At 61.8% G+C, this 53,879-nt stretch carries 58 protein-coding genes, 1 tRNA gene and 1 pseudogene (2 of these 60 running past the window's edge); 34 read left to right on the top strand and 26 right to left on the bottom strand.

Going from position 1 to position 53,879, the window contains the following annotated elements:
- The 3 genes from xylF to CRO48_RS15450 form a co-directional block, all read left to right on the top strand.
- Positions 1–857, top strand: partial view of a D-xylose ABC transporter substrate-binding protein gene (gene xylF, locus CRO48_RS15460; protein ID WP_097140756.1) — the 3' portion only. Its footprint begins 181 nt before the window's first position; only the last 857 of its 1,038 coding nucleotides appear in the window; its start codon lies off the left edge, out of view; its stop codon occupies positions 855–857.
- 276 nt (positions 858–1,133) lie between these two features.
- A complete protein-coding gene (locus tag CRO48_RS15455; RefSeq protein WP_097140755.1) occupies positions 1,134–2,447 on the top strand; it encodes a sugar ABC transporter permease in 1,314 nt (437 codons plus the stop codon).
- 13 nt (positions 2,448–2,460) lie between these two features.
- The gene (locus tag CRO48_RS15450; protein ID WP_097140754.1) at positions 2,461–3,246 is read left to right on the top strand and encodes an ATP-binding cassette domain-containing protein; all 786 of its coding nucleotides are present in this window, start codon (positions 2,461–2,463) and stop codon (positions 3,244–3,246) included.
- Between the two features lie 64 nt (positions 3,247–3,310).
- Here CRO48_RS15450 and CRO48_RS15445 read toward each other — a convergent pair whose 3' ends face one another.
- Positions 3,311–4,009, bottom strand: coding sequence for an SDR family NAD(P)-dependent oxidoreductase (locus CRO48_RS15445; RefSeq protein ID WP_176526772.1), 699 nt, complete (start codon positions 4,007–4,009; stop codon positions 3,311–3,313).
- A 230-nt stretch (positions 4,010–4,239) separates the two neighbouring features.
- On the opposite strand from CRO48_RS15445, the gene CRO48_RS15440 reads away from it, so the two are divergent.
- Positions 4,240–4,316 (top strand) — tRNA-Arg (locus CRO48_RS15440).
- Here CRO48_RS15440 and CRO48_RS15435 read toward each other — a convergent pair.
- The 4 genes from CRO48_RS15435 to CRO48_RS15420 all read right to left on the bottom strand — a co-directional run bounded on the left by CRO48_RS15435 (position 4,287) and on the right by CRO48_RS15420 (position 6,943).
- Complete coding sequence (locus CRO48_RS15435) at positions 4,287–5,942, bottom strand: recombinase family protein (RefSeq protein ID WP_097140752.1); 1,656 nt, start codon at positions 5,940–5,942, stop codon at positions 4,287–4,289. The two genes, CRO48_RS15440 and CRO48_RS15435, sit on opposite strands and share 30 nt — an antisense overlap.
- Positions 5,939–6,202 carry a hypothetical protein gene (locus CRO48_RS31810; RefSeq protein WP_141402061.1) on the bottom strand — a complete coding sequence of 88 codons (264 nt, stop codon included), beginning with the start codon at positions 6,200–6,202 and terminating at the stop codon, positions 5,939–5,941. Before CRO48_RS31810 ends, CRO48_RS15435 begins: the two co-directional genes overlap by 4 nt.
- Before the next feature lie 50 nt (positions 6,203–6,252).
- Positions 6,253–6,660, bottom strand: a complete 408-nt coding sequence (locus CRO48_RS15425; RefSeq protein ID WP_097140750.1) for a hypothetical protein — start codon at positions 6,658–6,660, stop codon at positions 6,253–6,255.
- A gap of 91 nt (positions 6,661–6,751) precedes the next feature.
- Positions 6,752–6,943: a hypothetical protein gene (locus CRO48_RS15420; protein WP_097140749.1), complete on the bottom strand. Its 192-nt coding sequence runs from the start codon at positions 6,941–6,943 to the stop codon at positions 6,752–6,754.
- A gap of 259 nt (positions 6,944–7,202) precedes the next feature.
- On the opposite strand from CRO48_RS15420, the gene CRO48_RS15415 reads away from it, so the two are divergent.
- The 4 genes from CRO48_RS15415 (at position 7,203) to CRO48_RS15400 (ending at position 10,095) form a co-directional block, all read left to right on the top strand.
- Complete coding sequence (locus tag CRO48_RS15415) at positions 7,203–7,439, top strand: hypothetical protein (protein WP_097140748.1); 237 nt, start codon at positions 7,203–7,205, stop codon at positions 7,437–7,439.
- Positions 7,440–7,476: 37 nt separating this feature from the next.
- Entirely contained in the window at positions 7,477–7,719 is a 243-nt protein-coding gene (locus tag CRO48_RS15410; RefSeq protein WP_176526771.1) for a hypothetical protein, read from the top strand.
- A gap of 57 nt (positions 7,720–7,776) precedes the next feature.
- The gene (locus CRO48_RS15405; RefSeq protein WP_097140747.1) at positions 7,777–9,000 is read left to right on the top strand and encodes a tyrosine-type recombinase/integrase; all 1,224 of its coding nucleotides are present in this window, start codon (positions 7,777–7,779) and stop codon (positions 8,998–9,000) included.
- Positions 9,001–9,453: 453 nt separating this feature from the next.
- On the top strand, positions 9,454–10,095 hold the full coding sequence (locus CRO48_RS15400) for a DNA methyltransferase (RefSeq protein ID WP_097140746.1): 642 nt from the start codon (positions 9,454–9,456) through the stop codon (positions 10,093–10,095).
- Positions 10,096–10,108: 13 nt separating this feature from the next.
- On the opposite strand, the gene CRO48_RS15395 is transcribed toward CRO48_RS15400, so the two are convergent.
- Positions 10,109–10,447, bottom strand: coding sequence for a hypothetical protein (locus CRO48_RS15395; RefSeq protein ID WP_141402060.1), 339 nt, complete (start codon positions 10,445–10,447; stop codon positions 10,109–10,111).
- Positions 10,448–10,608: 161 nt separating this feature from the next.
- Between CRO48_RS15395 and CRO48_RS15390 the strand changes: the two genes are divergently transcribed.
- Positions 10,609–11,523: an ArdC family protein gene (locus CRO48_RS15390; RefSeq protein WP_097140744.1), complete on the top strand. Its 915-nt coding sequence runs from the start codon at positions 10,609–10,611 to the stop codon at positions 11,521–11,523.
- A 75-nt stretch (positions 11,524–11,598) separates the two neighbouring features.
- Here the strand turns inward: CRO48_RS15390 and CRO48_RS15385 are convergent, their stop codons facing one another.
- A complete protein-coding gene (locus tag CRO48_RS15385) occupies positions 11,599–12,336 on the bottom strand; it encodes a hypothetical protein (protein WP_097140743.1) in 738 nt (245 codons plus the stop codon).
- A gap of 63 nt (positions 12,337–12,399) precedes the next feature.
- Between CRO48_RS15385 and CRO48_RS15380 the strand changes: the two genes are divergently transcribed.
- Positions 12,400–13,275, top strand: coding sequence for a hypothetical protein (locus tag CRO48_RS15380; RefSeq protein ID WP_097140742.1), 876 nt, complete (start codon positions 12,400–12,402; stop codon positions 13,273–13,275).
- Positions 13,268–13,660: an ankyrin repeat domain-containing protein gene (locus tag CRO48_RS15375; protein ID WP_097140741.1), complete on the top strand. Its 393-nt coding sequence runs from the start codon at positions 13,268–13,270 to the stop codon at positions 13,658–13,660. Before CRO48_RS15380 ends, CRO48_RS15375 begins: the two co-directional genes overlap by 8 nt.
- Here the strand turns inward: CRO48_RS15375 and CRO48_RS15370 are convergent.
- Positions 13,652–15,181, bottom strand: a complete 1,530-nt coding sequence (locus tag CRO48_RS15370; RefSeq protein ID WP_097140740.1) for a type IV secretory system conjugative DNA transfer family protein — start codon at positions 15,179–15,181, stop codon at positions 13,652–13,654. The two genes, CRO48_RS15375 and CRO48_RS15370, sit on opposite strands and share 9 nt — an antisense overlap.
- A 319-nt stretch (positions 15,182–15,500) precedes the next feature.
- On the opposite strand from CRO48_RS15370, the gene CRO48_RS15365 reads away from it, so the two are divergent.
- From CRO48_RS15365 to CRO48_RS15350, 4 genes are all read left to right on the top strand, one after another.
- Positions 15,501–15,866 (top strand): phosphoglycerate kinase, encoded by a 366-nt coding sequence (locus CRO48_RS15365; RefSeq protein ID WP_097140739.1) that lies wholly within the window; start codon positions 15,501–15,503, stop codon positions 15,864–15,866.
- Positions 15,867–16,383: 517 nt separating this feature from the next.
- Complete coding sequence (locus CRO48_RS15360; protein ID WP_097140738.1) at positions 16,384–16,617, top strand: hypothetical protein; 234 nt, start codon at positions 16,384–16,386, stop codon at positions 16,615–16,617.
- 32 nt (positions 16,618–16,649) lie between these two features.
- Entirely contained in the window at positions 16,650–16,859 is a 210-nt protein-coding gene (locus CRO48_RS15355) for a hypothetical protein (RefSeq protein WP_097140737.1), read from the top strand.
- Complete coding sequence (locus tag CRO48_RS15350) at positions 16,856–17,164, top strand: hypothetical protein (protein ID WP_097140736.1); 309 nt, start codon at positions 16,856–16,858, stop codon at positions 17,162–17,164. Before CRO48_RS15355 ends, CRO48_RS15350 begins: the two co-directional genes overlap by 4 nt.
- Positions 17,165–17,230: 66 nt before the next feature.
- Here CRO48_RS15350 and CRO48_RS15345 read toward each other — a convergent pair whose 3' ends face one another.
- Positions 17,231–17,923, bottom strand: coding sequence for a SprT-like domain-containing protein (locus tag CRO48_RS15345; RefSeq protein WP_097140735.1), 693 nt, complete (start codon positions 17,921–17,923; stop codon positions 17,231–17,233).
- A gap of 771 nt (positions 17,924–18,694) precedes the next feature.
- On the opposite strand from CRO48_RS15345, the gene CRO48_RS15340 reads away from it, so the two are divergent.
- The 4 genes from CRO48_RS15340 (at position 18,695) to CRO48_RS15325 (ending at position 25,812) form a co-directional block, all read left to right on the top strand.
- Complete coding sequence (locus CRO48_RS15340; RefSeq protein WP_097140734.1) at positions 18,695–19,024, top strand: hypothetical protein; 330 nt, start codon at positions 18,695–18,697, stop codon at positions 19,022–19,024.
- Positions 19,021–20,763, top strand: coding sequence for a relaxase/mobilization nuclease domain-containing protein (locus tag CRO48_RS15335; protein WP_097140733.1), 1,743 nt, complete (start codon positions 19,021–19,023; stop codon positions 20,761–20,763). Before CRO48_RS15340 ends, CRO48_RS15335 begins: the two co-directional genes overlap by 4 nt.
- Positions 20,764–21,233: 470 nt before the next feature.
- Positions 21,234–22,199: an aminotransferase gene (locus tag CRO48_RS15330; protein WP_097140732.1), complete on the top strand. Its 966-nt coding sequence runs from the start codon at positions 21,234–21,236 to the stop codon at positions 22,197–22,199.
- On the top strand, positions 22,192–25,812 hold the full coding sequence (locus CRO48_RS15325; protein ID WP_097140731.1) for a DEAD/DEAH box helicase: 3,621 nt from the start codon (positions 22,192–22,194) through the stop codon (positions 25,810–25,812). The genes CRO48_RS15330 and CRO48_RS15325 overlap by 8 nt, the downstream gene beginning before the upstream one ends.
- Positions 25,813–25,994: 182 nt before the next feature.
- Here CRO48_RS15325 and CRO48_RS15320 read toward each other — a convergent pair whose 3' ends face one another.
- From CRO48_RS15320 to CRO48_RS15305, 4 genes are all read right to left on the bottom strand, one after another.
- A complete protein-coding gene (locus CRO48_RS15320) occupies positions 25,995–28,925 on the bottom strand; it encodes a UvrD-helicase domain-containing protein (protein WP_097140730.1) in 2,931 nt (976 codons plus the stop codon).
- 1 nt (position 28,926) lies between these two features.
- Complete coding sequence (locus tag CRO48_RS15315; protein ID WP_097140729.1) at positions 28,927–30,270, bottom strand: type II toxin-antitoxin system HipA family toxin; 1,344 nt, start codon at positions 30,268–30,270, stop codon at positions 28,927–28,929.
- Positions 30,270–30,524, bottom strand: coding sequence for a helix-turn-helix domain-containing protein (locus CRO48_RS15310; protein WP_097140728.1), 255 nt, complete (start codon positions 30,522–30,524; stop codon positions 30,270–30,272). The genes CRO48_RS15315 and CRO48_RS15310 overlap by 1 nt, the downstream gene beginning before the upstream one ends.
- A 122-nt stretch (positions 30,525–30,646) precedes the next feature.
- Positions 30,647–30,964: a hypothetical protein gene (locus tag CRO48_RS15305; protein WP_097140727.1), complete on the bottom strand. Its 318-nt coding sequence runs from the start codon at positions 30,962–30,964 to the stop codon at positions 30,647–30,649.
- A gap of 354 nt (positions 30,965–31,318) precedes the next feature.
- Between CRO48_RS15305 and CRO48_RS15300 the strand changes: the two genes are divergently transcribed.
- The 7 genes from CRO48_RS15300 to CRO48_RS15270 all read left to right on the top strand — a co-directional run bounded on the left by CRO48_RS15300 (position 31,319) and on the right by CRO48_RS15270 (position 38,590).
- Positions 31,319–31,525 carry a type II toxin-antitoxin system Phd/YefM family antitoxin gene (locus CRO48_RS15300; protein ID WP_097140726.1) on the top strand — a complete coding sequence of 69 codons (207 nt, stop codon included), beginning with the start codon at positions 31,319–31,321 and terminating at the stop codon, positions 31,523–31,525.
- Positions 31,526–31,618: 93 nt separating this feature from the next.
- The gene (locus tag CRO48_RS15295) at positions 31,619–34,831 is read left to right on the top strand and encodes a helicase-related protein (protein ID WP_097140725.1); all 3,213 of its coding nucleotides are present in this window, start codon (positions 31,619–31,621) and stop codon (positions 34,829–34,831) included.
- The gene (locus tag CRO48_RS15290; RefSeq protein WP_097140724.1) at positions 34,828–35,598 is read left to right on the top strand and encodes a DUF4391 domain-containing protein; all 771 of its coding nucleotides are present in this window, start codon (positions 34,828–34,830) and stop codon (positions 35,596–35,598) included. The genes CRO48_RS15295 and CRO48_RS15290 overlap by 4 nt, the downstream gene beginning before the upstream one ends.
- Before the next feature lie 17 nt (positions 35,599–35,615).
- Complete coding sequence (locus tag CRO48_RS15285) at positions 35,616–36,506, top strand: site-specific DNA-methyltransferase (RefSeq protein ID WP_176526770.1); 891 nt, start codon at positions 35,616–35,618, stop codon at positions 36,504–36,506.
- A complete protein-coding gene (locus CRO48_RS15280) occupies positions 36,418–37,386 on the top strand; it encodes a HupE/UreJ family protein (RefSeq protein WP_097140723.1) in 969 nt (322 codons plus the stop codon). The genes CRO48_RS15285 and CRO48_RS15280 overlap by 89 nt, the downstream gene beginning before the upstream one ends.
- Positions 37,383–37,982 (top strand): HupE/UreJ family protein, encoded by a 600-nt coding sequence (locus CRO48_RS15275; RefSeq protein ID WP_097140722.1) that lies wholly within the window; start codon positions 37,383–37,385, stop codon positions 37,980–37,982. Before CRO48_RS15280 ends, CRO48_RS15275 begins: the two co-directional genes overlap by 4 nt.
- 38 nt (positions 37,983–38,020) lie before the next feature.
- A complete protein-coding gene (locus CRO48_RS15270; protein WP_245423535.1) occupies positions 38,021–38,590 on the top strand; it encodes a HupE/UreJ family protein in 570 nt (189 codons plus the stop codon).
- A gap of 268 nt (positions 38,591–38,858) precedes the next feature.
- Here CRO48_RS15270 and CRO48_RS15265 read toward each other — a convergent pair whose 3' ends face one another.
- On the bottom strand, positions 38,859–39,506 hold the full coding sequence (locus tag CRO48_RS15265) for a TetR/AcrR family transcriptional regulator (RefSeq protein ID WP_097140720.1): 648 nt from the start codon (positions 39,504–39,506) through the stop codon (positions 38,859–38,861).
- Between the two features lie 219 nt (positions 39,507–39,725).
- On the opposite strand from CRO48_RS15265, the gene CRO48_RS15260 reads away from it, so the two are divergent.
- The 3 genes from CRO48_RS15260 (at position 39,726) to CRO48_RS15250 (ending at position 41,614) form a co-directional block, all read left to right on the top strand.
- Positions 39,726–40,619, top strand: a complete 894-nt coding sequence (locus tag CRO48_RS15260; protein ID WP_210201994.1) for an NAD(P)/FAD-dependent oxidoreductase — start codon at positions 39,726–39,728, stop codon at positions 40,617–40,619.
- A 56-nt stretch (positions 40,620–40,675) separates the two neighbouring features.
- The gene (locus tag CRO48_RS15255; protein ID WP_097140718.1) at positions 40,676–41,056 is read left to right on the top strand and encodes an antibiotic biosynthesis monooxygenase family protein; all 381 of its coding nucleotides are present in this window, start codon (positions 40,676–40,678) and stop codon (positions 41,054–41,056) included.
- Between the two features lie 84 nt (positions 41,057–41,140).
- On the top strand, positions 41,141–41,614 hold the full coding sequence (locus tag CRO48_RS15250; protein WP_097140717.1) for a methyltransferase family protein: 474 nt from the start codon (positions 41,141–41,143) through the stop codon (positions 41,612–41,614).
- Positions 41,615–41,777: 163 nt separating this feature from the next.
- Here the strand turns inward: CRO48_RS15250 and CRO48_RS15245 are convergent, their stop codons facing one another.
- Complete coding sequence (locus tag CRO48_RS15245) at positions 41,778–42,356, bottom strand: carboxymuconolactone decarboxylase family protein (RefSeq protein ID WP_097140716.1); 579 nt, start codon at positions 42,354–42,356, stop codon at positions 41,778–41,780.
- A 211-nt stretch (positions 42,357–42,567) separates the two neighbouring features.
- Positions 42,568–43,175 (bottom strand): annotated as a pseudogene (locus CRO48_RS15240) (quinone oxidoreductase family protein); the annotation flags it as partial.
- A gap of 125 nt (positions 43,176–43,300) precedes the next feature.
- Here CRO48_RS15240 and CRO48_RS15235 point away from each other — a divergent pair.
- On the top strand, positions 43,301–44,341 hold the full coding sequence (locus CRO48_RS15235; protein ID WP_097140715.1) for a hypothetical protein: 1,041 nt from the start codon (positions 43,301–43,303) through the stop codon (positions 44,339–44,341).
- Between the two features lie 508 nt (positions 44,342–44,849).
- Here the strand turns inward: CRO48_RS15235 and CRO48_RS15230 are convergent.
- From CRO48_RS15230 to CRO48_RS15220, 3 genes are all read right to left on the bottom strand, one after another.
- Positions 44,850–45,608 (bottom strand): SDR family oxidoreductase, encoded by a 759-nt coding sequence (locus tag CRO48_RS15230; protein WP_097140714.1) that lies wholly within the window; start codon positions 45,606–45,608, stop codon positions 44,850–44,852.
- 348 nt (positions 45,609–45,956) lie between these two features.
- Positions 45,957–46,880: a DMT family transporter gene (locus CRO48_RS15225; RefSeq protein ID WP_097140713.1), complete on the bottom strand. Its 924-nt coding sequence runs from the start codon at positions 46,878–46,880 to the stop codon at positions 45,957–45,959.
- A 306-nt stretch (positions 46,881–47,186) separates the two neighbouring features.
- On the bottom strand, positions 47,187–47,657 hold the full coding sequence (locus CRO48_RS15220; RefSeq protein ID WP_097140712.1) for an aminoacyl-tRNA deacylase: 471 nt from the start codon (positions 47,655–47,657) through the stop codon (positions 47,187–47,189).
- Positions 47,658–47,811: 154 nt separating this feature from the next.
- On the opposite strand from CRO48_RS15220, the gene CRO48_RS15215 reads away from it, so the two are divergent.
- Both CRO48_RS15215 and CRO48_RS15210 read left to right on the top strand, forming a co-directional pair.
- Positions 47,812–48,234, top strand: coding sequence for a GFA family protein (locus CRO48_RS15215; RefSeq protein ID WP_176526780.1), 423 nt, complete (start codon positions 47,812–47,814; stop codon positions 48,232–48,234).
- A 56-nt stretch (positions 48,235–48,290) separates the two neighbouring features.
- Positions 48,291–48,656, top strand: coding sequence for a DUF488 domain-containing protein (locus tag CRO48_RS15210; RefSeq protein ID WP_097140711.1), 366 nt, complete (start codon positions 48,291–48,293; stop codon positions 48,654–48,656).
- 90 nt (positions 48,657–48,746) lie between these two features.
- On the opposite strand, the gene CRO48_RS15205 is transcribed toward CRO48_RS15210, so the two are convergent.
- The 4 genes from CRO48_RS15205 to CRO48_RS15190 form a co-directional block, all read right to left on the bottom strand.
- On the bottom strand, positions 48,747–49,793 hold the full coding sequence (locus CRO48_RS15205; protein WP_097140710.1) for a Gfo/Idh/MocA family protein: 1,047 nt from the start codon (positions 49,791–49,793) through the stop codon (positions 48,747–48,749).
- A gap of 8 nt (positions 49,794–49,801) precedes the next feature.
- On the bottom strand, positions 49,802–50,587 hold the full coding sequence (locus tag CRO48_RS15200; protein WP_097140709.1) for a ThuA domain-containing protein: 786 nt from the start codon (positions 50,585–50,587) through the stop codon (positions 49,802–49,804).
- A 93-nt stretch (positions 50,588–50,680) separates the two neighbouring features.
- The gene (locus CRO48_RS15195) at positions 50,681–51,022 is read right to left on the bottom strand and encodes an SMR family transporter (protein ID WP_097140708.1); all 342 of its coding nucleotides are present in this window, start codon (positions 51,020–51,022) and stop codon (positions 50,681–50,683) included.
- 32 nt (positions 51,023–51,054) lie between these two features.
- The gene (locus CRO48_RS15190) at positions 51,055–51,615 is read right to left on the bottom strand and encodes a TetR/AcrR family transcriptional regulator (protein WP_097140707.1); all 561 of its coding nucleotides are present in this window, start codon (positions 51,613–51,615) and stop codon (positions 51,055–51,057) included.
- Positions 51,616–51,752: 137 nt separating this feature from the next.
- On the opposite strand from CRO48_RS15190, the gene CRO48_RS15185 reads away from it, so the two are divergent.
- The gene (locus CRO48_RS15185; RefSeq protein ID WP_097140706.1) at positions 51,753–52,154 is read left to right on the top strand and encodes a group II truncated hemoglobin; all 402 of its coding nucleotides are present in this window, start codon (positions 51,753–51,755) and stop codon (positions 52,152–52,154) included.
- A gap of 13 nt (positions 52,155–52,167) precedes the next feature.
- On the top strand, positions 52,168–52,533 hold the full coding sequence (locus CRO48_RS15180) for a DUF423 domain-containing protein (protein ID WP_097140705.1): 366 nt from the start codon (positions 52,168–52,170) through the stop codon (positions 52,531–52,533).
- 57 nt (positions 52,534–52,590) lie between these two features.
- Here CRO48_RS15180 and CRO48_RS15175 read toward each other — a convergent pair whose 3' ends face one another.
- From CRO48_RS15175 to CRO48_RS15165, 3 genes are all read right to left on the bottom strand, one after another.
- Positions 52,591–52,875 (bottom strand): hypothetical protein, encoded by a 285-nt coding sequence (locus CRO48_RS15175; RefSeq protein ID WP_097140704.1) that lies wholly within the window; start codon positions 52,873–52,875, stop codon positions 52,591–52,593.
- Positions 52,872–53,267, bottom strand: a complete 396-nt coding sequence (locus CRO48_RS15170) for a DUF2325 domain-containing protein (protein ID WP_245423544.1) — start codon at positions 53,265–53,267, stop codon at positions 52,872–52,874. Before CRO48_RS15170 ends, CRO48_RS15175 begins: the two co-directional genes overlap by 4 nt.
- A 435-nt stretch (positions 53,268–53,702) precedes the next feature.
- Positions 53,703–53,879 carry the 3' end of an energy transducer TonB family protein gene (locus CRO48_RS15165; RefSeq protein WP_141402059.1) on the bottom strand. Its footprint extends 729 nt past the window's final position, so 177 of the gene's 906 nt are visible here — the last part of the coding sequence; the start codon falls outside the window, past its right edge; its stop codon occupies positions 53,703–53,705.

Here is a 53,879-nt window from a genome sequence, read left to right as displayed (position 1 = left end):
CCGATGCCCAATCCTCGGCAGCCAAGCAGCTGACCGACATCGAATCGCTGATCGCCCAGGGCGCCAACGCCCTGATCGTGCTCGCGCAGGATAGCGACGCCATCGGCCCGGCCATCGAAAAGGCCGCAGCCGAAGGCATCCCGGTCGTCGGTTACGACCGCCTGATCGAGAACCCGGCCGCCTTCTACATCACCTTCGACAACAAGGAAGTCGGCCGCATGCAGGCCCGCGAGGTGTTCAAGGTCAAGCCGGAAGGCAACTACGTCTTCATCAAGGGCAACTCCGCCGACCCGAACGCCGACTTCCTGTTCTCCGGCCAGATGGAAGTGCTGAAGGAAGCGATCGACGGCGGCAAGATCAAGAACGTCGGCGAAGCCTATACCGACGGCTGGAAGCCTGAAATCGCGCAGAAGAACATGGAACAGTTCCTGACGGCGAACGACAACAAGGTCGACGCGGTCGTCGCCTCGAACGACGGCACCGCCGGCGGTGCGATTGCAGCCCTCGACGCCCAGGGTCTCGCCGGTTCCGTTCCGGTCTCGGGCCAGGATGCCGACAAGGCAGCGCTGAATCGCGTGGCGCTCGGCACGCAGACCGTTTCGGTCTGGAAGGACAGCCGTGAACTCGGCAAGCGCGCCGCCGAGATCGCAGCCGAGCTGGCCGGCGGCAAGAAGATGGAAGAGATCGAGGGCGTCACCACCTTCGAGGGCGGCCCGAAGGGCGTTGCCATGCAGTCGGTCTTCCTGGCGCCGCTTCCGATCACCCAGGACAACCTGAACGTCGTCATCGACGCGGGCTGGATCTCCAAGGAAGAAGCCTGCCAGGGCGTCAAGGGCGACCTCGCCGCCTGCAAGTAACAAAGCTCCGACGGGCATGACCCACCACTTTCCAAGCGCCGCAACGCAATCCGTTGCGGCGCTTGCGCAAGGTGGAGGGGCGGCGGACAATGCCTGGGCCATCCTTTGCCGACGCCGTTCGGCAAAGGATGCGACCGGGAAGTACGCGGGCCGAAAGCCGCGCGGACGAAAGTCCCGCAGTCACGTCCGTCATCGCCAGACTTGGCCTCGTCAATCCTGCCCACTGGGCCGGCGACGCGGCGACAACAACAATTTCAGTGGGGGGAAGGCACGTCCATGGCCGACATCACACAAGCTACCCAGACAAATCGGGCCCGGAACGCGGATGAACATCCCGTCAAACGGTTCTTCCGCGCAACCGAGATCGACACCCGCCTGCTCGGCATGGTCGGGGCGCTGGTCATCATCTGGGTCGGCTTCCAGTTTCTCACCGGCGGCCTGTTCCTGACGCCGCGCAACCTGTGGAACCTGACGGTGCAGACCTCCTCGGTCGCCGTCATGGCGACAGGCATGGTGCTGATCATCGTCACCCGCAACATCGACCTTTCCGTCGGCTCGGTGCTCGGCTTCTGCGGCATGATTATGGGGGTCATGCAAGCAAAAATCCTGCCGCAATATCTCGGCCTCGAGCATCCTGCGATCTGGATCATCACGCTCGGCTGCGGCATCCTCGTGGGGGCTGCGATCGGCGCCCTGCACGGCTCCATCATCGCCTTCCTCAACGTGCCCGCCTTCATCGTCACCCTCGGCGGCCTGCTGGTCTGGCGCGGCGCCACCTGGTTCGTCACAAGCGGCCAGACCGTCGCCCCGATGAATTCCACCTTCCGCCTGATGGGCGGCGGCACCGAGGGCTCGATCGGCGCCACGGCGAGCTGGATCGTGGGCATCGTCGCCTGCCTCGCCATCGTCGGCGCGATCCTGAACTCGCGCAAGCAGCGCAAGCGCTTCGGCTTTCCGCTTCGCCCCGTCTGGGCCGAATACTTCCTCTCGGTGCTCGGCTGCGCCCTGGTTCTCGGCGCGGTCTCCGTCGCCAACCACTACTACTGGCCGACCAACATCGCCCGCCGTTATGCCGACGCCAATGCCATCGCCTGGCCGGAAGGCGGCCTGCAGATCCCGCACGGGATCGCCATTCCCGTCCTGATCGCAATCGGCGTCGGCATCGTGATGACCTTCATCGCCACGCGCCTGCGCTTCGGCCGCTATGTGTTCGCGCTTGGCGGCAACCCGGAAGCAGCCGAGCTCGCGGGCATCAAGACGCGCTGGGTCACTGTCAAGATCTTCATGCTGATGGGCGTCCTGTGCGCCATCGCGGCCGCGATCTCGACCGCCCGCCTCAACGCCGCCACCAACGCGCAGGGCGAGCTCGACGAGCTCTACACCATCGCCGCGGCCGTCATCGGCGGCACCTCGCTGGCCGGCGGCGTCGGCACCATCGCTGGCGCCATGATCGGCGCCCTCGTCATGCAATCGCTTCAATCGGGCATGGTGCTTCTCGGCATCGACAGCCCGTTCCAGCGCATCGTCGTCGGTGTGGTTCTCGTTGTCGCCGTCTGGCTTGACACCGTCTATCGCGCCCGCGCCAAGTAAAGGAGTTCGCCTCATGACAGATCAACGCACTCCGCTCGTGGAAATGAAGAACGTTTCCATCTCCTTCGGCGGCATCCATGCGGTCGACAACGCCTCGGTCGATCTCTACCCCGGCGAAGTCGTCGCCCTTCTCGGCCACAACGGCGCCGGCAAGTCGACCCTCATCAAGATCCTGTCGGGCGCCTACAGGCGCGATGGCGGCGAGATCCTGATCAATGGCGAGCCGGCCGAGATCAACAACCCGCGCGACGCCAAGAAATATGGCATCGAGACGATCTATCAGACGCTCGCCGTCGCCGACAACGTCGACGCCGCCGCCAACCTCTATCTCGGCCGCGAACTGCGCACCCCCTGGGGCACGCTCGACGACGTGGCGATGGAGGCGAAGGCGCGCGAGGTGATGGGCCGGCTGAACCCCAACTTCCAGCGCTTCAAGGAGCCGGTGAAGGCGCTTTCGGGCGGCCAGCGGCAGTCCGTCGCCATCGCGCGCGCCATCCTGTTCGACGCCCGCATCCTGATCATGGACGAGCCGACGGCAGCGCTCGGGCCGCAGGAAACGGCGCAGGTGGGCGAGTTGATCAAGCAGTTGAAGAAGGAAGGCATCGGCATCTTCCTGATCAGCCACGACATCCACGACGTCTTCGACCTCGCCGACCGCGTCTCGGTGATGAAGAACGGCCAGGTCGTTGGCCATGCGCGGACCGAGGACGTGACCAAGGACGAGGTGCTCGGCATGATCATCCTCGGAAAATGCCCGCCCAAGGCCATTCCCGGCCCCGGAGCGATGCAGGTCGCCTGACGGCGACGCTCCATTCGAGACGGAAACCGCGCCCCCCGGGGCGCGGTTTTCCTTTTGTCGTCGGTTACCAGACGACCGCCTCGCCGTCGTGCGCGTAAAACCCGCCGGAAGCCTGCGCCGGAAGGCGATCGACCAGCGCCAGCAGGCGCGCCGCGGACACGCTTGGCGTGACGGTGGCGTGTCCGCCGCGAAAGGCCGCGCTGAGCCTGGTCTGCACCGTGCCGGGATGCAGCGCGAGCACCAGCGATTGCGGATGCGTGCGCGCAAGCTCGATCGCGGCGGTGCGGACGATCTGGTTCAATGCCGCCTTGGAGGCCCGGTAGGAAATCCATCCCCCAAGCCGGTTGTCGCCAATCGAGCCGACACGGGCAGACAGTGTCGCGAAGATCGCCCGCCGGTCGCGCGGCATCAGCGGCGCAAAATGCTTCAGAAGCAATGCCGGCCCGATGGCATTGACTGCGAACTGTCGGGCCATGACGGAGGGATCGATTGCCTTCAGCGCCTTCTCCGGGCCGATGCCGTCGATGGTCAACGCCCCTGTGGCGTCAAAGATCAGATCAAACGGGCCTTCGCAGGAAAGCGTACGGGCGACATCGGCCACAGAAGGCTCGTTTGTGATATCGAAGCCCGGATGTGTCCTGCGCGACAGACCGACGAGGCGCCCTGCATTCGGATCCGTCGAGAGCGCCGCATGAACCGCACCGCCGATCCCGCCGCTCTCGCCGACGACCAGCGCCGAGTAACCCGTCCCGAGCGACTCCATCACATTCCCTTCCGCATTGGCATTTCCTTCCGCTTTCCCGGCTGATGACCGAAGGGCTTGTCGGAGCGCACCGTTCATGCGCCTGCGCCCATAACGTTGCCGCAAGGCCATCCGATCACCCCTTGCCGAAATTTCCTGTGCGGCATCGGGCGCTTGACCATTGAACCGGCGACAAAGCTGGGGTATGAACCGCGAACCAGTCGACGCCGGGCTCCGCCCGCGACACGGATGCACCCGTAGCTCAGCTGGATAGAGTGTTGGATTCCGATTCCAAAGGTCACAGGTTCGAATCCTGTCGGGTGCGCCATTTCCGAACAAAACTGGGCACTCCTGCCGGAGTCGCCCCATTCCCCATCACAAGCCGTTCCAGAACGTCCCTCCGGCCGTGAATGCGGATTTCCGTGTCGTCAACTTCGACCTGGTCGATGACAGAGCGCAGGTAGGCGCGTCGGAAAGGGATTGCGCCGTTGGCGACGTTCTCGCGCATGAGGGCGGCGAAGGCGCTTATTTTCTCTTCGGTGATTCTGGTTTCGGGCTGAAGCTCGGCGAAGGCTCGGTCTTTGGCGGCCTTTGCCTGGTCGCGTTCAGTCTTGAGCGACGCGAGCCGGTCTTTCAGCGTCGGGTCGGAGGCGTCGGCGATGCCGTTCTCGATTGCTTCGTAAAGCCGTGAAAGGCGGCCCTCGCAATCCGCGACTTTGTTCTGAAGGGCCGTCAGGCGTTGAGCATGGTCTTCGCTGCGCGAGGCTTGGCGGGCCATTAGCCCGCCGAGGATGGCGCGGACCCTTTCGGGCGTGAATAGCGATGCGGTGAGCTGGTCGGTGACGATCTGGTCGAGCTTGTCCATGGGGATGGACCTGCCCGGGCAGGCAGACTTGCCCTGCTGCGCGCAGGTGGCGCAGGTGTAATAGCGATAGCGGCCCGACTTGCCCGTGCGCAGCGTCATGCCGCCACCACAGCTGGCGCAGGTCGCAAGGCCCGTCAGGAGGATAGGTCCGGTGACAACGCGCGGCGGGGTCTGCTTCGGGTTACGGGATTTCAGGCGGGCCTGCACGGCATCGAACAAGCCGGGGTCGATGATGGGGTCGACAGCGACCATGATCTGGTCAGCTTCGGGCTTGTCTTCTTTCGTCTTCCAGACTTTGCGGTTGAAGCGGTACTCGCCCTTATAGGTCGGGCTGGTCAGGAGCGCGTGGAGCGGGCCGATACCCCAGCGCGCACCACGACGGGTGCGGTAGCCACGCTCATTCAGGTAGCAGGCAAGGGCTTTGATCCCGAGGGGGCCGCTCGTGCCGTTGCCTTCGTGGACAAGGCGGAACATGAGCCGCACCACCTCTGCTTCGACAGCATCAATGGCGAGGCGTTTCTTGGTCTTTGCTCCCCGCTGCTCCGCAGCCACAATGGCGTATCCATAAGGCGCTGCAGCGCCATTCCAGAAGCCCTGCCGGGCATTCTCCTGCATGGCGCGGAGGACGTGCTTTGCGTTCTCCTTGGACTGGTATTCGTCGAACAGGGCGAAGACCTGCCGGACCATGACGCTCATCGGGTCATCACCGAGGTCTTGGGTGATGCTGACGAGCTTGACGCCGTTCTTGCGCAGGCGGCGGACATGGTATTCGAGCGCGAAATGGTCGCGGGCGAAGCGGCTGAAAGAGTGTACAACAACCACATCAAAGGGGGAGTCTCCGCCCGCCGCGAGGTCTAGCAGGCGCTGCAGCTCGGGACGGCGGTCGTCGGTTCCGCTAAGGCCGGCATCGACGAACTCAATGACAACCTGCCAGCCACGCGCCTTGCAAAACTCCTGCGCCTGTCGCCGCTGGTCGGGGATAGAAAGGTCGTTCTCGGCCTGGCGGCCTGTCGAGACGCGCAGGTAGAGGGCAGCGCGCAAGCTGTCAGTGTTTTTCGCATCCAGAGTCGTGCGATTGAGAAGCTTCATGACAGTGCCCCCTCATTATCCGGCACTATCGCAGTTGTTTGGGGCCGTTTCGAGTCATCTTGCTTGCTGGCGCTTGATACCAGCAGGCGCAGTATTTGCGGCATCAGAAAGGCTTCGATGGCATCCAGTTCTTCGGCGGTGACGGGGAGAAGCTCAAGATTATCGGCTATGACAACGGGACGCGTGCCGTCACTGCCGCCGGCCTTCTGGCCGGTAACAGGGCGCAGCAGCTCGCGATGGCTGGACTGGCGTCCGCGCATCTCCGCGTCCTCGGGAAGGGGTTGAAGTTAAATCTCATCGTGGTGACGGCTTAGACGTCGTCGTCTTGGCGCTGGTCTTTCAGGCCGCCGCCGGAGTCGAATGCGTCAGACTCATCGCCTCGTCGGGTATTTTCCTGCAGGAGCTCGAAAGCGGGGCTTTCGACGGCTGCCTTGAGGAAGGCAAGGAAGGCCCTGCCAATCGCCTGCGCCTCCGGCGTCACGCGCCGCGCGAGGCCCCACGCGTAGGCGTTCTCTTCCATCTGCCGGAAGTAGGTTGGATCATCCATGTCCGGGCCATGATGCCCGGACATGAGGATCGCCAAGAGATTGATGATCTCCTGAAACGCCTCTGTGCTTTGTTCGGGCGTTGCGCCGTCGACATTGAGCCGGTCGAACCCTTCGGCAATAAAGCGCTCAATTGGGTCCGGCATCATGATGGTGGTCTTCGTATTCGACATGGCCGAAACCTTTGAAGAGCGTGGCGTTCAGTACTGACCTTTTAACAGGCCAGTACTGTGTCGTTCCACGCGAAAACCTCGCGCCCGCCGGCTACCCCATGCGGGGGCCGGCCGTGCGCTGACGGATGATCCGGTTCACGGCATCGAGGCTCGCAAATATCTCACGCGCTTGCTGCGAATGCGGCGCAGCCAGCGCCAGTTCGCGGTGCAGTGTGCCGCGCAGTGTGTGGAGCGCGGACAGGCTCAAGTGCTGAAGGTCTTGAAGGGTGAAGGTGCGGGTCATCGTAGTTCCTTTCTCTCGCGGCCCCGCCAATCGGGGCCTTTGAGCCCCACACACAGACAATCGGCAGAAGGACCGATGGCGGGTTGCGAAAGAGAAAGGAGAGATGGACTGCGCTGCGCCCGGAGAGAGGGAGACAGTGGCCTGTTGCGTGCCATGCTCGGCGCGTCGCAAGCCCTCGCGAAGTTTGCTGGCCGCCGCGCGGCCGTGGTAGAATGTCCTTATATTGGGAGAGACTATTTAAGAGATTTGCGTGTCTATTATGATTAGCGTACGCGGCCAATTAACGATGGCGCAGCTACGGCAGGCATTATTTGAGGCCCTTGGAGAAATCGAAGAAAGATACAACTTGCGCCATGCGCGCAATGTGACTGTCTTCGTAAACCCCACAGACGAATTCGGCGAAAAGGTCATCCTGCGCGACGAGCGCGGGAAGGTGCTTTCGCGCGTGACCAAGAAAGGGCCTTACCGGTCGGCGGCAGAGGAATACAACCTCTGACGGACGCCCGGAGCGATAACGGGAAAGGTGGTGCGGCATGAAGTTGCCGCCCTGTTACATAGGTTTGGAACAAGCACGCCAGGTGCTGGCGGAGATCGGCGTCGAATTGACACCACGCCAGATGAAGCGCGCCGCCGACCGAGATGCCCACGGTCATCGGAAGTTGCCGTTCTTCGTCGACCCGGTGGAAGGGACACTGAAAATAGAAAAAGGCACGTTGGTCGCAATTTACCAGCAACTGCAGAGCGACGCCGTGCGTGATTTCGTCGATAAAGATTGACTTCTATGTTCATATTTTGTTCTATAACTGAAACAACAATAAAAACAATGATTTCCCATGGCAGATATAAGGAAGCGCACGGGGCGTAAGGGGACCACCTATCAGGTCCGTTACCCCAGCAGAACAGCTAAGACCGGCTACGAGTATGCCACCTTCGACACCCTGAAGGAGGCGCGCGCATTCACCGAAAATCTCGGGTCTTTTGAAAGCGTGCCTGGCGGGCAGGCCATCAGCGTGGTCGAGGCCGTTGACCGCTGGCTGTCCATCTGTGAGAAGATTGGGCGGGACGGGCGCGAGAAGGTCGAGAAGCAGACCTACAACGAGTATGCCCGCCGCGCGAAGGTCATGAAAGAATATCGCTGGACCAAGCCGCTCCACGAGCTTGAGCAGCCTGACGTGGTAGCCTTCCGCAAATGGCTTCTTGAAACAAGGACGCGCGACCTGGCGCGCCGCTGTCTGTCCTCCTTTCACTCCGTCATCATCGAGATGAAATCCGAGGGCCTCATCAAAAGCGACCCGGCAGCTGGTATCACCATCAAGTCCGGCGGGCGCTATGAAGAAGAGGATGGCGAGGTTGTCATCCCGACAGACGAAGAGGTGCGCGCGATCTACGCTGCCGCCGACCGCATGGCACAGAAGAACGACTACATGGCGGAGGTATGGGCTCGGTATCGCCCGCTCATCTATCTCGCGGGTTTCACAGGTATGCGCCCGTCCGAGTACCGGGGCCTTTCATGGAAGGGTCTTGCAGGAGGCCAGGTTCGGATCACACAGCGCGCCGACAAAACTGGAGACATCGGACCGGTGAAATCGCGAGCCGGAAGACGCACTCTCTTTATCCCGTCGTTTCTCATCGAGATGCTCGAAGCATGGCGCACCGACTGCCCGGCATCCGCACAGGATCTTGTGTTTCCGACCGCCAGCGGGAAGCCGATGGCACTCGTCAACTTCCGGGCAGGCGCTTGGGACCCGTTGATGAAGGAGGCGGGACTGGTTGACGAGGAAGAGCGCAGAGGCAAGACCGTACTGATCCCGCGTTATACGCCCTACGCCCTTCGGCACTATTTTGCTTCGAAGCTGATCGAGGGCGGTCACGACCTGAAATTCATTCAGAAGGCTATGGGCCACTCGAAAATCGAAATCACCTTCAACATATACGGCCACCTGATCCGTGGGCGCGAAGAGCACTACCGTGAATCGGCAGAAAAGCTTGCTGCTCAGATACTTGGCGAGCGGTCATGTGGCGAGTTTGTGGCAAATACGCTGGAAGCCGCAGAATAGCTGGGTTTCTAGCAGCCTTCCAAGCTGGCTATGAGGGTTCGATTCCCTTCACCCGCTCCACCTGCAAGATCAATCACTTAGATGTATATTCTTTTCGATAATGAGCCATTTTTGCTCATTTTTGCCACAAGACCCGAGTCCGCTGAAACCCGCAGAAATCCTAGATTGTCCGGCGTAGCCCGTTTGAGCTTGTGGCAAGTTTGTGGCGAATCCTTCCTCGCATCGAGCTTCGTTACCGGCTCCTTGGCTGTGTAATACGTCAAATCACCAACACTGCTCACCCCTGCTGTTTCACCTTCCTTGCTCGCCCTGACAGGCCACGCAGCCTCCACAACAGCTGCCCGCTCCATTCGGCTGATGCCTCCCGTGTTGGCTGTTTCCCTCCGGTGCGGACGCCGCTTGGCGGCCTGTCCTTTCCTCGCTTCTGAAACAGCAAGAGGAGGAGCAATCTCAATGACGAAAGAATATTATCGAAACCGCGTATACCAGGGTGACTGCGTCGATGTCATGCAAGGCCTGCCATCAAATTCCGTGGACTTCGTCCTGACGGACCCGCCCTACCTGATGAACTACCGCCCGCGCAGCGGACAGACCGTCTTGAACGACAATCAGGCTGACTGGCTCGTTCCCTCAGCCGTGGAAATGTACCGCCTTCTGCGGCGCGATAGCCTGTGTGTCAGCTTTTATGGCTGGCAGGCTGCTGACCTGTTCATCGATGCCTGGCGCAACGCGGGATTCCGTATCGTTGGGCACCTCGTTTTCAACAAGCCCTATGCGGCAAGCGCCCGGTTCGTCGAATACCGCCATGAATGCGCGTATGTCCTGGCCAAAGGCAGCCCCGCATTACCGGCAACGCCACCGGCTGACGTCATCGATTGGGCCTACACAGGCAACCGGCTGCATCCCACGCAAAAGCCGGTTTTGGTTCTGGCGCCCCTGATTGAAGCATTCTGTCCCCAAGGCGGGATTGTGCTGGACCCGTTCTGTGGTTCCGGCTCCACGCTCGTGGCTGCCCGCCAGACCGGCCGGGACTTCATAGGGGTTGAACTGGCGACCCAGCATCACCGGGTCGCCATCGACCGGCTTGCCGCATAATGGCGGCATAGCCCTAATGCCGTGGCGTACTCGCATCGCGCCTTGCTATCCGCAAAGCCGTCAAGATGGTCTCTTCGAGGTCGCACGTATAGGACGACCGCCCCACGACATTCTCCACCAGCCATTCGGCCAGCTCGGCGTCGATGCTGATCGTCACTTTGTGCTGGCGATGCAGATAGCCCTTCGAGTCGCCGGGCCAGAGCGCCTTGCGCCGCGCAGAGTGCTTTTTCCAGTCCTGGTATTTCATGGCCAAACCTTTCTCTGTCACCGGGTTGCATTCTTCCTGGATGACAGCGGCGGCGGGGCCCTTGCGGCACGCATGACCGCCCCAACGGCGAATTTCCTCAACCATTGACGCTGAGTTCTGGCCGGGCGCGCCGTCCGGTCAAACCCCGCCCGCACCACTCCCGCCTTCAAGGGGCGGGACCGTGTTAGGGCCTGACACGCCGGCTCATTCGCCCGTCCTTCCTTGCTCGCGTCTTGAGGAAAACCCGCAACGCAAGGAGCAAGGTCATGACGACCACCAACGAAACCCCGCGGCAGGATGTCTACAGCCGCATCACCAACCAGATTATCGAAGCGCTTGAGCAGGGCGTGAAGCCCTGGACCCAGCCCTGGAACGCCGCCCACGCGGCGGGGCACGTCTCCCGGCCGCTGCGCCATAACGGCCAGCCCTATGCCGGCATCAACGTCCTCACGCTCTGGGCGTCGGCGATGACGGGGCACTACGCGGCGCCCATCTGGATGACCTTTAAGCAGGCCATCGAGCTTGGCGGCCACGTCCGCAAGGGCGAGAAGGGCTCGCCCGTCGTCTACGCCGACACGATGCGCCGCACCGAGACCGATGACGCCACGGGCGATGAGACCGAGCGGGCCATTCCGTTCCTCAAGGCCTACACGGTCTTCAATGTCGAGCAGATCGAGGGCCTGCCCGGGCACTTCCATGCGCTGGCGCACGCCAGCCGGAATCCTGACGAGCGGATTGCCGGGGCCGAGGCCTTCTTCGCCGCGACCCGCGCCGATATCCGGCATGGCGGCGATAGCGCCTATTACAGCCCGGCGCTCGACTACATTCAGATGCCGCCCTTCGAGGCGTTCCGCGACGCGCAGGCCTACTACGCGACGCTCGCCCATGAGGCGACCCACTGGACTCGCCATGCGACTCGTCTTGACCGGGATTTCGGGCGCAAGAAGTTCGGCGATGACGGCTATGCTCGCGAAGAGCTCGTGGCCGAGCTGGGCGCGGCGTTCCTTTGCGCCGACCTGGGCCTGAAGCTCGAAGACCGGGCCGACCATGCGGCCTACATCGGTCACTGGCTGTCCGTCTTGAAGGAGGACAAGCGCGCCGTTTTCGCCGCCGCCGCGCACGCGCAGCGCGCCGCCGATTACCTCGGGCGCTTCAGCCGCCCGCTGGAGGCCGCCGCCTGAGCGGCGGCCTTTCTTCCCAGGTACGAGATTGATGGTCATGGCCGTCATCTTTCCCGTTACGCTATTGCGGTTACGCTATTGCGGGATCGAGCCGGACGGCCCGGGCCATTCGTCCTCCGGACGGATCGGCAGCCTTTTGCGGGCATCCGTCAGGCTGTCCATGTACTTGTCGCAGAAGCTCAGCCGGTCGAGGATGGCGCTGGCCCGCCGCTGGCCCATGACCTCAGCCACATCAAAGCGCTGGCCGAGATATTCGAGGACCACGTAGTAGGACTCCCCGTAGTAGCGCGCTACGCGCAGGCCGGGTTTTGTCCTGACCTGGTAGTCGATTTCGTCCTTCTCGGCCTGCGCTTTGTCATGCTGGTACAGCACGAAGCGGTGCTCGTGGGAGCGATCGAACTTCTGCCATTCTTGCTCCGGTTCCCAGGATGGGGCCTTCTTGATCTTCTTGAGCCAGATAGCGTTTTCGGTGAACTTCACTGTCGCCGTCACCTGCGCGACGTGCCGGATTTTCTGCTGCATGAAGGGACGGCCGCACAGGCCGCCGAGAAAGAACCCGATTGCGGGAGCCGTCACGGTCATCGCCTCGTAGCTGATCCAGCCCGCAACACCGACAGCGGCAACAGCTAGAAGACTCGCCATATCATCGGCGGACTGCGCGTCGAACGGGCGCAGATGGCGTAGGGCCACATTGATGGTGGTGCGCCCGGCTTCAACGGTGATGTCTGTCCGGGGTTCGCCTTCGAAGACTTTCGCAAGACCGTTCATGACCATCCTCCTTGCGGCAGCGCCTTGTTCGGCGCTGGCCTGCATGAGAATGTGTCACCGGGAGACGCGGTGTTTCCTCGCGCTTTCCTCGCCAGGACGGGCAGGTCTATGGAGTATGCGGACGATATACTCGCAAGGATTCAGGCGGCGCTGATAGATTATCACGCCGCAACCCATACCAATGGCCGCAAGCGGACATGGTCCGCCATCGCCCGTGAATTGCACGAAGCCTCGCTGGACACGCTCGATACTGACGAAGACCTTGAGGATAACGGCGAGCCTCTCCGTGACCCTTACAAACCGCTCGCGGAGGCCTTGCGGCGCTTTGCGGCGGGCACGCAGACACCGAGCAAGGAACGACTTGATGCGCTCTGCGCCTATCTCAAATCCAAATCCTTCCTGACCGATGCCGACCTTCGGCCCGCCGAAGCCTGGAACCCACTCGTCCACGCGCTGTCGGCGTTCTTCGGCGGGCAGGATGACGGCCGGGATTTTGCACCGCTGCAGGGGCGCTTTGCGGCAAGCCGAAAGCTGGCCTCCGGCCGCACGGAGCTGTCCGTCGTCACTGTCCGGGATGGGGGAGTTCATGCTCCGGTCGTCGAGGACAAGCTCTACAGCCTGCCGATTGCGCCGCAGTCGACGAAGCGCGATGCGCTTGCCCGTCTCCTGAAGCGCTCGGGCGGCAGCGAGCAGCGTTTTGATGGCTGGCTCTTCCACCGGAACGGGCAGGCCTGCCTTGTCGTCAAGGACAGTTTGCGAGGCGAGCCGAGCATCTACACGGTACTCGATCGCAAGGTCCAGGCGGGCGTTACGCCTGCAGTCATGCTGCTGGTGAAGTCGCGGGATTTCGGCGCGCCCGCGCCGGGATATGAAAAGGGCCGGATGAGCTTCGTTGCGGAGGACACCAGCACCCGTGACGCTGCCTTCGGCAAGATCAAGGAGCGCATCTGGGAATACCGGCAGGAGGGCGAGCCCGATGGCTAATGGTCCCGGCCAGACAGATGACGCGGAACGCCGGAGGCTTCACGCGGCGTTCCTGGAAGCCGTGAACATCGGCGACGTCGACAAGGTACGGCAGTTCCTCTCCAACACCTCCATCGACATCAACTATGCCGAACCCGGGACCGGCCTTACGGCGCTCCATATCGCGGCGGGACGCAACGCCGTTGCCGTCCTGCGCCTTCTTGTCGGGATCGGGCGCTGTGACCTTGGCATCAGGGATGCACAAGGGCGGACGGCGGCCGTTGTCGCCGTCACCGTGGGGCGAAACCCTGCCGTCGGGCGTTACCTCGCTGACCTTCAGCACGGCGCGGGGATTGCAGTCCCCGCGCAGCGCCGCCGCCCCGACGAGCAGACGGATTCAGGGTGACGCGTACTTCCCGGCGAACACTGGATGCACGGGACTGCTTTCGTCGAAATACTCCACGCGCTGGAGCATGAGCGGATTGTAGCCCGCCCAAACCACCAGCTGGCGTTTGAGTCGGTCGCTGCGTGCGAACTGGCGGCTGACCTCATCCGGCGTCAGCAGGTCGTATTGCTCCAACGATTCCGACCGCCCGGTGATGCCGGTGGCCTTTTGGTCGGTTGCGGCCTCTCCTTCGCGGGTGACTTTCACCACGGTCTTCCCCAGCCGCTTTGAGACGTACTCCGTCGTCATCAAATCGTTGTTGCCGAAGAACTGGAGAATTCCGGCATTGCCGACGAACGTCTCCCAGCGTTCCTTGTAGAGCGCCTTGCCCTGTCCCCAGTCCTGCAGCACCACCCAGAGCTTCACGCCGAACGAGGCAATCTGCCCGGCGGCGTCTTCGAGCTGCTTCATGTGCCCGAGCACCGGGAATTCATCGAGGCAGGCCAAGACCGGGACGGCAGGCTTTGCCTTCTCCCGCTCCATCGCGTCGAGAAGGAGGTTGATGAACACACGCAGCCACCGGCTGCATCGTGCCATGCGGTTAGCGGGCAGGCACAGGTAGACGGTCATCCCTTGGGGTGCCGTTTTGAGCGCGGAGAGGTCGAAGTCGTGCCCGTTCAGCACCCGTGCCATGGCCCGGAAGTCTAGGAGCTTCGTGTGGCGGCGGGTCGTTGAGAGCACGCCCGCACGTTCGTTGGGTGGCCGCTCGTAGAAATCACGGGCAGCCCCTTCGATGACGTCTCCGACATCGCCGAGGGTATCGCTGCGTTGTAAGCGCGCCGCGTTCTTGAGCATCGCGAGTTCGAGCGCAAACGGGGCGTCCTCACCCTCGCCAGCCGTGACAAACACGGTTCGCAGGAGCGCGCGCAGGGTGACGAGATTGCGCCGTCCCTCGAACGCGGGGTCTGTTGCAATGTGCAGCAACAATCCCTCAATCCAGCTCTGCGCGCTGTCATCCCAATGCGGGTCTTTGCCGCCCGCGATGACCAGCGCGTCTGAAATCAGCCCCGCATCCTCGATGATGGTGTCGCTCTCGGGCACGAGTAGCGACAGGGGGTTGAAGCTGGTGCGGTACGGCTTCAGCCGTTCCGGCGCGATATGAAAGGGGTCGAGGATACAGACCCGTTGACCGAGTGCGGCGCGGCGTTCGGCGGTGATGGCGGCAAGCTCCCCCTTCGGGTCGAGCGCCAGGACGCTGCCGCGATAGAAGAGGAGGTTGTTCACGAGCGTCACCGACTTTCCCGTTCGGGAGCCGGCAATGGTCATCACATGGCGGTTGTCGTCGATGCCGATGAGGCGGCCATCAAGAGCGCCAACCAGAATTTTCGCCCCGGGGGTTGCCGGGTCATACGCCATGTGGCGGCTGCCCATAATCTTCTCGCAGGGCTCCCACCGTGCCTGCGGGACGCTCTGTCGATCGAGAAAGCGCGTCGTCACGCCGCGCGCGATGTCGCTCATGAAGTCTTTTTCAAAGGCGTTCATTGGGGGTCTCCTGCCGACCGGGGTTACTCTGGCCATTTTGGAGTGCCCATCCGGCAGTCTTCCTCGCTGTTTCCTCGCGCTTTATCGCGGATGTGCCAGCGTTCAACCGCCCTGGGGACGCTCCCCTTTATCGTTGTCACCCTTCGAAGCCTGCTTGAACCTGCCTTCCGGCGCCTTGCCGTCAATGACCCGCCCGCACCACTCCCGCGCATCAAGGATGCGGCAGGACCGTGTTGGTCATGACGGCGGCGGCTGATGCCGGCCGGCCTTTCGTTCCGCGTCCCTCGGGACACGCAACAACGAACGAAAGGAGAGCCCCATGGGCCTTGATATGTACGCCTTCGCCATCCCCGAAACCCCGGCTGCACCGGTCGATTTCGAAGCCGAGACCGGCAGCGAACTGCACTACTGGCGCAAGCATCCGAACCTCCACGGCTGGATGGAGGCGCTGTATCGCGCCAAGGGCGGCAAGGATGACGACTTCAACTGCGTCAACCTGCAGCTCACGGCTGACGACCTCCACCGGCTCGAAGCCGATATCCGCAGCGGCAACCTGCCGCCGACCAGCGGCTTCTTCTTCGGGCAGTCCGATGGAACGGAGCTCGCGGACGACCTGGCCTTCGTCGAGAAGGCACGTGCGGAAATCGCTGACGGCATGACCGTCTTCTACACCTCGTGGTGGTGAACATTCCGCGGCGGCCCTGCTGGGTCGCCGCGGTTTCATTTTTTCTTGCGGGGGACCGGCGCTGGAGCGTCCGCCTCATTGTTACACGTTTCGGGCCATAATGCGGAAGGGACGCCATTGCCGGTGATGGCGCAGAAGACAGGCCATCGCTCCGGTCGCACGGATGCGTCTAAGCGGCTGCAGATATTCCCCCGCGTTACTTGATAGGCGAGGTTTTCTGCCGGGGGCTGGTGGGCGCGATTGTGCCTTTCCGCTCCGGTGTTGCCCCTGAGTTCCCGCTCATTCGCTGAGAAGGGATTTTCCTCGACAATAACCGCCCCAGTCCTGAGCGGGCGCGCAGCCGGTTCAAGGCCAAGCCCCTAACGGGGTGGCGCGGGGGTATCCCCAACTTTCGCTCGCTGCGCTCCCTGCAAGCCGGGTGATGCCCCACCCCCGCACCAGCCATGAACCGCCCGCTTTTCCGCCCGCTCCTGAATGAGGCGTGTCGAGGAAAACCCATAGCGAAAGGAGCTAAATCATGACACGCAACACCAACCAGAAGAGCAAGCCCGCCCGTGAATTCACCCCGCCGGCCTACATCGCCTACCATGTCGATGAACGCGGCGAGAAGAAGTTTTGGAGCCGCATCGGTGCCGCCTGGCGCCACCAGAAAGGCGAAGGCCTGACCCTTCAGCTGGACCTCATCCCGGTCAATGGCGGCCGCATCGTCCTCCGGGCCCCGTCCGAAGCAACCGAGGAGGCGGGCGCGTAAGCGCCCCCTCCCACCTCGGAAGGAGAAACATCATGAACAACAATGTTCACATCGAAGCTGCTCGCGCGGCGCTGGCCCGCGCCGCCTGGGTCTACGGACAGGCCCCCGCCTATGGCCAGGAAGCCGTGTCCGACCTGCTCGCGGACCTTCGGCATTTCTGCGCCGTGACCGGTCTCGACTTCGCCGCGTGTCACGTGGCGTCGGACCGCTACTTCATCGAGGAGACAGGGGGCGCGTCATGACGCGCTCCTTTGAAACCAACCTTGTCGTCTGGCGGGGCATTACCATCGAAATCCGCTATGAAGAACGCTGGCTGGATAGCGACGGACCGTACAGCACCGCTCATCTGGAGCTGCGTGCGCTTGAACCGGAGCGCGCTCCTCTACCGATGACCGAAACCGGCTACCGGTCCCATTTCGCCCCCGCCTCGGTTATTGCCGAGGCGGGCGGCCCGGTCGCCTTTGTGAAGGAGTGGCTCGACCAATCCGCGGCCTCGAAAGCGTGGAAAGACAAGGAGGCGGCTGCGCGGCAGATGACTTTGTTCTAGCCGAGCGCTGCGGACATGAGAACGGCGCGCCCTCGCGGGCGCGCCGTTTTTTGTGGTTCTCGGATGTCACGTGGTGGGGAGCATCAGCACATTGTCCGTGCCGCAGAGCAGCCGGACATCGTGCTTTGCCCAGGCCTTGAGGTCGCAGTCCGGGCAGCAATAGCGCACGCGTTTGCCGCTTTTGGGTGTAGCAGGCTCAGCTGCGCTCTCGCCTGTGGCTTGGTCGGAGAGTTCGGGAGCATCCTTCCACGTCAGGGCAAACCCCTTGCCGAGGAGCCTGGCGGCGGCCACGTCAAACGGGCCGCCGGGGATAATGTAGTGCCCGAGCGTTTCGCCGGTCTCCTTGCCGCCCTCCACCCCGGTGTCGGACGGCTGGAGACCGATGGCTTTCATCTTCTCGGCCCATTCGCGATTGTGGTATCGGCCGCGTCCCGGCTGGCCCTCATGGCGTTGCCATTGATGGGCCATCTCGTGGACGAGCGTGCCGAGAATGTCCTTCTGGCTGCGGCTCGCGAAGTGCATGGGATTGAGAGCGATTTCGTCGGCCTGTTGGCCGGCATCGTTCTGGAAGCGCGCCCCGGCGAAATACCCGAAAGACCCTTTGCGGCGCTGGAAGGTGATGAGCGCGTTCGGCAGCGTGCCGCCGAACAGCGCCTTGTTGAAATGCTCATGCGCCTGCTGGAGGCGCTCATAGGTTTCCTTGGTCGGTTTGATTGTAAGAGCAGCGGGGTCGACGGGGGAGATTGTGGGAGCGTTCATGGAGGACCATCCTTGTCCGCCGGTCCCGTGTTGTTGGAATGCACACTCCAATTTCGTAACAGGACCGGCTTGCTTGAGGCCCTGAATGTCGCCCGTTCTTAAGCCTCGCTTCCTCGTGCTTTCCTCGTCTTTGCTGCAATGAAAAAGCAATGTACGAGCACTCATCCTGTCTTTATGCTGCGACGTACATTTCACTTGTGGCCCTGTCTCATGCCATAATGATAGAGAGGGGCAAATCCGCAGTAAGGCCTTGTACAAGGTGTGCGCGGTACTACCGCGCTCACCTTGCCGGGGGAACTCTCCGGTTCCCCGCGGACCCCCTCAGGGCATCCCTAGAGCCGATGAGTCCGTCCTTGTGACGGCCTATGCGGCAAGGGATGCTGTCAGCCGCCGTGGGCATCGAGCCCTTGGCGGCTGAGGGCAACGGTTTCGGCGTTGCATCCCGACCGAGGGAGACTGCGCTCTCCCTGGACCCATCGCGCAAAGGGGCTGGCCGCGCCCCCTTGCAACCCATGTCTGCCGTAGCCTTCGGCGCAGGCAGACGCGGCCAGGGCTTTCGCGCCCTGGACCACGACCGGTGTGTCGGCACCGGCTTCGAGCAAAAGGGAGACTTCGGCTCTCCCTTTGCAAACCCATCGACCGGGGAATGGCGCTCCCCGGAACCCTCGCAGACGATCGCGCGGGCGATGGCGGCGGCAGCGTCCCGATCACTGTGGCGCGCGCGTGGAAATCGCGCGGATCGGGGCGGCGGTGCGGCGCTATCGATGATGCATGACGGAGAAGACGACACGCGAAGCCCCGATCTCTTACCGGCCCCCTCATGAACTGCGGGAGCAGTTCCGGGCGCGGGTCGAGGAGTCGGGGCTCTCCGTCAATGCCTTCATCACCGCTGCCGTGTTCGGCGACGATACGCCGAAGCCCGCCCGCCGCGCATCCGCCTCGCGCGCGGATGTGGCGCGCCTTCTGGCCGAGACCGCGCTCTTAAACGAGCGGCTGAAGGGTCTCGTGGGCGATGCCGATCCGGCGCTGCTGGCCGATGCCATCCGCGATCTTCGTGAAATCCGGGCCGCTTGCCTTAAGGCGCTGGGACGCTCGCCATGATACCCAAGGCGAGCCAGCGCGGCGGCGGCAAAGACCTCGCCACCCATCTGCTGAACGCGTTTGACAACGAGCTTGTCGAGGTGGCCGAGGTCACGGGCGCGATTGCGCCGGATTTACACGGGGCCTTCGCCGAGTGGGAGGCCATCGCCACCGGTCTCACCAAGTGCCGCAACTACCTTTACAGCCTCTCGGTCAACCCGGACCTTGGGCAGGGTCAGCTGTCGCGGGCACAGTACATGGACTATGTCGACCGGGTGGAGAAGGCGCTCGGTCTGTCCGGCCAGCCGCGGGCGATCGTCTACCACATCAAGAACGGCCGGGAGCATTGTCATGTCGTCTGGTCGCGCATCGACTACCAGAACGAAAAAGCCGTCCATATCGCCTTCGACCGCGAGAAGTTGATGATGGTGACGCGGCAGTTCGCCCGAGAGCACGGGCTGGAGCTGCCGGATGGATATGGCCCGGGGCGCTTTGACGAGCGGCGCCAGAAGACCTCGCTCTATGAGCGGGCGCAGGAGCGCGCGACCGGCCTGTCGAAGGAAGAGCGCCAGCTGCAGGTCACGCAGGCCTGGCGGCAGAGCGACAGCCCCAAGGCCTTTGTTCGGGCGCTCGAAGACCTCGGCTATGTGCTGGCGACGGGCAACCGGCCTTACGTGCTGGTCGATATCTATGGAGGGATGAACGCCCTCCCCAAGCTGATCGACGATCGCAGCGTGCGCACGAAGGACATCCGGGCATTTCTGGAGAAGGAGTTTCCGCCGGAGTCGTTGCCCACCGTGGATGAGGCGAAGGCGCTGGTCGCGCAGCACCGTAAGGCGCGCGAGCAGTTTGCCAGGGCGCGCGATGATGGCGCGCAAGTGGAAAAGCTCGCGCGGGCGCAGGCTGCGCGGCGGGCGCCTGTCGAGGCGGCGCGCGCTGAAATGGTGGCGCGGCAGGAGCGCGAGCGCGCGGCACAGTTGCGGGAGCATTTGGCAGCGCGGCAGGCGCTGCGCGCAGGGTATCTGACGGAGAGCGTCCGGGTGCGTGAGCAGCGTGAGGAAGTGCGGCCGACAGGCCTCGCTGCGTTCCTCGGGCGCGTGACCGGCGTGTCGGCGATCATTCGCCGTGTGCAGCGTTACAAGGATGCCAAGCGGTATCTTGTGTTCCGGGAGAGCAAGCATGGACTGGCGGCCGGGCAGCGCGTGGAAGCCGCCTTGCTGCAGCGTCGTCATGAGCTGCAGGCGCTCGACGTGAACCGGCAGCTGAAGGCGCTATCGGCAGTCGAGACGCGGGAGCACAAGGCGCTTGAGGAATCGATCGTTCGGGAACAGCGCCTGAAGGAACGTGCCGGCCATGAGCATATGCCGGCCCTCGCCCTTGAGCTGAAACCGCGCGGGCGCAGCGCGTCGGTCCGGCGGGCGAAGGACCGGTATCGGGACCGGACGGGGCGCGACCATGCGCGCGATGAAGAGCGCGCGATGCGGGCGCGGATGGCTGAGGAGGAGAAGCGTCTGGAGCCGGATGAGCCTGATATCGATCTCGAGAACGCGCACCGTAGGGCGCTAGAGCGGCACGAGCCTTGGAGCAAGAAGGTTGACCTGCCGGGAGATTTTGCACGGGCAGCAGGAAGCGATGATGGCGGCGGCGATGGCGGGGATGACGGGACAGAGGAGCCGGTGCGGATATCGCGGGCGGAGCGGAAGAGTGAGCGCCAGCGCTCGCGGCGGCGCGGGAGGGACGATTTCGAGAGGGAAAGGTAGCGGGGCGCTCTTTGAAAGATCGCGGTTTTGTGTACCCACGGTGCACGGAAGCAATCTTTGTCAAAGAGGGACGCGCCTTCGGGAGGCACTCTAGGCTTTGTCCCGCGTCCCTGTCCGCAGGGTCTCGGCCCACGCGGGTGACGATCCCTCGCGCGATGTCGGTATGCAGTGTATGGATGAACAATCGCTATAAAGGCCAGGTAATCAATTGACATAACGCAGATAATTGCACACGCCGCGATTGAGTTGCTTTGCCGCAAGAAGATATACTTGGGTTTGGGCAGCACCAAAAAAAATCGCAGAGATTCGGCTATGGCCACGCCAGACCACAAATATGATCATTTAGTCTCGCCAGACATAGCCGGCTTAGGGATAAAATGATGGAGTTCGAAGAAATCAAGTGGGGTCACCGTGAGTGGCTGCAGGCGTCGAGCGCCTGCAGCCGTACTCTGAGACGGTACGGGGGCTGAATGCATACCTGCGCTCCTCCTGTTGAAACTCTTGAAGAGCTGCTCGAAGCGCATCCTTCGATAAACGGCAATTTCGGGCACTTGCTGCTACTGCAGAAAGACGCTGACGATGGAACCTTAAGTCAGGCTTTGCGGCCATACTTCGAGTCCGCCCATCTGGATGCGCGACAAGCCTTTCATGCCGATATCGGAATCGACCTCCATCCAGACGCGGGGGATGGGGATGGGCCAGCTGTCACATATCCGGGGTGCCTGCCCCTAACGACCCGCAAAGGACTCTTTGGCGAGGTGCTGGCGGGATTGGTCACTGAAGGCTACCCGCTCGTGGGGGAGCACGAGTGGTGTGTTCCGATCTTCCTGTTTCGATATCACGAGGATGCGCGCAACTATCTTTTTTCCCTTGCGCGGAGACCCGAGCGCAGGCGCCAGACAGTTGGCCGCCTCGGAAGTGATTTCATCGGCCTTTTGCTCGATGAAAACGGAGCGGTAATCCGCTTCATCGCTGGCGAGGCAAAGTGGAGAAAAACGCTCAATCAATCCGCTGTCGATACGGTCATGCTGGGAGACCTAATCGACGACCCAGCCGGAGGCGGAGCGAGAGTCCGTTCTGGTAAGGGTGTATGGAATGATCTTAACAACGACCCGCCCGTTCCCATCGGCGTCAGGCAGCTCCAGCGTCTTCTACAAGAATATGACCCTGACGGTTATGACGCAGCCATCCTGTCGCTGGAGCGGGCCCTGGTGGTCCGGGAGCCCGTGCCCCTTCCGAGAACGGATTTGGTGATTGTTGCGGGAAACGCCTCGGCGACCCGCGACACCTTAACCTGTTTCCTTCCATTCGAGGGCACGCCCCCAGAATATACGGCCGGCCATGACCTACAGCTGGTGGAAGTAGTTCTGAAAAAGGGAGAGGCGCTGATCGACGCCATCTACGATAGCCTTTGGTCGGAGAACGCAGATGCCTGAACGCGACTCGGAAAGGCTTGAAATCGCGCAGCAGGTTCGCAGTCAAATAGCGGCTGAGAATACCCTCACGCCCATTCAGGCGCGTGCGTTTGTTCGCGGTTTGCAGACCGCCTGGGAAGTGCCGACTATTCAATGGTCCGAGGCTGAATCCCGCACGCAGCTCGCCGACGCGCTGAGACTCTTCAGTGCTGCCGGCATATTTCAGAAAGTTGAGGGAGGATCGTCTGCGAACGCGGTGCTTTGCTATCGCCGTGCAGGTGAGCTTCTCGAGTGGCTATCACGTGCAGGGGATGATCTTGAAACTTTCGTCCCCTTGGAATTGCTCGCTGCCGGATCATACCAGCTGGGTGGTTTGCCGGCGATGGCATCTGCGCTCATCAGTCAGATACCACCATCGAGCAGAGGAGAAAGGCTCTATGCCCGGTTTCTTCAAGGCGATTTCGATGGCGTTCTGCGATCTGTCGGAAACTTTTGGCGTGATCACCTGGAAATGGCCGTTCGAGAAGCACCGTCTCGGCTGCTGCATGGCGACGGCGACGACAAGGTATCTTGGTACTTCACCGTCGAGCTCGTCCGCGCTTTAGGCGCTCTCGCCGACGCTTTGCGCTGTGGCGATAATGCACGGTTCGATCGAGCGCTGGCAAAGCTGGCCGGATTGGAAAAGCTGGCCGTCAGGACTTTCAGCGACGACGCATCTTTGCTGATTTCGCTCTTGCATCAAGTGGCCAGGGGATACGGAGCATCCAGCATCTATGGCCCGGTCCGCCAGCTTTCTGCGTTGAATCCTGAACGCGCCCCGCGACTGGAAGCCTTCGCCCGCACACAGTTCAATCGCGGTCGCGGTATTCTCTGGACATCACAGCGCCACGGAATTGCGCGGCTCCTTGAGGAGTCGTCCTTTGCCCTTTGCACGCCTACCGGTTCTGGGAAGACGCTTGTCGCCAACCTCGCCCTCCTAAAGGAGTTGCTCCTTCGCGAAGGTCAGGACCCTGCTCCCCTTGCCCTATATCTCGTGCCGTCGAGAGCGCTGGCGGGGGAAGTCGAGACGAAACTGACGGGAGAGCTTGGCAATGACCTTATCATCACCGGACTGTACGGGGGCTCTGACTGGGGTGTCACCGATTATTGGCTGAATGCCGACAGGCCAACCGTCCTTATTGCGACCGTCGAAAAGGCCGATGCGCTGATGCGCTATCTTGGGCCCCTTATCTCGCGTCGCCTGCGCCTTCTGATCGTGGATGAGGCGCACCAAGTGGTGCCCGAAGATGATGAGCGGACCCAGGCAGATTTTGCTGAGCATTCCAGTCGGCCCATTCGCCTGGAGAGTTTCGTATCTCGTTTGCTCGCCCAGTCACCTGATATTGTAAGGATCGCGTTGACGGCCGTTGCAGGCGGCGCCGCGCTGCCCGTTGCACGTTGGATTGAAGGCCGGCAGGAGGCCGCTGCGATCGGTACACGTTACCGCAGCACGCGCCAGATCATCGGCGTTCTCGAGACGGCACCCGATGGAGCGGGGCGTATGTTGCTTGAGTTGATGAACGGACGCCCGCTTTTTGTGCGCGGGCGGGATGAGGCGGTATACATCCGTCTGCGTACGCCGCCGATGCCCAAGCTTCCGGCCGCTATGCGCAACAGCATCTATCGTTTCAACGAGCTGGATGTCTTGTGGACGGCCCTCCACCTGGTCACCGATGATCGCCGCATCCTGATCTCGGTTGCGCAACAGCCCGAGAAAACCATGGGATGGTACAAAGACGCCCTGGAGCTTGAAAGCTGGCAAGAGGCAGTCACGTTCGCGCCGCCCGAAGACGAGCAACTGCGCGCACGGTTTGATGAGACCAGAGCAGCCTGCATTGATTACTGCGGTGAGGATTCTTACGAGCTTGCGCTGCTGGATCGTGGAATCGCCACCAATCACGGTCAAATGCCGCAGCGTCTCAGACGGCTGATGACTGATCTGATCGATCGCGGCATATGCCCCATCACGCTGGCGACGGCTACCCTGACCGAGGGGGTCAATCTGCCCTTCGACATCATCTTCGTTACGGCATTAAAGCGCCGTTCCTTCGATCCGACCAACAATCGTCCGGTCATCACGCCGATGTCGACCGCCGAATTCAGGAACCTTGCGGGGCGGGCCGGCCGGCCGGGCGCAAGCAGCGGGATGGAGGGCATCACCCTTGTGGCCATTCCCCGCAGGCCGTCTTCAACAGCGCGTGGTCAAATTCCGACGCAACGAAATCAGATACAGGACCTCCGCACCGACTACCGGGCCCTGAGGCAATCGCTTCTCGCCGAGGAGCTGGAGCATGTGGAGATCAATAGTCCTCTGGCTCTGCTACTCAATACCATTGCAGAGCGAGCTCTCGACCTCTTTGGCGTTGCGGGAGATGAATTTCTTGAGTGGCTCGAGACTGCCGTGGCCTCCGAAATAAGTGATGAGGCTGGGCGCGCGGCAACCAGTGACGAGGGCCGACTCGCAGATAGTGTCGATGAGCTAGACGGAGTTCTTTTGAGCGCTCTTGAAGAGATGGGGCGCTTACAGGGAGGCGAGCTTCAAGGTGCGGCGGCGGAAGCGGCCCTTGCAAATCTTTGGCGCCGCACCTTCACAGCATATGCTGCGGTTCAGGAGAGTTGGCTGGAACGCGCATTCATAACGCGGGGGCAGGTAATTCTGGAAGATATATATCCAGATGCGGACGAGAGGGCCCGGCTTTACCAGTATGGGTTCACACCGTACGTCGGCCGACGCTTCGAAGCCATCGCGCCGGCCCTCAAAGCCATTATTGGAGCCGCTAGTGACTACGGCAGCGCAAATCCCACCGAGCGGTTGTCGGTTTTCGTTCAATTGGGCGCCTTACTGACAGCAGATCGCGGATACGGTTTCAGGGTCCGTGAAACGGAAACGGATCGGGCGCTTTTAGAAAATTGGGATGACGTGCTCGGTTGGTGGATGCAGTCGCCGGGCGCCCCCAGACCCGAACCAGCACAGCTCCGAGCATGGCAGCGGTTTGTTGCAGAGAATATAGAGTTCCGCCTCGGGGTTGCCGCGGGGGCGGTGGTGGCCAGCGCTTGGTCGGACGGTGCTGGCGACCCATTCGCCATCCCGTCGCTCGATTCGTGGCGAGACATTACGGGCCTACCCTGGTTCGGCTTCTGGGCGCGGGAATTGCTTCGTTGGGGAACTCTCGATCCATTCGTTGCCTTTGCCCTGGCTCAAGGACTTGCGCGCACGCGGGACGAAGCATCGGCATTGCGCGCCGCGTTTCAAACTTGGCTCGGAGAAAGGGATGCAGAAATCGAAGCGGTAGATTTGATCGATCCTCAAATGTTTATGGAATGGCAAAGAAGCCTCCCGCGCGCTGAACGACATGCAGTAGCCGCAAACACTGTCAGCGCGCAGATTATCGGTACCACGGGAGCACGCGGCATGTACCGTGTTGTTCCGGTTTTGGCCGGGGATACTATCAATTGGCTGGATGCCGCTGGCTATGTGTTGGCGCAATCTCCAAGCGAAGGCGCTCCGTTCCAGGGGCGTTTACATGGAGATGACTTTCAGCTCCACACTGATGGTGCGGAGCACTATGTGAGACGCGTGTTCGCAGGGCGCTAATCGCGTCTCCGAGATGACGATTGCAATTGAAGGGCGCAGGGTGCGTACGTCGGTCAACTACACCAAGCTCTAGGCGTTCGCCCGCAGCCTCTCCTGCTCCCTCAATTTCGCCGGGACTCATCAATCAAGGGCCACCGCTGCGCTACTTTTTGGTGTGGCCGTCCGTCAGCGTATTGAGCTGGTCATCGCTGCCTCCTCCTGCCCTGGCGATGCCGTGGCAGGTTCTGTGTGCCTTTGCAGGCGGGGTAGTTCACGCAGCCGAGGAACGTGCCATTTCGTCCCTGACGTTCGACGAGCCATCCATCGGTGCATGTGGGACAGGCCGGGAATGCGGCACCGCAGCTGCAATGGTAGTTGTCGTGGTCCGTCGGGCGCTTGGTGGGTAGGCCGTCGCCGCAGACGCTGCACGCCTTGAGCATCTGGCCGCAGAGATGGCGGTGCTCGCACGCGAAATGCGTCCCGCCGCTCTTTGTGGGCTGCGCCAGCATCCGGCCACCGCAGGATGGGCACCGCCGCTCGGCGCTGGCAGGTTCGCCAATTTCGATGGTCTGATAGTCGGGGCTTTCAATCAGCTCCCGCGCGAAGGATGAGGGTTTGTCCCGGTCAGCGAGAATAGTGACGGATTGCCGGGCGCGGGTCAGGGCCACGTAGAACAGGCGGCGCTCTTCGGCGTGCTCGAAATTCTCAGGCTCCGGCAGGACGAGATCGAGAAGCGGGTCATCGACGATCTCTGACGGGAATCCCATCGTGTCCGCGACAGCCCGCAGAATAATGACGTGGTCGGCCTCAAGCCCCTTGGAGGCGTGCACGGTCATGAAGCGGATCGACAGCTTTGGAAACTGGTCTTCGAGCGTGTGGAGCGCCTGCGGACGGGCGTGATGATAGCGGCCCAGCAGGAGGACGCTTGTGCCCGGCGTGGCCGTGGCCGAGAGGCGTTCGAGAGCTGCCTTAAGGGCATCGCCTTCCTGGCCCCATTTGTAGTGGGCGACCATGATGGCCGGTGAAGCTGTCGTTGCAGCGGAGATGACGGTCTTCTTTATCTGCGCAGGGTTGCGGAGCACGAAGTGACGGGCCGGGTGAGCGATCTTGTCCACGCTACGGAACGTGCGGCCGAGATCCACCGTACTGTGGACGGTCTTGTTGCCGGCGAAGCTGCCGCCAAACTCAGCGCCGAAGTTGCGCATCAGATAGATGTCTGAACCGGCGAAACGATAGATGGATTGCCAGTCATCGCCGACTGCGAACAGGCGCGCATCCTGATGCTGCGCCTTCAGGGCCCGGAGCAGGCGAGCGCGCCCTTCTGAGATATCTTGGAACTCATCGACCAGGAGATGGCGATAAGGGCTCTTGTAGCGGCCAGTCTCAACGTGAGCGGTTGCGCGGACGATCATGTCCTCGAAATCGATCATGTCGCCAAGGCGCGCTTCGTAGGCGTCGATCAGAGCATCGAAGATCTTCAGGAAGGAGCGGCTGCGCGGCACATCAGCCGATGAGGCGGCGCGCGCTTCGCAGCGGGCGATGGTTGACCCCGCGCTCTTGAAGTGCCGTAAGAACGTGGCGAGCGTCTGTGTAAAGGCGTCGACCTGTCCCATGGTTGCAAGGGTGCTGAAAAGCTTGTCCGTCGGGATGGGATTGAACGTGACGTGAGGGGCGAGCTTGTCCTTGAGATTGTCGAGCAGCTTCCCCTCGACCTTCTCGTAGCTGAACGTCTCAATGAGGGTCGTGCCGTTCGCCGCGTGGAGCTGGCGTTTCCATTCCATGTCGGCGAGATAGCGCTCGCGGTCGATATAGGGGGCGGTCGTGAGGCGCGTTGCGCCGTTGATGCCGCGCTCTTTGCGGACGCCGAAATGCTCGATGTAGATGCCGCTTTCGGTCAGCCGGAAGTCAGGCCGGTATGGACCGCGGGCGTCTTCCGGGAGCGGGCCTTCATAGAGAGGCTCGTATTCGAAGACGATACCGTGGCGATAGAGCCAGTTGGAAATCTCCCATTCTTCAAAGCTCCTGACCCGGTCGCCGTTCAGCGTGCGCAGCTCATGGGCCTCGACCCATTGGTAGTAGCTGTCCTGTGTTTTGAAGTCCCACTCGCTCTTGTACGGCCAATAGAACTCGGAAAACCAATCCAGAATGAGTTTCCCGAGCCCGGCCTTGGAGGCGACCTCGTTGAGTAGGATATCTCTGAGGAGCGCGCGGAATTTCGCGTCATCGCTGGCGTGATCGGCCAGGGCCGGACCTTTGCCCTCAACCTCGCGAATGATCCTGTTGCCAAGCGCGTGGAAGGTTATGGCGTCGACGTCAACGCCCGCCCGCTCCTTGATGCGGGCGGCCATCTCGGCGGCGGCGTCCTTGCCGAAGGCGAGGAGAAGAATGTCTTCGGGCGGGCGGATGCCGCGTTCGATCAGATAGGCGGCCTTGGCCACAATGACACTGGTCTTGCCTGAGCCAGCGCCGGCAAGAACGAGCGTTGCGTCCTCATCCGTCACCACGGCAAGACGCTGTTCGGGCGTCAGCGGGTTCTTCTCGATTGTGTCAAAGAAGCCCTTCATCTCGGCAAGGTCAGAATCGATGAAGCGCTGGATGGCGGCGCGGCGCGCTTCTTCTGGATTGGATTGGAAGGTGCGGACCGTGTCGACGAGCCGTTGCTGATCCTCTGAGAGGACGCCCTCTGGCATGGCGGCGGGCAAGGAGCCCATGACTTGGGTTGCGCGGGCGAGGAAGGGGTTGAGGAGGCAGGCGGCGGGGTATCTGCGCGGGTGGTCGAGGCGGGCTATGGCGTCGGAGAGCGCGGTCAGTTCGTCTTTCACAGCCTCGAATTGACCGAGGATGTGTGCGCGGAAAGCCTCGTTTGCAGAGGAGATGAAACTCGCCGCATCGCGCGGCGCGACGCCTGCGAGGCGGGCGACCCGGCCATCTGCGAGAGGTACAGCTATCGTGGCAAAGCCGAGCGTGCTGGTCAGGCGGGCGGGGCCTGCCCATTGGGCGAAGGGTGCCTGTTGGCGGCCACCCAGGAAGTCGATTCCCGAAGGCGTCTGCTCGGCGGCCCATGACGCGTGGCCGAGCGAGCGCAGAAGTGCTCCCGTCCATGCCCGTCTCTTGAGCCGCTGCGGCGCTGTCATTTCAGCTTTCTCCATCAGCGATGGCAGCGTTGTTGGGGCTGGCATCAGCGAGAAGGCCAGCGCGATGCTTGATGGCCGCGTGGACCGATTTGATGAGTTGATCGGGGAAACCGCGCGGCAGCGTGTTGATGACGGCGTCGGTTTGCTTCTCGGCGTTTGCGGCGAGGTCCTCGAAGATCGTGCGCATGAGCGGCGTGCCGACGCCGGCGAGTTCGGCGGTCTGGAGGAAGTGGCGTGGCATGATCCTATCGACGGGGTAGTGACGGTTCTTGCCGACGGACATGGCGAGCTTGAATTTTTTCTGCTGGATTTGCCCGGCATCGAGACTCGGCTGGGCGGTCAGCACGTCATAGAGCGGGGTCAGGTGGAAGCGTCCGCCGGGGCCGAGCGTGATACTGAAATTCTTCGCGTGACCGTCGGTGGCGCCCAACATCCAGAACAGGATGCAGGCGCGCATGAAGGTGGCGATGTCCTGTTCCGGCGTATCGCTGCCCTTTAAGAGCTGGATGATGTCGCGCATGCCGGGGCCGCCGTCGGATTGATACTTGCGCGTGGGCGGCACAGACAGAGCCTGGCAGATATCTTCCTGCGGCAGGCGCAGGAGGCGGCCATCACTCGTCCAGCGGCGGTCGAAGCGCTCGACGATGAGGGTGCGGCGGTCGCCGAAATCAGCGATCTCGGTATGGGCTGTCGGGACGCCGAGGGCGGCGAGCAGCTTCAGGCAGAGATATTCGTTCTCAACGCTGTTTGAGAGATCAACGCCGTTTGGCAGCTGGCCGATTTGTGGCTTGAGGATATGGGTGGTGGCGGCGGTCCCGGCGGGTTTGAACCATTTCTTGTCCTTGCGCAGCAGAGCGGTCTTTTCCTGCGCGCCGGCAATCGAGATGCGGAAATCCTCATCCTCGCCCATGCCGAGGGGGGCGGCGGCGAGGTTGTTGATGATGGCGGCGATGTCGGCGTCGGTGACGGGGTTGCCGTCGGTGGTGCCGGCTTTGCCGGGGTCGACGCCATCGGGGAGGAACTGCAGCGCGCCGACGCAGTCATGACCAAGGGCGGTCAGCAAGCTGTAGGCATCCGTGCCGCCTGCGCCGACGCGTTCGGCAACGCGCTTGCGGATGGCGTCACTGTCCGGAAGCAAATTGTCGAAGACGTTGATGACGGGCGCGCCGATATAGCGGTCTTCACGCAAAGGGAGGGAAAGCGAGACCGGGAAGGTGTTTTCCCAGGCGAGCCAGTCTCGGGCGTACTGGAAATCGATCGCGCCGGTGGATTCGCGGCGCAGGGTTCCGACGAGGCGGGCGTTCAGGAAGACATTAAGGGGCGCGTGCGCCCGGCGGCGCGCCATCAGAACATATCCTCGATGTCGGCGGCGCTCGCCTTGCTGCGGGGGCGGACGACGAGTTCGAGGTCAAGAGCGGAGAGCGCGGCCATCAGCGTGCGCAACTGGACGGCGGGTTCACCGGTCTCAAGGCGGGAGACGGTGCCTTGGCGCAGATGGATATGGTCGCCGAGTGTGCCCTGTGTCAGGCCGGCATGTTTGCGGGCGCGGCGCAGGATAGCGCCGAGCTGTTTTTCGTTACGGGCAATCTGGTCGGTCATGGGCGCCTCCATGAGTAATATACGTGAGCGCGTATAAAACGTCAATATACGGGTTTGCGTATGAAACCAAAATATGCGCGTTCGCGTATAAAGCGGAGATATACGCGAGTGCGTATCGTCGGTCACGTGGCGGGGTGGCTCTGGCGGGAGGCTTGGCGGGTGAGATAAGTGAGCGCCCGGGTGACGGCGGCCTCTCTTTCCATAGGATTGGGAAGCGTGAAAGCGCGCCGGAAGTGAGCGGCAGCGCTGCTGTAACCATTTCTGGCCAGCCAGTTCAGGGCGGCCTGAGTTTCCGGGCAGGTCCGCAGGTCTTGCTCGATGCAGCGCTCGACGGCTGCGGTGCAGATACGGAGCGCTTCCTTCTGATAGGAGCGGTCGCGGGCGCCATCCGCCCAGACGCCGAAATAGGCGACTTTGTCCGATTTGTTGTCTGAGAACATTTATAGAACATAGCTTGGCGACGGTTAGAAGGCCAAGGAGGACGTATTCCTATGGGCGCGTCCCCTGGGACCAGGCTCTAGGCTGAAGCCCCGAGCCGCGGGGCGTCTCGGCCCCTTTGGGTGACGATCCTTCGCGCGGGATAAAGAGGGCTCGGGAGCCCACCACCAAAGCAGGCCTTGGCTTCGGCTGTTTCCGCCGCCGCCCCTCAGGGGTGAGGGCGACGGACGGCTCCAGACGAAGCAGGCGAAGGATGCTGGGGATTGTTCCTTTTTACGGAAACCATGAACGGGTTCGCGGTTGCAGCCAGCCGCTGAAATAGCCATTATGGCCACATTGTCAGCGGGACTTCGCTCATGAAAACGATGTCGGCGCGGGACGCTAAGAACGCGTTCGGCCTGCTTCTGGATACGGCCCGGGCCGAGCCGGTCGCAATAGAGAAGCATGGCCGTCCCGTGGTGGTGGTCCTGAGTGTCGAAGAGTACGAGCGCCTGAGAGAGGTGGGGGAGAAACAGCACGGTGAGACAGCGGCGCCGACAGGAAAAGAACCTGCAGCGAGATAGACGGCCCGATCAAGCGCGGCCGGCCGCTACGCCCGTTTATGGCGGCGCGAAGGCGTCTACGGTGAGCCGGATTCCGCGTGACGAGGTGCTGTCTTGAAGCTGCTCCAGAATACCGGCAAGGAGCGGGTAATCGACCAGCTCCATCGTTGGCTGGGCGCGGGCACGACGCTCGACGTCATGTCCCCGGATTTTTCCCTCCATGCGTTTGCCGAGGCCCGAGAACCCCTCGCCCGCATAAAATCGTGCCGTCTTCTGCTCGGCGAGGGCGCGATTGCCGGAGAAACATTGTTCGGCGGTGCTGAGGACATCGGCTATCGAGGTAAACTTCAGGGGCGCTGGCTGGCCAGAACGGCCCACGACTGGTTGAAAAATAACGCCGATATCCGTCGTGCAGCCCCTCCGCCGCCGCAGTCCATGATCATCGTCAATGACGGTCAGGAGCGGCGTGCAGTCGTCGGCGCGTCATCCTTTACGACGGAGGGGATGGGCATCACGCCAGGCAGTCAGCTGGGACTGATCCAGGCGACAGACAGTGATGATGAAGCCAGCGCATTCGCTCGCTGGTTTCAATCCCATTGGGAAGCTCTAAAGCCGCAATCAGGTGCAGAGGATCTGCTCTCGCTTCTGGCCGAGACGGCGTCACAACGCCCAGCCTCGCTTCTCTACTTCAAATTTCTGTTCGAGCTCTTCAAAGATATGGGCGACGAACTGGATGAGGAGCGCATCGTCAAGTCAGCTACGGGCATCCGCAATACGACCGTCTGGAAGAAGCTCTTTAAGTTCCAGCGCGACGGCGTGGTGGGTGCAATCGACAAGCTCGAACGCCTCGGCGGCTGCATCATCGCCGACAGCGTCGGTCTCGGTAAAACCTTCGAGGCGCTTGCGGTCATCAAGTATTACGAGTTGCGTAACGACCGTGTTCTGGTGCTGTGCCCCAAGCGCTTGCGTGACAACTGGACCCTCTACAAGGCCAACGACCACCGCAACAGCCTGGCGGGCGACCGCTTTAACTATGACGTCCTCAATCATACCGACCTCTCGCGCGAGGGCGGGCTGTCGGGCGACATTGATCTCAGCCATGTCAATTGGGGCAATTACGACCTCGTCGTGATCGACGAGTCACACAACTTCCGGAACAAAGCGACGCATCGCGACCGTGACACCCGCTACGACCACCTGATGAAGCGCATAATCAAGGCGGGTGTGAAGACTAAGGTGCTGATGCTCTCCGCTACGCCAGTCAACAACCGGCTGGCCGATCTCAAGAACCAGATTGCTTTCATGACCGAAGGCAACGACCTCGCCTTCATTGATCATGGCATCCCAAGCATCGAGGCGACGATCCGCAAAGCGCAGGGACAGTTCAACCGCTGGCTCGACCTACCGGAGGATGAGCGCAGGCCGACTCGCCTGATGGACATGCTGGGGTTTGATTATTTCAAGCTACTCGACATGCTAACCATAGCCCGCTCGCGAAAGCATGTTCAGCGCTATTACGGAACAGCTGAGACCGGCCAGTTCCCTGACCGGCTTCGCCCAGTAAACATCAAGGCGGATGTGGACATCGCGGGCGAGTTTCGCCCCATCCGCGAGATCAACAACGAGATCAGACGGCTGACGCTGGGCGCCTATGCGCCGCTGCGCTACGTGCTCGCGCACAAGCAGGCCGCCTACGATGCCAAATACAGCACAAAAATCCGGGGCGGCGAGAGTTACTTCCGGCAGGCAGACCGTGAGGAAAGCCTGATCCACCTCATGCGCGTCAATTTGCTGAAGCGCATGGAAAGTTCGGTCGCTTCGTTCGCGCTCACCATCAAGCGGCAGCTGGATGACGTGACCGCGCTCCTCGCCAAGCTCGACTCCCATGACGAGTCCATCGACGAGCTTTCGATCGATGATGTCGATATCGACGACCCCAACTTCGAGGCGCTGCTGGTCGGTCGCAAGGTCAAGGTCCTTTTGCAGGATGTCGACCGTGTGCGCTGGCGGCAGGATTTGACCGAGGACCGCAACCGGCTCGCCACGTTGTACTCCGCCGCCCGCGCGGTGACTGCGGCCCGTGATGCCAAGCTTGCCGCTTTGAAGGAGCTGATCGCCCACAAGGTTCACGCTCCCATCAACGAAGGCAATCGCAAGATCCTGCTGTTCACGGCTTTCGCGGACACCGCCGACTATCTCTACCGCGAGGTCGCTAGCTGGGCACGTTCTACGCTCGGCATAAATGCCGCCGTTGTCACAGGAACAGGGGCCAACAAGACGACGTTGACCGGCTTGCGTGCGGACATGAGTTCGGTACTGAGCGCCTTCTCCCCGCGCTCGAAGGAGCGACCCGAAGACCTGTCCGCCGAAGGGGAGATCGAGCTTCTCATCGCTACGGACTGCATCTCTGAAGGTCAAAACCTTCAAGACTGCGACTTCCTGATCAACTATGACATCCACTGGAATCCAGTGCGCATCATTCAGCGCTTCGGCCGCGTGGATCGTATCGGCTCGACCAACACCCGTATCCAGCTGGTGAATTTCTGGCCCAACATGGAGCTGGACGAGTACCTCGACCTCGAATCCCGCGTCAGCGGGCGCATGGTGCTGCTCGATGTTTCGGCGACGGGCGAGGAAAACGTCATCGAGTTCCAGGCCGGCAACCAGATGAATGATCTGGAATACCGCCGCGCACAGCTGCAAAAGCTCCAGGACGCCGTCATCGATCTGGAGGATCTATCGAGTGGCGTGTCTATCGCCGACTTGACGCTGAATGACTTTCGCGTCGACCTAGCGGGGTTTCTTCGCGAGAACCGCGACCGGCTTGAGGCCCTGTCGCTTGGAACCTACGCCGTCGTAGCAACGCCGGAAGACGGCTCTGGTAATCTTGAAACGGCCATTCCGCCGGGCGCCATCTTCTGCCTTCGCGCTGTCGGCGATGCCGCCGCCAAAGCGGCCGAACCCGGTTATCCCCTTAGCCCGCATTTTGTCGTTCACGTCAGCGATGAGGGCGAGGTCCTGCTTCCCTACACCCAGGCCAAGCAGGTTCTCGACCGACTCAAGAAGCTCTGCATCGGTCGGGACCTACCGGACGCTGAAGCTTGCGGCCGCTTCGATAAGGTCACGCGCCATGGGCGTGACATGGAGCTTTACCAAAAGCTGCTCTCGCGCGCCGTCGCTGCGATCGCCGGAAAGAGTGAAGAGCGCGCCGTCGCCAGCCTGTTTTCGGCGGGTGGCACCCACGCCCTGAAGGGCGAGTTTGCCGGGATCAACGATTTCGAGGTGGTGGCTTTTGTGGTCGTCCTGCCCAAGGCGGGGGCCGCATGACGGCGGACAGCAACATGGGAGCCATCGTCGATGCGCTTGCCCTTCCTCCTGGCGCGCGCGTGGACGCCCGCGTGCCGAAGAAGATGTTTGTCGAACAGGGGGCGCCGACTACAGCCGACAAACGGGCGATTCAGGACGGGATCGACGAGCTGCAATGGTTCGCCGCATGCAAGCCAGCCACCATCGGCGTGCCGGCCTTCGCCGACGACACCCGTGAATACCTGGAAATTGCGGTAGTCGGCTGCGCCTTCCGGCCGGGCGCGAAAGCGGCACGCCTCATAGAGCTGATCCACCGCGCGATACCGTATCCGGTTTTGCTAATCACCGCCGGCGAAGGCGGCCTGGCAGTTTCCGCAGCTAATAAGCGGCGGGCACAGAATGAAGCTGGACGGATTGTGATTGAGGGCGTGGTCTCAGCGACTGACCTGCAGCCCGGTGCCGACAGGCCTGGCGAGGCTGGGTTTCTGCAAAGCCTGTCGCTTTCTCAGCAAGCGCGGACGGACCTCTACGCCCTCTACAGCGGCTGGCTCTCCCGGATCGAGGCGCTAAATGCGGCGCGGTTGACGGGCGCATTCGTGGCCGTCGACGACGACGGCGCCATTGACCGACGCCGGAACGCGCTTGATGCGCATGCGCGGCTCGCGAAAGAGATCGAGACTCTGCGCGGAAAGGCGAAGCGCGAAAAGCAGCTGAACCGCCGCGTGAACCTCAATATGGCGATCCAGCGCCTTGAAGCTGAACTCGCCGCCCATGCCAAGAACCTTTGACGAAGTGAGTGAGACGCATGCCGGAAATCAAGAAGCTCGATCTGAACGACTCTGAGACAAAAAGCGCCGATTTAGTTGCTGAGAATGTCGACGCCTTGCGCACACTGTTTCCGGATGCGTTCAAGGAAGGGAAGGTCGATTTCGAGGTTTTGAAGCAGCTGCTCGGGGGTGTCGCCGATGAGCGGGATGAAAAGTATGGCTTAAATTGGCATGGCAAGCGCAAGGCGCGGCAGATCGCGTTGACTCCTTCAACAGGCACGTTGCTACCGTGCCCGGAGGAAAGCGTTGAATGGGATACTACGCAGAATTTGATGATTGAGGGCGATAATCTAGAGGTGCTTAAGCTTCTGCAGAAGAGCTATGCCGGCAAGGTTAAGCTTATTTATATCGACCCACCTTACAATTCGGGCGGCGACTTCGTCTACCCGGATGATTTCTCAGACAACATACTGAACTACCTGGAACTCACGGGACAGGTGGCCGACGGCAAAAAGCTTACAACCAACACCGAGGCATCCGGTCGCTTTCATACCGACTGGTTAAACATGATGTATCCTCGTCTCAAGCTAGCAAAGTCACTTCTGAAAAAGGATGGATTGATCTTCATCAGCATCGACGATGGGGAATTGCCAGCGTTGCGTCTGGCTATGGATGACATCTTCGGCGAAGAGAGCTTCTTAGCCACGTTCATTTGGAAGAGTCGCCAGAACAAGGACAACCGCACCGTCACAGGAGCGTCCATCGATCACGAGTATATAGTCGCCTACGGTAATAAGATTCGGGGGTCGCAAAGGAATGTAGCTCAGTACTCGAATCCAGATGGCGATCCACGTGGCGATTGGTCAAGTGCCACTCCTTGGAGCGGCCATAGCCTTGGTGTCGCTGGTATCTCATGCCGGAGCGCATGAAATCCGGCCTGCCTATCTACAGATCGACCAAAGCAGTCCAGGCCGCTACACCGTCACCTGGCGTACGCCCACGCTATCGGGCATGCGCCTGCCCGTTGCACTGCGTTTTTCCGAACCTGTGCGCAACGTGACTGAACCCGCCGAGCGCAACTTGCCCGACTCCATTGTCGAAACGCGCATCATCGAGACGCCTGATGTGGGTCTGAGCGGCAAGCGCATCGAGTTCGTCGGTCTGCAGGCCACTGTCAAACCATCTCAGCCCTGGATCGAGTTTTCTGCAAATCCCGGCCCATTCGCGGCCGCCCGCGTCTACTTCGCGAGCGGCGTTCATCACATCCTCATGGGTCTCGATCACTTACTGTTCGTTTTAGGCCTTTTGTTCATCGTCCGCTCGCGCTGGATGCTATTCAAGACCATTACCGCTTTCACGGTCGCCCATTCCATCACCCTTGCCGTGGCGACGCTGGGAGAAGTCGAAATTCCGGCGCTGCCGCTAAACGCGATGATCGCGCTCTCGATTATGTTCCTTGGCCCTGAAATCGTTCGTGTCTGGCGCGGGCAGACGAGCTTTACGATCCGCCATCCCTGGATCGTCGCCTTCGCCTTCGGACTGCTCCATGGCTTCGGATTTGCCAGCGGATTGACGGCGCTGGGCCTGCCGCAGGGTGATATCCCGTTTGCCCTCTTGATGTTCAATCTCGGCGTGGAAGCGGGGCAGTTGGCTTTCGTGGGACTCGTCCTACTGCTTTTCGCTGCCCTGAAATCGATCGAGGTCAGGTTGCCGCGGGGCATGGAACTCTTGCCTGCCTACCTCGTGGGTGGATTGGGCGCTTACTGGACGATTGATCGTGTCGTCGCAATGCTTGGGGGATTGGCATGAAAGGTACGTTGGTGCGGAGCATTGGACTCGTTGTCGCGTTGTTGTTGTCATCGGCAGGCATCGCCGAAGCCCACGTCGGTACGGGCGGCTCATCCGGCTTTCTCTCCGGCTTCCTCCATCCAATCATGGGTCTGGATCATGTGGTCGCGATGGTCGCAGTCGGTCTTTGGGGCGCGCAATTGGGCAAGCCCGCGATCTGGCTGCTTCCGGTCACTTTCCCGCTCGTGATGGCACTCGGCGGCTTTCTGGGTCTTGTTGGCGTGCCGATGCCGGGTGTGGAGATCGGTATCGCCCTGTCCGGCGTACTGCTTGGCGCTGCAGTTCTGACTGAGTCTCGTCCGCCAATGATCGCGGCGGCGATCCTTGTTGGACTCTTCGCGATCTTCCATGGCTACGCACATGGTGCCGAACTGCCGCTCGGTGAGAACGCGCTGTTCTTCAGCCTTGGTTTCGTGGTTGGCACGGGACTGTTGCACGCTGTCGGTATCGTCATCGGCCTCCTGTACCAATGGCCATGGGGCAAGGTCACGGTCAGGGTGGCTGGTGGCGCGGTCGGCGTTGTGGGCGCTGTCTTCCTGTGGAACGCGATCGCATGACGGCCCATGCGGCCCCGAGGAGTCATTGGGTAGCCGCGATGGCGACGCTAGGGTTCACCGCAGTACCTGCCGACGCCAGCGCGCATCTAATGACGACGGGCCTTGGACCGCTCTTCGACGGAGCCGCCCATTTCGCAATGTCGCCGGAAGCCATGCTTCCGGTCGTGGCCCTCGCGATCTTTGCCGGACTTAACGGTGTTGCCCACGCTCGGGCCGCCGTCCAATTCCTCCCCGCCACATGGCTTTTGTCTGGATTCCTCGGGCTGCTTGTCGGGCCGCTCGGTATCAGTGGGGCCTATGAAAGCGTGCCGTTGATAGTCTTGGGTAGCCTTGCTGCAGCCAACCCTTCGGTGCCCGTCTGGGGCACCGCATCGCTGTCGATTCTGCTTGGTATCGCCGGGGGCTACGGACTCGGGTCGGAACCGTCAGGAGCACGCGACGGCACCCTTGCCGTTCTCGGGGCAACGTTGGTGGCCTTCGTGCTCGTCGCCCTCGTTGCTGCTGCGGTGTTGAAAGCGCGGTGGGACTGGACGCGCATCACGGCACGGGTGGTCGGCAGTTGGACGGCCGCCTGCGGAGTGTTGCTTTTGGGCTGGGCTTTGCGCTGAGACGCAAGATTTATTGGTGGGGTCCTCGGTTCGCAGGCCGGGGTCTGCTTCCCTAGCTTAGGTCTTGAGAACTTGTCGCCCGCTCTCGCTCGCCTGCCAATGCTCCATGGAGTCTGACAGTCTGCTTTTGACAATCTCAGGCTAGAAGCGGTCGGTCAGCATCCGGCCCCACAGCGGGAATAATTTCCGCTTAGCGCCATCATTTCCGCCATTCAGACCACCGTTGTAACTTCCCGAAAGCGGACGGTTTCTTCGCAGCCTCGTCGGGCTACCCACCGGCGTCGACATTGCCGCCGTGCGCGGCGATGAACATGGCGACGGCCGAGCGGCAATAGGATTCGATTTCGTTGTCGTCCGAAGCTTTCGCCTCGTCGAAGCGTGCGATAGTTAAAAGATCGGAGCCCTTGAAAAGTGCTGCAAACAAGCGGGCGGACTGGAGAGGATCGGGCACGTTCAAAGCCCCCTTTGCATGCAACTGACGCAGCAGGCCCTCGATTTGGGCAATGATATGGGCGGGGCCTGCTTCGTAATGGAGCTTGCTCAACGACGTCTGGTTTGCCGTGTCGGCCATGACCATGGCCTCGACATTGCGGACCTCCGGGCGCAGAAGCGTGCGAAGCAGTGACGATCCCGCCGCCATGAGCTGATCTTCGGCTGAACCATCGACGCCTTCAAAGAGGGCCTGCGGTATTAACTGCTGGCAGCGGGCCGCAAAAGCTGCGCCAAACAGCGCCTCCTTGTTCTCGAAGTGCTTGTAGATGCTGAGCTTGGATATCTTCGCACGCTGGGCGACCTTATCCAACGTCGCCGCATGAAATCCTAGTTCCTCAAACAGTTCGCACGCTGCATCGACGATAGTTTGACCAAGCGCCTCGTTGGCGGGCCGGCCGCGTCGGTTTTGGACATTTTCACCCATGGCTATTGCGATCCTTGACAGTATCGTTATTTGCTTTAAAGATACCATCCAGTATCTGAAATCTGCAAGTCAAATTCAGCCGACCTGAGGCACGAGGGTGCCATGCAACGACGAACACTGCTGAAGCTGGCCGCAATTTCCGCCATTGGCGTCCCTCCTGCTGAGGCTGCCGCAGAATCCAATCCAGCCCCCTCTACCCGCAACACGGAGCCCAACACAATGAATCACGTTATCATCATCGGCGGTAGCTTTGCCGGTCTCGCCGCTGCCCTGCAGCTCGGCCGTGCCCGCCGCAAGGTCACTGTTCTCGATACCGGCCTGCAGCGCAAGCGCTTCGCGGGCCGCTCGCATGGTATGCTCGGCCACGATCACAAGCCTCCCATGGACATCCTGGCCGAGGCGCGGCAGCAACTCGCGCGCTACCCTGCTATCAGGATGGTCAATGCCCGCGCCGACAGTATCTCCGGTACCATCGACAATTTCTCAGTCCTTACCAGCGATGGTGAAACGCTCAGCGCGCGCCGCGTGATCCTGAGCTACGGCGTTGTTGATCAGATGCCTGATGTTCCGGGCTATGCCGACAACTGGGGCACATCCGTCATCCCATGCCCCTACTGCGACGGCTTCGAAGTTGCTGACCAGCATTGGGGCCTTGTCTGGTCAGGTCCACAGTCGATGAATCAGGTCAGGCTGTTTCACGATTGGACCGACAGGTTGACTGTCTTCGCTGATGGTCACGACATGCCCCCCGAAATACGGGCTGATCTGGCGGGCCGCCAGGTACCTCTCGTTGATGGCCGGATCACCGAAATCGCACGTCATGGGAGCCATGGAGCCACCATCAAGCTCGATACCGGTCCCGATGTCGCGGTCGACATCCTGTTCGCACATCCGCGCAACAAGCCGTCCGCAAGCCTTCATGAATCCCTGGGACTCGCTACGGTCAATACGCCAACCGGCATCGCCCTCAAGACCGACGAACGCCGCGAAACCAGCATGCCAGGCATCTACGCCGCCGGTGACCTTGCCAACCCCGGCATCCCCTCAGTCACCACGGCAACATGGCAAGGCGCGATGGCGGGTATCTTCGCTCAGCAGTCGATGCTCACTTGAGTGCCAAGCAGCCTCGATCACGCAGTTTCAATTTCACAATAGACAGGAACGCCACCGTGGCCGCCGCAAAACCATTCAAACCTCTGGACGAGAAATTTCCGTTTGACCGCCAACTCGGAATCGCGGCCGCGCCTCTCGTGCTCATCAACCTCTTTACGGTCGTCGATCCCGCAGACGAAGCGGACTTCCTGGACGCCTTCAAGGCGGCTGCCAAGATCATAACGAGGCAACCGGGCTTCATTTCCATGCAACTGCATCGAGCGATCGGCGATAGCCCGACCTACCTGAACAATGTGGTGTGGGAATCCACCGAGGCGGTCCGCGCTGCCTTCACTGATCCCGAGTTCCTCGCGAAACTTCCAGCATATCCGTCATCGGTCGAAGCCAGACCGCACCTGTTCCAAAAGGTAGCCGTCCCCGGCTTTTGTACGGCCTGAGTAAGAAAATATGGCGTGGCGCGGCGGCGGGTATGTCCGCCCAGCGATCGACGCTGGTTTGAGAGCGCAGATTGGAGGATGAGCATGGCCGTCGAACCGGACAACGCGGGTGTGCGTTTCCCTCCGCCCTTCGTCTATCTGGGAGCGCTGCTGTTGGGGCTGGTGGCTGAGCGGTTCGTCACCCTGCGCTTCTTCGGCATCGACTGGCGGTTGCTGGTCGCAACGGGTGCGCTGCTGTTCGTTGCCGGTGCGGCAATGATGCTTGCGGCTGCGGGGCTGTTCCGCCGGCTTGGCACCAACGCGCCACCCTCGCGGCCAACGACCCACATCGCCACGACCGGTCCCTATCGATGGACCCGCAATCCTATGTATCTCGCCATGGCGTTTATCTATGCCGGCCTTGCGATCGGCTTCGACGCGCCAATTGCCTTCGCCCTATTGCCCTTGGTGCTGATCACGATCCAGACGCAGGCAATCGCCCGCGAGGAACGCTATCTCGAAGCGAAATTCGGCGAAGAGTACCGACGCTACAAAGCCAGGGTTCGCCGCTGGTTCTGACTATTTGGTCACCGCTTGCCGCCACAAATGAGCTATCGACGCACCTCACGCTGAAGAGCGGACAGGCCGCCACCGGCCCCTCGGTGGCCGCCAGCAGCTCACGGCGGAGATCATTTCCGCGTAGCGGGTTCGTGCTTGAAGGCGGGTTGCGGAAACTCGTAAACTAGCGGCGAGCCACCGACAATTCAGCTCGGACACTCAGATCGCCATCCAGAAAGTCCGGCTCCGCCTCGGCCCCGACTGCATCGAAATATCGGCTCAGGAAATTGCGGAACGAGGCGGCGAGAGCGATATCGGCGATATTTAGGTCCGTGAACCCCACGGTACGGAGATAGTCGATATCGGCCCGGCTTATGCGAGAGGCATCGATCGTGATCTGCTCGGCGTAAGCCAGCATGGCGACCTGCTGATCTGTGAGCCCGGCGTTGCGATAATCGCGATGCACGGCCAGCGTCTGTTCCCTCCCGATCATGCCGGAAAGCGCCTTGAAGTAGACGTGGGAGCAATAGCCGGACGGCACGTGCTTGGCCGCCACCAGCGTGATGAGCCGGAAGTTGATCAGGCCCAGGGAAAATCCATCTCTGATCTGGTGCAACAGGTGCTCGACCGGCGCGAGGATGTCCGGCCTTGCTGACCAGCATTGTGTGGCCTGCATTACGCGTCCCATCGACGCCAACTCGTTAGCATAGATCGACGCCACTTCGCCTTCGGCCTCGGCCGGCTCTATGGTTCGTAGGAACACCTTCTCCTCCTTGGGCTGCTGTGAACTGAACTCTGCCTTGGAAGCGTGTGGTCTGCCTGACGACCGATTGAAGACCAGAGTGTCGTTCCCTAGAAAGCAATGGGATCAGGAAGGCGCAGGCAGACTACCAAAGGCGTGTCGATTCTGGCCTGTCTGTGCTGATTGACAACGGGTCATTGTTTTCCCATCTCACGCTCCTTTGGTCAAAACGTCAAATGAGCAGGACGACCCGGCCAATGGTTTCGCCCGCTTCCAGTGCCCGATGCGCGTCGCCGACGCCTTCAAACGAAACTAGGCGGTCGATATGAGCGCACAGCGCTCCACGATCGACCATGTCGGCGATCGCCTTGAGTATCTTGACTTGTCGCAGCCTGTTCCGATGATCGCGAGCGATCTGCGGTAGACCGATGTTGACGAACGAGAGGTTTAGGTTTTCCATTCGGCCATCGCGTTGCCGCCTTTGGGCCAATCAGAGACTACAGTGTTCACCAGGCGGCCGTAAGCAGCAGTATGCTCAAAGCTCCGCGCGAAGTTGTCGTGCCCGGCCAAGTCGAACACAACGTCAGCGCCGTCCTTTCCGCTCCAGGCCTTGAGCTCCTTGACGACGTCTTGGCTCCGGTAGCGGATTGCCAATTCGGCCCCCATTTCCAGAGCGAAGGCCGCCTTGGCATCGGTCGAGACGGTGGTTGCTGTCCGGGCACCGATCTTTCAAAGGTATTGGATCGCGATATGGCCCAGGCCGCCCGCGCCCCCGTGCACCAGGACATGGTCGCCGGACACGACCTTGCCCTTTTCGTACACGGCTTCCCACGCAGTCAGTCCACCGGAAGCGCGCGTCTCAGGGTCCGAGTAAAATTGAAACCGTTGTCGCCGACGTCATTGGCCTGCGAAAACCACCGGCAGGTGAGTTTCAAAGCGTATTCGGCAGCTTGCGCGAATGGCTCTTGCGCAACTACAAGCGGGAAGAATTCGCGGGCGTCGTTAAACTCTTCCAGGGCATCGCCGAACGGCATCTCCCAATCGGCACGGAAGAGACATTCGTGCTCGGCACCAGCCGGAGATTTCTCCACTCGGTGCGCTCAGCAAGCATCGAGTACAACATGATGGAGGACCGGGTCTACAATCTCGTCGTCCAGGCTGGCCTTGTCGGACCATCGGAACTGACAAGCGGGAGAATTTATTTCGATGCTGACCGTGGTCATGAAGTTTTGACCGCCGCCCTCGAAACCCTCACGACGTCGGAAATCGCGTCGATCTTCGGTACCGACATCGATACCGTAAGGTCGATGCTCGACGCCAATCTGATGCCCCGGGTCGAGGCATTCGGGAATTCTCGCGTATACTCCCGCGTCAGAAAACAAGATGCTGCCGATTTCCTCGAGAGGCTAACTGCAGACATCGCTGACGATAGCGAAATCGCGAGGCTTGATGATCTGGTCAATGCATGCCGTATCGCCCGATGCAAGAAACATGAAATCTTCGAGCTGGCCTTAAACGGTAAACTACCCAGCCTTCGTCGTTCCCCCGACAGTAGCCTTCTCTGCCGCTACTTGGTCGATCCCACGGAGCTCCGAGCAGGTATCGAAGCCAAGCGTCGTAGGACCGCGAACGAAACGCGGCAGGATGCGGCGTCCAAGCTATTTGCCGGAGATCAGTTTGTATATTGGCGGGAAGTCAGCCGGCGATTGAAAGCTTCCGGGATCACAGGCCTGACACTCCTGAAACTTGGATTTCTCAAAGGCGTCGATGCCGCTAATGCAACAACGTGGCGTCAACAGAAATATGCAACGCTGAAATCGCTGAAGGCTTTCGAGCGCACCCATATTTCACTTTCGACGCTGGCCGAGCAACATGGAATCTCTCCCGTGAAGCTCCGCCGGGAACTGGACGCAAAGGGTATCCGACCGATCTACGATCAGTCCGTCTCAGCCAGTCGACCGTCACTCTTCTACCGGAGAAAAGATATCCGACGATTCTATCGATAGGACGGACGTACTATTTCTAATCTGAAAGGGCCCGCGAAAGCGGGCCCTTTTTGTTTGAGTCTAGTCCGAAACCGGGTTGAGATGACCAAACCTACTAGAGCGTTCAGCCGCCACCTTTTTGAAGCCCCCAAAAAAAGCAAATAGAATCAATGAGCGCCCCACCCACCGGCGACGAACCAAGGGAGCGCTTTCACACCACTTCGTGGCAAGGCCGCTAAGGTTTGCGCCTGAGAGGCTAGCCCCTGAAGTTTCATCGCCGTATGAATGAGCCTGACTATTGAGGATGCCCTTGGAGGCTCTTCAGTAAGCGTTGTCCCAGTCGCATCTTGACCAAGATGTCTTATGCAGCTCCGAAGACTGGTGCCGCCTGTCAAGGTGAGCGACGAGCGGTGGGATGCTGCAGTCATTGAGACGGCGGCCAGATTGGACATTCGACCGAGTCAGATGACTGCTTTGTGGTGAGAGGTGTCGCAACGAACTCCGCCAATTGCGACACCAGCTTCATCGGTTACAGAAGACGTACCGACATGCCTCCATCGACGATCATGGGGCTGCCGGTCATGAACTGGGACCGATCCGAGAGAAGGAAAAGTGCGGCCTGGGCAATCTCCGTTGCAGAAGCCATCCTCTTCATCGGGTGCAGGCCAGAAACGAAGCTCAAGAGGTCCGGATTGCCTTCGCCACCCGCAGCGGTAACGGTACCTCCGGGCAAGAGCGCGTTGATCCGGATGCCCTCAGCGGCGTGGTCAGATGCAAGCGATTGAACAAACCCGTTCAGCCCCGCCTTGGAGGCCGCGTAGGCTGCCATACCAGGCAGCCCGCCGTTGCTGAACCCGACGAAGGAGGAGGTGAAGACAATGGAGCCGCCGCCCTGTTCTTTCAGCACCGGTATTTGCGTCTTGGCGGCCCAGAACGCACTGGTCAGATTTGTCGCGATTATTGTGTTCCAGTTTTCGATGGGCATGTCAGGCACTGCGACCATGTCGCCGACTACCCCGACGTTGTTGAACGCACCATGCAAGCTGCCGAAGCTCTCAATAGCCAACTCTGTCAGCATGGCAGGATAGGCTCCATCAAGCGCATCGCCCGAGCGCCAGACGACTCGACCGCCGCTTCGGGCAATATCCTCAGCCACCGAGCGGAGTTTGTCAGATCGTCTGGCCGCCAATACGACGTTCGCGCCCTCGGATGCAAATAATCTTGCGGCTGCAGCTCCAATGCCGCTGCTCGCACCGGTGACGATGATTGTCTTGTTTGTCAGTTCCATCTTTATCTCCTGGCTATGATGCAAGGAGATGGCTATTGCGCCTATCCATTAGCCGCCACCCGTTTCCTGCCCGTGGCCTGTTGGGGCGACAGAAAGTTCTCACTGGTCAGGAACGAGGTAACGACGGCCCGGCTCGATCTGGCAAAACGGATTGGGCGGATGCAAGAGGGTGCCCAGAAGAAGCTTCGTCTTGAGGAACTGCCGCGCTTCTTTGCCTCCTGAACTGCCTCCAAACACGGCAGACTTTTCGCTCTTGGCGGAAGTGCCGAGGCCGTGGAGAGAGCTTGGTGACAGAGAAACGTCTGCGCTTTTCCGCACGGCTGCGCGACTATCCTCCTGAACGAAACGTCACCCGCCTCCCAGCCCGGACGCACCGTCGCCCTGCCCCCGCTGAGCGGCTGCCTCGGTCTTCCTGGCGAGTTGATGTTCCCGCCAAACGGTAAAAAGGCCTGCCCCGACCACGATGAGCGCACCGGCGACCATGTTCGTCGTTACGCGCTCTCCGAAGAAAAGCACGGCGATGCAGACGTTGAGGACGAGCTGCAGGTAGGTGACGGGCTGAAGTTCCGCTGCCGGAAGGATCGCATAGGCGCGGATCAGGAAATAGTGGCTCAACGTGCCGCAGACGCAGAGAGCCCCCAGCACGTACCAGTCCGAAGGCTTGACCTCGGTCCAGTAGAACGGCCCGATCAGCGAGATCGCCAGCCCTCCCACCACGCCCGCATAAAAGACGCTGGTGGTCGACGAATCCTCATGGCTGACGGCGCGCGTGGCGATGCTGTACAAGGCGAACATGGCGGCCGCCGTCAGCGGCAACAGCAGCGAAGCGTCGAAATGCACGTCGACCGGGTTGATGATGATCAGCACGCCGAAAAGACCGACGACGACGGCGGAAGCGCGTTTCCAGCCCACTTTTTCACCGAGAAGAGGCACGGATAGCAGGGTGATGAATAGTGGCGTCACCTGGAATATCGATTGGCTCATGGCGAGCCCGGCTGTCTTGTAGGCGAAAACGATCACCACGATTTCCGCCACCAGCAGGATCCCGCGGGAGATCTGCAGCCACGGACGGCGCGTGGTGATCGCACCGCGGATGCCGCCGGAAGACGTTGCGGCCAGGCAGGACACGAACAGCGCGAACGCCCAGAAGCGTATCATGGTCACGAGGATGGGCGGATACCGGTCACCAAGGTACTTCGTGATGCCGTCCTGGGCCGCAAAGATGGTCACCGCCAGGAGCGCGAAGAGGTAACCGCGGGACTTGATGTTCATTGCACTGCTTCAAATGAGGATGAGGTCGCCCCGCTCCTAGCATGAGTCTCGCCACTTTTGGGAAAGACGCACGGATGCGATCCGAAAACAGAGATCTGGAGATGGAAATGATCGTCGCTTCTGATGCCGGCCGTTCAGGTCCAAACGGGCGTACCGGCGCGCACATTCCGCGTCCGTTGCGCGACCACGACATGACGATGCAGGACATCGACGCGCTCGCCCTGCTGTCTTTCGAAAAATGCAGTACCGATGGGCGCCAAGGGACGTGTGGCGTGCGGTCCGCAGAAGCAGCGCTCGCAGACGCTGCTAGTGCGGCCGGCCGATGCGGGCGATCTGGGCGTCCTTCATCAGCGCCATGAAGTTCGGCCCGGTGACATGCACCAGGTTGCGGTGGTCGCCGGCCTCGAAATAAACGTCGCTGATATGGCCGAAGCTCTCGTCGAGCACGACCGGGACGTCGTAGGCCATCCCGAGCGGCGGCGCTGCCCCTTCCTCGCAATCGGAGAAGAGCTGGCAGACCTCGTCTTCGGACGCGAGCCCGAGCCTGCGGTCCATGGCGTCCTGCAGGGTGGTGAGCTCCACCCGGTGCGTGCTCGGCACGACCGCCAGAAGATAGCCCGCCTCGTGGTGGACGACCACGGCTTTGGCCAGCCTGCTGCCGGGGATATGAGCCGCCTGCGCCGATTGGCTCGTCGTTGCCGTGCGATGGTGGGGAACGATGTCATAGGCGACACCTTCCCGTTCGATATAGTGCTGAAGCTTGCCGGCGATGCTCATGGAAGCGCCCTTCTTCAGAAAACTGGCCACGCGAAAGGATCATTTTCCTCCCATCCTGGTCGAAGTCAACAAAGCGGCGGCTGCAAACACCCTTGCCATGAACGGCAACGCTGCGAGAAAATCGTGGCGGTCGGAGGGAGGAGCGGACATGGCTGTGTTTCATTCGGGCGCGTGCTTTTGCGGCGCCGTGGAGATCAGAGCGGAGGGCACGCCACTGGAGATGGGCTATTGCCACTGCACGTCCTGCCGTACCTATTCCGGCGGCCCGATGAGCGGCTACGTGCTGTGGCCGCAGGACAAGGTCGTGGTCTCGCGCGGCGCCGGGCGCCTGGGCCGTTTCAACAAGTCCGGCATGAGCGAGCGCCGGCACTGCCTTGACTGCGGCGGACACGTGCTGACCGAGCATCCCGGCCTCGGCCTCACCGATATCCGCCCCGGCATCCTGCGGGACTTCGCCTTTGCGCCGTCCGTCCACATCAATTATGCCGAAGCGGTGCTGCCGGTCCGCGACGGCCTGCCGAAGCTGCGCGACTTTCCACCCGAAGCCGGCGGATCGGGCGAACTCATGCCTGAATGACGGGCTGCCGGTCCGCAGCGCGCGCCGCAACAAGGCAGCAAGCCGACAAAGGGGGAATGCCGGTGAACATTCGACTGAAACGTGTCTACGAGCCGGCCGCCGGGACAGACGGCACGCGCATCCTCGTCGATCGGCTCTGGCCGCGCGGTATCAGCAAGGCAAAGGCGGGCATTGACCTCTGGCTGAAGGACCTTTCCCCGAGCGACGACCTGCGCAAGCGCTTTCATGCCCGGCCCGAACAGTGGCAGGTGTTCTGCGCCGCCTATGCGGCAGAGCTCGCGGGCGACGGGCCGCAGGCGGCACTTTCGACATTGCGCGACAAGGAAAAAAATGGCCCTGTGACGCTGCTCTATGCGGCAAAGGACGAGCAACACAACAATGCCGCCGCGCTGAAAGCATGGCTGGCACAGCATGGCGGGTGAGCCGGACGCAGCCCTTGGTAGAGGAGAGCGTCCTGTGCCTGCCGCCATCAATCCGCCATCGGATCGGCTAGCCGGCGCGCGCCAACAAGCTCAGACGCTGAGTTCGCGTCGCTCCTTCTCCGCCGCGATCGCCAGATCCAGGACTTTTTGCAGGTTCGCCGCATGGCGGAATCCGGGCTCGACGGCATGGCGCCCCTCGCGCACCGCCGTGACGAAGCGTTCATAGTTGGTCGAAACGATGCCAGCATCGATGTCGCGCCAGACGGCATTTTCCACGTCCACGCCAAGGCAACCCCGCAGGCTTGAACCCGCCGGCGTGTGGATCACCTCCAGCCCGCCCTTGTCGCCATGCATGCGCAGCCGCAGTTCGTTCAGGTGGCCGGTCGCCCAGCGGCTGGCATGGATGACGCCGAGCGCGCCATTGGCGAATTCCGCCGTCATCGTGAAGCTGTCATTGGCGTCGAGGTCGTATTCGCCGATGCGGTTGCCCGGCGCCTTGTCGAAGGCCTTGGTCCGGGCAAAAAGCGTCTCGACGTCGCTGCCGCTGCCGTAGCTGGCGAAATCGAGGATATGGATGCCAACGTCGCCGAGCACGCCGTTCGACCCGTGGCGCGTCGAAAGACGCCAAAGCCATTGGCTCTGGCTCGTCCAGTCGCCCCAGGCTCGCGACACCAGCCAACTCTGCAGATACGACGCCTCGATGTGGCGCACGCGGCCGATCGCACCGGTAAGCACCAGTTCGCGCGCCTTCTGCAGGGGGGCAACGTTGCGATAGGTAAGGTTCACCATCGCCACCTGTCCGGACGCTTCCGCTGCCCGGGCCATTTCCTCGGCTTTCTCGAAATTCTCGGCGAGCGGCTTTTCGCACAGGACATGCTTGCCGGCGGCAAGCAGCGCCAGCGTGGTGGGGTGATGCACGCGGTCCGGCGTCACGTTGGTCGCAGCGTCGAACGCGCCCCAGGCGATCGCCGCATCGAGATCGGTGAAAACCTTCGCAATGCCGTGCCGTTCGGCAAACGCCGTCGCCATGGCCGGATCGACATCGACGGCGGCGGCCAGCTCGACGCCGGGGATGGCGGAGAAGTGTTCTGCATGGGCGTTGGCCATGCCGCCGGTTCCAAGGATGAGAAGCCTCATGACACCGCTCACCGATATCCGGCTTCGCCGGCCTGGTGCAGCCGCGGCCCGCGCTCTGAGATCGGTTCCAAAGCGCTTTCAACAGGCACGTTGGGCGCATCGTGGATCGCGTCGTAGCGCGCTTGCGGGTTGTACGCCCACGTCACGCCGTTGCGCAGCACCGCCTGTACCGTGGCGTCGTGATAGGTCGGATAGGTCTCGTGGCCGGGGCGGAAATAGAAGATGTTGCCTGCGCCGCGGCGCCAGGTCATGCCTGAACGGAACACCTCGCCGCCCGCAAACCACGAGATGAACACCGTCTCCAGCGGCTCCGGCACGGAGAAGGCCTCGCCATACATCTCCTCGTTCTCCAGCACGAAATGCTCCGGCAGGCCGGCTGCGATCGGATGGCGCGGATTGACAACCCAGACACGCTCCCGCTCGCCCGCCTCGCGCCATTTCAGGGCGCAGGGCGTTCCCATCAAACGTTTGAAAATTTTAGAAAAATGGCCGGAGTGCAGAACGACGAGCCCCATCCCCTCCCAGACACGCGCGGCGATCCGCTCCACCAGCGCATCCGACACAGCGCCATGGTCCTTGTGCCCCCACCACACCAGCACGTCGGCCTGGTCGAGCCGGCCTTGAGGCAGGCCGTGCTCCTCCTCCTGCAGCGTCGCGGTGGTCGCTTCGATGTCTGGATGTTCGTTCAACGCCTTGGCGATGACCGCGTGCATCCCGTCCGGATAGATTGAGCGCACCACGTCGTTCGTCTGCTCGTGGATGTTTTCTCCCCACACGATTGTCCTGATCGCCATACGCTCCTCCAGAGTGCCGAAAAAATGATCCAAAGCGTTTTGGATGGCATTTTTAGAGGCTTTCTTTCGCTTGGCAAGCGCAAATCGAGCTTATCAGTGAAAGGAGGACTTGGAGAACAGGTTCAGCACCATCACGCCGGCAACGATCAGCCCCAGCCCGATGATCGCCGGTACATCCAGCTTCTGCCCGAAGACGACGAGCCCGACCAGCGAGATCAGCACGATGCCAAGCCCGCTCCAGATCGCATAGGCGATCCCGACGGAGACATAACGCAGGCTCCAGGACAGAAAATAGAAGGCGACGGCGTAGCAGACGATCATGACCACGGTCGGCCCGAGCCGCGTGAAATGCTGCGCCGCCTGCATCGCCGACGTGCCAAGCACTTCGAACACGATCGCAAGCACAAGCACGGAATAGACGACGGGAAGGTTCATGGAAATCTCCGAGATACGAGGTAGGCGCTGTTTCAGGATCGCGTGAGTTCGAGCAGGCGCTGCAGCAGCGTCTGCGCGCGCGCCGGCTCCAGCGTGTGGCTCTCCAGCAGCGAGGCGAGCCACAGCCCGTCGGCCGCAAAGCGCACCAGTTCGCAATCCGGCGAGGAATCGGTATCTGCGTGCCGTTCGGCCTGTTGCGTGATCCAGTCCTGCCAACGCCGGCGAAGCTGCGGCTCCGCCAAAAGCGCGCCGGTCATCGCCTTCCAACGCGCGCCCTCCTGCATTCCGCCGGGTGCAAAGCAGACTTTCAGGTAGGCGCGCGTGAAGCGTCCGTGTGGCTGCACATCGTCACGCATCTCGCCTTCGATAGCCGCCTCAAGCCGTGCGATCAGGTCGTCCAGCATACCGACCAGGAGGTCGGCCTTGCTCGGAAAATGATGCAGCAATCCCCCCTTGCTGATGCCAGCCTCCGCGGCGACCGCATCGAGCCGCAGGCTGGCCGCCCCTTTCTCGAGGCAAAGGGATGCGGCGACCTCCAGCAGGAGCTCGCGAACGGCCTCCGGATCTTTCTTGCGCTTGTGGGCATTGCTCATTGCCTAAACATACCGTCTGGACGGTTTAACTTCAAGCCCTGCGGCCGCGCCCGGTTGTCACAGCCTGCGCTATGTCATTGCTCCCGCAATGCGGGCGGACTATCAGTCGGTGCGAGACGAACTGCGGATGACGACCGGTGCAGGAAGAGAGCCCAAAAGAAACGATCACGCTGTACGAAGCCGTCGGAGGCGACGCGGGCGTGCGCGCCCTCACCCGGCGCTTCTACGCGCTCATGGACACGCTGCCGGAAGCGGCCGCCTGCCGCGCCATCCATCCCGACGATCTCTCGGGCAGCGAGGAAAAGCTTTACGAGTATCTCAGCGGCTGGCTTGGCGGTCCGCCGCTCTACACGCAGAAGCGCGGGCACCCGATGCTGCGCCGGCGCCACTTTGTCGCCCCGATCGGCACCGCCGAACACGATGGCTGGATGCTCTGCTTCAGACGGGCGCTGGAGGAAACGATCCCGGGGCCGCAACTGCGCGCCGTCATTCTCGAGCCGGTGACGCGACTGGCACAACATATGGTCAATCAGGAATAGGGCACACGATCCCATGGCTGCAGCGCGACGTGCGACGCTTTTCTTTGCCGGAATCCTGGGTCTTGCCGGCGTCATCAGCGCCGCCATGGCCTCGCATGCCAGCGGCGACCCGCGCCTGATGGGCGGAGCTTCGGCCATGTGCCTGGCCCACGCGCCGGCGCTTGTCGCCCTTTATGCAGGCTGGCCCGCCCTGCGCACCGCAGCGATAGCCGCCGCGCTCCTGGTCGCCGGGACGCTCTTGTTTGCCGGCGACCTCGCCATGCGCCATGCGCTTGGCCACGGATTGTTTCCAATGTCGGCGCCGACCGGCGGCGTCCTCATGATGGCGGGCTGGCTTGCGGTCGCGGCCGGCGCCCTTCTGAAGCCGAAGGACGACTGACCCGGAGAGACCGCTCCGAAAGAGACGGCAAGGGCGCCTGCAGACGGATCCCGCAAATCAGGCGGTGCCGCTTCGGCGTCCCGGCGGCGTGGCCCGGGCGGGAAAGGCGATGAGATTGTCGGGCGCTTCGGCCGGTGCCGTATCCTCACCAACGAAGGGCACTTCACGGGCCGGCGAGCGCGCCTCCCAGACGGGAAACACCGTCACGTTGGGATTGTCCGCCTGCATGCGCGCCTCCCGCGTGAGAAGCGCATAAAGCTCCGGAATGAGCCCGTCGCCGTTCTGCGCGGCAAGCTTGTGCAGGCCGATCATCATGAAGCCTTCAGGCTTGTCGCCGTTCATTGGACCGGTGTTCCTTCGCTAAGGCTCTGCAGCGCGCGCTCGAAGCTGGACTTGCTGCCGTTGCGCAGGGGCACGAAAGCCTTTTCCCACTTCTTGCAGCCAGTCTTCACCCGCAGGCAGGCATCGTGGCTGATACAGTCGATCGGGCAGAACACACAGTCGACGGATGGCAGCACGTTGTCGATCCGCGAGACCGCCTCGCGCAGGCCGCCATCGTGATGGATCAGGTTGGCGCCGAAGGAGCTTGCGATCTGGCGCAGATGCGCCACCTGGCAGTCCCTGCCGCCGACATAAAGGAAGTTGCGTCCCTCCAGGCTGGCCTTGACCGCGGCATCGGACTGGCTTTCGGCCGAATCGGCCTGCTGACGCTGGCGCGCCGCCCGCCTGTCGATCTCGATGCTGCGCCGCTTGACGCGAGTGATCTCTACCGGCCGCTGCACCCGTGTTTCCGATGACGGTGCCCGCGCAGCCAGCGCCTTGCCGTCGCCTGCGGCGGCAGAACCCGCAGCCAGGCGCGCCTTGAGCGAAGATACTTCCTTCTCCAGCGCCGCGATGCGCGCGTCGCGCGCCGTGATCATGGCCCTGAGCGCTGCCTCGCGCTGGCCGTCCCTGCCTGAATGCATGCGTCACTCCTCGTGCCGTAACCGGCTTCCGTTTGGATCGACGGGACCCTACAAAACATGAGTTTGATAGTAAAGTATAAACATGATGATTTTTGTCATATTTTCCGGCAGTTTTTCCGCAGCCTTTGCCGGCACGCGCAAAAACAGTCCACGCAGAAAACAGTGTGGCGCACCTACCGGCGCAAAGGCCGGAATGACTGCGCCTCAGCGCTTGAAGGAAATTGGCACGCTGAACGGCCAGGACGCGCGTCCGGCACCATCCGGAATTTCCGGGAACGGAGCTGCACGACGCACGGCCTCCAGGGCGGCCTCGTCGAGTGCCGGCTGGCCGGAGCTTCTGGCGATGCGGATGCTGCTGGCCTGCCCGGACGCTGACACCAC

This window comes from Rhizobium subbaraonis (genome assembly GCF_900220975.1).
Taxonomy (GTDB): Bacteria; Pseudomonadota; Alphaproteobacteria; order Rhizobiales; family Rhizobiaceae; genus Mycoplana; species Mycoplana subbaraonis.
Note: the sequence above shows the minus strand (reverse complement) of the source record. Positions and strands in the feature narration are given on the sequence as shown.

Excerpts from the sequence above, each read along its gene's own strand:
- CRO48_RS15285 (WP_176526770.1), top strand. The coding sequence starts at position 35,616 with ATGCCGGAAATCAAGAAGCTCGATCTGAACGACTCTGAGACAAAAAGC.
- CRO48_RS15395 (WP_141402060.1), bottom strand. The coding sequence starts at position 10,447 with ATGGTTGAGGAAATTCGCCGTTGGGGCGGTCATGCGTGCCGCAAGGGC.
- CRO48_RS15195 (WP_097140708.1), bottom strand. The coding sequence starts at position 51,022 with ATGAACCTTCCCGTCGTCTATTCCGTGCTTGTGCTTGCGATCGTGTTC.
- CRO48_RS15290 (WP_097140724.1), top strand. The coding sequence starts at position 34,828 with ATGACGGCGGACAGCAACATGGGAGCCATCGTCGATGCGCTTGCCCTT.
- CRO48_RS15340 (WP_097140734.1), top strand. The coding sequence starts at position 18,695 with ATGACGGAGAAGACGACACGCGAAGCCCCGATCTCTTACCGGCCCCCT.
- CRO48_RS15250 (WP_097140717.1), top strand. The coding sequence starts at position 41,141 with ATGGCCGTCGAACCGGACAACGCGGGTGTGCGTTTCCCTCCGCCCTTC.
- CRO48_RS15280 (WP_097140723.1), top strand. The coding sequence starts at position 36,418 with ATGGCGATCCACGTGGCGATTGGTCAAGTGCCACTCCTTGGAGCGGCC.
- CRO48_RS15360 (WP_097140738.1), top strand. The coding sequence starts at position 16,384 with ATGACACGCAACACCAACCAGAAGAGCAAGCCCGCCCGTGAATTCACC.
- CRO48_RS15415 (WP_097140748.1), top strand. The coding sequence starts at position 7,203 with ATGATTAGCGTACGCGGCCAATTAACGATGGCGCAGCTACGGCAGGCA.
- CRO48_RS15230 (WP_097140714.1), bottom strand. The coding sequence starts at position 45,608 with ATGGAACTGACAAACAAGACAATCATCGTCACCGGTGCGAGCAGCGGC.
- CRO48_RS15380 (WP_097140742.1), top strand. The coding sequence starts at position 12,400 with ATGGAGTATGCGGACGATATACTCGCAAGGATTCAGGCGGCGCTGATA.
- CRO48_RS15410 (WP_176526771.1), top strand. The coding sequence starts at position 7,477 with ATGAAGTTGCCGCCCTGTTACATAGGTTTGGAACAAGCACGCCAGGTG.
- CRO48_RS15350 (WP_097140736.1), top strand. The coding sequence starts at position 16,856 with ATGACGCGCTCCTTTGAAACCAACCTTGTCGTCTGGCGGGGCATTACC.
- CRO48_RS15310 (WP_097140728.1), bottom strand. The coding sequence starts at position 30,524 with ATGACCGACCAGATTGCCCGTAACGAAAAACAGCTCGGCGCTATCCTG.
- CRO48_RS15265 (WP_097140720.1), bottom strand. The coding sequence starts at position 39,506 with ATGGGTGAAAATGTCCAAAACCGACGCGGCCGGCCCGCCAACGAGGCG.
- CRO48_RS15335 (WP_097140733.1), top strand. The coding sequence starts at position 19,021 with ATGATACCCAAGGCGAGCCAGCGCGGCGGCGGCAAAGACCTCGCCACC.
- CRO48_RS15210 (WP_097140711.1), top strand. The coding sequence starts at position 48,291 with ATGCCGGTGAACATTCGACTGAAACGTGTCTACGAGCCGGCCGCCGGG.
- CRO48_RS15375 (WP_097140741.1), top strand. The coding sequence starts at position 13,268 with ATGGCTAATGGTCCCGGCCAGACAGATGACGCGGAACGCCGGAGGCTT.
- CRO48_RS15425 (WP_097140750.1), bottom strand. The coding sequence starts at position 6,660 with ATGTCGAATACGAAGACCACCATCATGATGCCGGACCCAATTGAGCGC.
- CRO48_RS15260 (WP_210201994.1), top strand. The coding sequence starts at position 39,726 with ATGAATCACGTTATCATCATCGGCGGTAGCTTTGCCGGTCTCGCCGCT.
- CRO48_RS15405 (WP_097140747.1), top strand. The coding sequence starts at position 7,777 with ATGGCAGATATAAGGAAGCGCACGGGGCGTAAGGGGACCACCTATCAG.
- CRO48_RS15345 (WP_097140735.1), bottom strand. The coding sequence starts at position 17,923 with ATGAACGCTCCCACAATCTCCCCCGTCGACCCCGCTGCTCTTACAATC.
- CRO48_RS15320 (WP_097140730.1), bottom strand. The coding sequence starts at position 28,925 with ATGACAGCGCCGCAGCGGCTCAAGAGACGGGCATGGACGGGAGCACTT.
- CRO48_RS15190 (WP_097140707.1), bottom strand. The coding sequence starts at position 51,615 with ATGAGCAATGCCCACAAGCGCAAGAAAGATCCGGAGGCCGTTCGCGAG.
- CRO48_RS15355 (WP_097140737.1), top strand. The coding sequence starts at position 16,650 with ATGAACAACAATGTTCACATCGAAGCTGCTCGCGCGGCGCTGGCCCGC.
- CRO48_RS15220 (WP_097140712.1), bottom strand. The coding sequence starts at position 47,657 with ATGAGCATCGCCGGCAAGCTTCAGCACTATATCGAACGGGAAGGTGTC.
- CRO48_RS15205 (WP_097140710.1), bottom strand. The coding sequence starts at position 49,793 with ATGAGGCTTCTCATCCTTGGAACCGGCGGCATGGCCAACGCCCATGCA.
- CRO48_RS31810 (WP_141402061.1), bottom strand. The coding sequence starts at position 6,202 with ATGCGCGGACGCCAGTCCAGCCATCGCGAGCTGCTGCGCCCTGTTACC.
- CRO48_RS15330 (WP_097140732.1), top strand. The coding sequence starts at position 21,234 with ATGCATACCTGCGCTCCTCCTGTTGAAACTCTTGAAGAGCTGCTCGAA.
- CRO48_RS15370 (WP_097140740.1), bottom strand. The coding sequence starts at position 15,181 with ATGAACGCCTTTGAAAAAGACTTCATGAGCGACATCGCGCGCGGCGTG.
- CRO48_RS15325 (WP_097140731.1), top strand. The coding sequence starts at position 22,192 with ATGCCTGAACGCGACTCGGAAAGGCTTGAAATCGCGCAGCAGGTTCGC.
- CRO48_RS15365 (WP_097140739.1), top strand. The coding sequence starts at position 15,501 with ATGGGCCTTGATATGTACGCCTTCGCCATCCCCGAAACCCCGGCTGCA.
- CRO48_RS15275 (WP_097140722.1), top strand. The coding sequence starts at position 37,383 with ATGAAAGGTACGTTGGTGCGGAGCATTGGACTCGTTGTCGCGTTGTTG.
- CRO48_RS15435 (WP_097140752.1), bottom strand. The coding sequence starts at position 5,942 with ATGAAGCTTCTCAATCGCACGACTCTGGATGCGAAAAACACTGACAGC.
- CRO48_RS15305 (WP_097140727.1), bottom strand. The coding sequence starts at position 30,964 with ATGTTCTCAGACAACAAATCGGACAAAGTCGCCTATTTCGGCGTCTGG.
- CRO48_RS15450 (WP_097140754.1), top strand. The coding sequence starts at position 2,461 with ATGACAGATCAACGCACTCCGCTCGTGGAAATGAAGAACGTTTCCATC.
- CRO48_RS15420 (WP_097140749.1), bottom strand. The coding sequence starts at position 6,943 with ATGACCCGCACCTTCACCCTTCAAGACCTTCAGCACTTGAGCCTGTCC.
- CRO48_RS15455 (WP_097140755.1), top strand. The coding sequence starts at position 1,134 with ATGGCCGACATCACACAAGCTACCCAGACAAATCGGGCCCGGAACGCG.
- CRO48_RS15385 (WP_097140743.1), bottom strand. The coding sequence starts at position 12,336 with ATGCAGGCCAGCGCCGAACAAGGCGCTGCCGCAAGGAGGATGGTCATG.
- CRO48_RS15445 (WP_176526772.1), bottom strand. The coding sequence starts at position 4,009 with ATGGAGTCGCTCGGGACGGGTTACTCGGCGCTGGTCGTCGGCGAGAGC.
- CRO48_RS15315 (WP_097140729.1), bottom strand. The coding sequence starts at position 30,270 with ATGGCGCGCCGCCGGGCGCACGCGCCCCTTAATGTCTTCCTGAACGCC.
- CRO48_RS15225 (WP_097140713.1), bottom strand. The coding sequence starts at position 46,880 with ATGAACATCAAGTCCCGCGGTTACCTCTTCGCGCTCCTGGCGGTGACC.
- CRO48_RS15270 (WP_245423535.1), top strand. The coding sequence starts at position 38,021 with ATGGCGACGCTAGGGTTCACCGCAGTACCTGCCGACGCCAGCGCGCAT.
- CRO48_RS15175 (WP_097140704.1), bottom strand. The coding sequence starts at position 52,875 with ATGAACGGCGACAAGCCTGAAGGCTTCATGATGATCGGCCTGCACAAG.
- CRO48_RS15300 (WP_097140726.1), top strand. The coding sequence starts at position 31,319 with ATGAAAACGATGTCGGCGCGGGACGCTAAGAACGCGTTCGGCCTGCTT.
- CRO48_RS15200 (WP_097140709.1), bottom strand. The coding sequence starts at position 50,587 with ATGGCGATCAGGACAATCGTGTGGGGAGAAAACATCCACGAGCAGACG.
- CRO48_RS15400 (WP_097140746.1), top strand. The coding sequence starts at position 9,454 with ATGACGAAAGAATATTATCGAAACCGCGTATACCAGGGTGACTGCGTC.
- CRO48_RS15180 (WP_097140705.1), top strand. The coding sequence starts at position 52,168 with ATGGCTGCAGCGCGACGTGCGACGCTTTTCTTTGCCGGAATCCTGGGT.
- CRO48_RS15390 (WP_097140744.1), top strand. The coding sequence starts at position 10,609 with ATGACGACCACCAACGAAACCCCGCGGCAGGATGTCTACAGCCGCATC.